The 57,180-nt window shown below is 70.0% G+C and carries 51 protein-coding genes (1 of these 51 cut by a window edge); 32 read left to right on the top strand and 19 right to left on the bottom strand.

From position 1 onward, the window contains the following. Positions 1-53 precede the first annotated feature (53 nt). From DFR69_RS22235 to DFR69_RS22250, 4 genes are all read left to right on the top strand, one after another. Positions 54-1,589, top strand: a complete 1,536-nt coding sequence (locus DFR69_RS22235; RefSeq protein WP_233001712.1) for a circularly permuted type 2 ATP-grasp protein — start codon at positions 54-56, stop codon at positions 1,587-1,589. A gap of 5 nt (positions 1,590-1,594) precedes the next feature. Beyond that, positions 1,595-2,572, top strand: a complete 978-nt coding sequence (locus DFR69_RS22240) for an alpha-E domain-containing protein (RefSeq protein WP_110039536.1) — start codon at positions 1,595-1,597, stop codon at positions 2,570-2,572. Further along, a complete protein-coding gene (locus tag DFR69_RS22245) occupies positions 2,569-3,411 on the top strand; it encodes a transglutaminase family protein (RefSeq protein ID WP_110039537.1) in 843 nt (280 codons plus the stop codon). Before DFR69_RS22240 ends, DFR69_RS22245 begins: the two co-directional genes overlap by 4 nt. A gap of 66 nt (positions 3,412-3,477) precedes the next feature. After that, positions 3,478-4,254 (top strand): aquaporin, encoded by a 777-nt coding sequence (locus DFR69_RS22250; RefSeq protein ID WP_110039538.1) that lies wholly within the window; start codon positions 3,478-3,480, stop codon positions 4,252-4,254. A 58-nt stretch (positions 4,255-4,312) separates the two neighbouring features. On the opposite strand, the gene DFR69_RS22255 is transcribed toward DFR69_RS22250, so the two are convergent. Further along, a complete protein-coding gene (locus tag DFR69_RS22255; protein ID WP_110039539.1) occupies positions 4,313-4,864 on the bottom strand; it encodes a type II toxin-antitoxin system PemK/MazF family toxin in 552 nt (183 codons plus the stop codon). 69 nt (positions 4,865-4,933) lie between these two features. Between DFR69_RS22255 and lepA the strand changes: the two genes are divergently transcribed. Beyond that, positions 4,934-6,817: a translation elongation factor 4 gene (gene lepA, locus DFR69_RS22260; protein WP_110039540.1), complete on the top strand. Its 1,884-nt coding sequence runs from the start codon at positions 4,934-4,936 to the stop codon at positions 6,815-6,817. Between the two features lies 1 nt (position 6,818). Here the strand turns inward: lepA and DFR69_RS22265 are convergent, their stop codons facing one another. Genes DFR69_RS22265 through DFR69_RS22275 form a run of 3 tightly spaced genes read right to left on the bottom strand, consistent with a single transcriptional unit; the run spans position 6,819 to position 9,190 of the window. After that, positions 6,819-8,090, bottom strand: coding sequence for a HAMP domain-containing sensor histidine kinase (locus tag DFR69_RS22265; RefSeq protein WP_110039541.1), 1,272 nt, complete (start codon positions 8,088-8,090; stop codon positions 6,819-6,821). Continuing rightward, positions 8,087-8,779 carry a response regulator transcription factor gene (locus tag DFR69_RS22270; protein ID WP_110039542.1) on the bottom strand — a complete coding sequence of 231 codons (693 nt, stop codon included), beginning with the start codon at positions 8,777-8,779 and terminating at the stop codon, positions 8,087-8,089. The genes DFR69_RS22265 and DFR69_RS22270 overlap by 4 nt, the downstream gene beginning before the upstream one ends. A 36-nt stretch (positions 8,780-8,815) precedes the next feature. Beyond that, on the bottom strand, positions 8,816-9,190 hold the full coding sequence (locus DFR69_RS22275) for a hypothetical protein (protein ID WP_110039543.1): 375 nt from the start codon (positions 9,188-9,190) through the stop codon (positions 8,816-8,818). 238 nt (positions 9,191-9,428) lie between these two features. Here DFR69_RS22275 and DFR69_RS22280 point away from each other — a divergent pair, with 238 nt between their 5' ends. After that, positions 9,429-11,516: a hypothetical protein gene (locus DFR69_RS22280; RefSeq protein ID WP_110039544.1), complete on the top strand. Its 2,088-nt coding sequence runs from the start codon at positions 9,429-9,431 to the stop codon at positions 11,514-11,516. Positions 11,517-11,564: 48 nt separating this feature from the next. Next, on the top strand, positions 11,565-13,367 hold the full coding sequence (locus DFR69_RS22285; RefSeq protein ID WP_167456369.1) for a P-loop NTPase family protein: 1,803 nt from the start codon (positions 11,565-11,567) through the stop codon (positions 13,365-13,367). Between the two features lies 1 nt (position 13,368). On the opposite strand, the gene DFR69_RS22290 is transcribed toward DFR69_RS22285, so the two are convergent. Continuing rightward, positions 13,369-15,339 (bottom strand): glycoside hydrolase family 15 protein, encoded by a 1,971-nt coding sequence (locus DFR69_RS22290; RefSeq protein ID WP_110039545.1) that lies wholly within the window; start codon positions 15,337-15,339, stop codon positions 13,369-13,371. A gap of 119 nt (positions 15,340-15,458) precedes the next feature. Here DFR69_RS22290 and DFR69_RS22295 point away from each other — a divergent pair, with 119 nt between their 5' ends. Next, positions 15,459-15,704, top strand: coding sequence for a hypothetical protein (locus tag DFR69_RS22295; RefSeq protein ID WP_110039546.1), 246 nt, complete (start codon positions 15,459-15,461; stop codon positions 15,702-15,704). Between the two features lie 109 nt (positions 15,705-15,813). Here the strand turns inward: DFR69_RS22295 and DFR69_RS22300 are convergent, their stop codons facing one another. After that, complete coding sequence (locus DFR69_RS22300; protein ID WP_110039547.1) at positions 15,814-16,863, bottom strand: M48 family metallopeptidase; 1,050 nt, start codon at positions 16,861-16,863, stop codon at positions 15,814-15,816. Positions 16,864-16,937: 74 nt separating this feature from the next. Here DFR69_RS22300 and DFR69_RS35710 point away from each other — a divergent pair, with 74 nt between their 5' ends. The 9 genes from DFR69_RS35710 to DFR69_RS22345 all read left to right on the top strand — a co-directional run bounded on the left by DFR69_RS35710 (position 16,938) and on the right by DFR69_RS22345 (position 28,498). After that, positions 16,938-17,027: an Ms4533A family Cys-rich leader peptide gene (locus DFR69_RS35710; protein ID WP_332909956.1), complete on the top strand. Its 90-nt coding sequence runs from the start codon at positions 16,938-16,940 to the stop codon at positions 17,025-17,027. A 209-nt stretch (positions 17,028-17,236) separates the two neighbouring features. After that, the gene (locus DFR69_RS22305; RefSeq protein WP_110039548.1) at positions 17,237-18,286 is read left to right on the top strand and encodes a sulfate ABC transporter substrate-binding protein; all 1,050 of its coding nucleotides are present in this window, start codon (positions 17,237-17,239) and stop codon (positions 18,284-18,286) included. A 92-nt stretch (positions 18,287-18,378) separates the two neighbouring features. Next, positions 18,379-19,224, top strand: a complete 846-nt coding sequence (gene cysT, locus DFR69_RS22310) for a sulfate ABC transporter permease subunit CysT (RefSeq protein WP_110039549.1) — start codon at positions 18,379-18,381, stop codon at positions 19,222-19,224. Beyond that, the gene (gene cysW / locus DFR69_RS22315) at positions 19,221-20,027 is read left to right on the top strand and encodes a sulfate ABC transporter permease subunit CysW (RefSeq protein WP_110039550.1); all 807 of its coding nucleotides are present in this window, start codon (positions 19,221-19,223) and stop codon (positions 20,025-20,027) included. Before cysT ends, cysW begins: the two co-directional genes overlap by 4 nt. Continuing rightward, positions 20,024-21,019 carry a sulfate/molybdate ABC transporter ATP-binding protein gene (locus DFR69_RS22320; protein WP_110039551.1) on the top strand — a complete coding sequence of 332 codons (996 nt, stop codon included), beginning with the start codon at positions 20,024-20,026 and terminating at the stop codon, positions 21,017-21,019. Before cysW ends, DFR69_RS22320 begins: the two co-directional genes overlap by 4 nt. Positions 21,020-21,343: 324 nt before the next feature. Continuing rightward, the gene (locus tag DFR69_RS22325) at positions 21,344-22,348 is read left to right on the top strand and encodes an AurF N-oxygenase family protein (RefSeq protein ID WP_110039552.1); all 1,005 of its coding nucleotides are present in this window, start codon (positions 21,344-21,346) and stop codon (positions 22,346-22,348) included. Between the two features lie 12 nt (positions 22,349-22,360). Beyond that, positions 22,361-23,950, top strand: a complete 1,590-nt coding sequence (locus DFR69_RS22330; protein ID WP_110039553.1) for an FAD-dependent oxidoreductase — start codon at positions 22,361-22,363, stop codon at positions 23,948-23,950. 519 nt (positions 23,951-24,469) lie between these two features. Then, the gene (locus tag DFR69_RS35590) at positions 24,470-26,677 is read left to right on the top strand and encodes an Hsp70 family protein (RefSeq protein ID WP_110039554.1); all 2,208 of its coding nucleotides are present in this window, start codon (positions 24,470-24,472) and stop codon (positions 26,675-26,677) included. 1,020 nt (positions 26,678-27,697) lie between these two features. After that, positions 27,698-28,498: an HAD family hydrolase gene (locus DFR69_RS22345; protein WP_110039556.1), complete on the top strand. Its 801-nt coding sequence runs from the start codon at positions 27,698-27,700 to the stop codon at positions 28,496-28,498. A gap of 4 nt (positions 28,499-28,502) precedes the next feature. Here the strand turns inward: DFR69_RS22345 and DFR69_RS22350 are convergent, their stop codons facing one another. Continuing rightward, positions 28,503-28,922, bottom strand: coding sequence for a VOC family protein (locus DFR69_RS22350; RefSeq protein WP_110039557.1), 420 nt, complete (start codon positions 28,920-28,922; stop codon positions 28,503-28,505). Between the two features lie 92 nt (positions 28,923-29,014). Here DFR69_RS22350 and DFR69_RS22355 point away from each other — a divergent pair, with 92 nt between their 5' ends. Then, entirely contained in the window at positions 29,015-29,953 is a 939-nt protein-coding gene (locus DFR69_RS22355; protein WP_110039558.1) for a helix-turn-helix transcriptional regulator, read from the top strand. A 68-nt stretch (positions 29,954-30,021) separates the two neighbouring features. On the opposite strand, the gene DFR69_RS22360 is transcribed toward DFR69_RS22355, so the two are convergent. After that, positions 30,022-30,714 (bottom strand): SGNH/GDSL hydrolase family protein, encoded by a 693-nt coding sequence (locus tag DFR69_RS22360; protein WP_110039559.1) that lies wholly within the window; start codon positions 30,712-30,714, stop codon positions 30,022-30,024. Between the two features lie 10 nt (positions 30,715-30,724). After that, positions 30,725-32,134: an MFS transporter gene (locus DFR69_RS22365; RefSeq protein WP_110039560.1), complete on the bottom strand. Its 1,410-nt coding sequence runs from the start codon at positions 32,132-32,134 to the stop codon at positions 30,725-30,727. Between the two features lie 101 nt (positions 32,135-32,235). Here DFR69_RS22365 and DFR69_RS22370 point away from each other — a divergent pair, with 101 nt between their 5' ends. Continuing rightward, a complete protein-coding gene (locus DFR69_RS22370; protein WP_110039629.1) occupies positions 32,236-32,850 on the top strand; it encodes a TetR/AcrR family transcriptional regulator in 615 nt (204 codons plus the stop codon). A gap of 84 nt (positions 32,851-32,934) precedes the next feature. Here DFR69_RS22370 and DFR69_RS22375 read toward each other — a convergent pair whose 3' ends face one another. The 7 genes from DFR69_RS22375 to DFR69_RS22405 form a co-directional block, all read right to left on the bottom strand. After that, complete coding sequence (locus DFR69_RS22375) at positions 32,935-33,855, bottom strand: hypothetical protein (RefSeq protein WP_110039561.1); 921 nt, start codon at positions 33,853-33,855, stop codon at positions 32,935-32,937. Between the two features lie 372 nt (positions 33,856-34,227). Beyond that, positions 34,228-34,458, bottom strand: a complete 231-nt coding sequence (locus DFR69_RS35360) for a VOC family protein (RefSeq protein ID WP_244198396.1) — start codon at positions 34,456-34,458, stop codon at positions 34,228-34,230. Positions 34,459-34,489: 31 nt separating this feature from the next. Continuing rightward, positions 34,490-35,401, bottom strand: coding sequence for a sirohydrochlorin chelatase (locus tag DFR69_RS22385; protein ID WP_110039562.1), 912 nt, complete (start codon positions 35,399-35,401; stop codon positions 34,490-34,492). Then, positions 35,401-36,696, bottom strand: a complete 1,296-nt coding sequence (locus DFR69_RS22390) for a sulfate adenylyltransferase subunit 1 (protein WP_110039563.1) — start codon at positions 36,694-36,696, stop codon at positions 35,401-35,403. The genes DFR69_RS22385 and DFR69_RS22390 overlap by 1 nt, the downstream gene beginning before the upstream one ends. Then, a complete protein-coding gene (gene cysD, locus DFR69_RS22395) occupies positions 36,696-37,658 on the bottom strand; it encodes a sulfate adenylyltransferase subunit CysD (protein WP_425271604.1) in 963 nt (320 codons plus the stop codon). Before cysD ends, DFR69_RS22390 begins: the two co-directional genes overlap by 1 nt. After that, positions 37,652-38,371, bottom strand: coding sequence for a phosphoadenylyl-sulfate reductase (locus tag DFR69_RS22400; protein WP_110039631.1), 720 nt, complete (start codon positions 38,369-38,371; stop codon positions 37,652-37,654). The genes cysD and DFR69_RS22400 overlap by 7 nt, the downstream gene beginning before the upstream one ends. Before the next feature lie 20 nt (positions 38,372-38,391). Continuing rightward, a complete protein-coding gene (locus DFR69_RS22405; RefSeq protein WP_244198398.1) occupies positions 38,392-40,200 on the bottom strand; it encodes a nitrite/sulfite reductase in 1,809 nt (602 codons plus the stop codon). 434 nt (positions 40,201-40,634) lie between these two features. Between DFR69_RS22405 and DFR69_RS22410 the strand changes: the two genes are divergently transcribed. The 4 genes from DFR69_RS22410 to DFR69_RS22425 all read left to right on the top strand — a co-directional run bounded on the left by DFR69_RS22410 (position 40,635) and on the right by DFR69_RS22425 (position 43,484). Then, positions 40,635-41,063 (top strand): SgcJ/EcaC family oxidoreductase, encoded by a 429-nt coding sequence (locus DFR69_RS22410; RefSeq protein WP_110039564.1) that lies wholly within the window; start codon positions 40,635-40,637, stop codon positions 41,061-41,063. 168 nt (positions 41,064-41,231) lie between these two features. Continuing rightward, a complete protein-coding gene (gene hemW, locus DFR69_RS22415) occupies positions 41,232-42,452 on the top strand; it encodes a radical SAM family heme chaperone HemW (RefSeq protein ID WP_208644032.1) in 1,221 nt (406 codons plus the stop codon). Between the two features lie 63 nt (positions 42,453-42,515). After that, a complete protein-coding gene (locus tag DFR69_RS22420; RefSeq protein WP_110039566.1) occupies positions 42,516-43,049 on the top strand; it encodes a DinB family protein in 534 nt (177 codons plus the stop codon). Positions 43,050-43,259: 210 nt separating this feature from the next. After that, entirely contained in the window at positions 43,260-43,484 is a 225-nt protein-coding gene (locus tag DFR69_RS22425) for a hypothetical protein (RefSeq protein ID WP_110039567.1), read from the top strand. 201 nt (positions 43,485-43,685) lie between these two features. On the opposite strand, the gene DFR69_RS22430 is transcribed toward DFR69_RS22425, so the two are convergent. Together DFR69_RS22430 and DFR69_RS22435 are read right to left on the bottom strand one after the other, a co-directional pair. Next, positions 43,686-45,203, bottom strand: a complete 1,518-nt coding sequence (locus DFR69_RS22430; protein WP_146229399.1) for a hypothetical protein — start codon at positions 45,201-45,203, stop codon at positions 43,686-43,688. Between the two features lie 82 nt (positions 45,204-45,285). Next, positions 45,286-45,675: a hypothetical protein gene (locus DFR69_RS22435; protein ID WP_110039569.1), complete on the bottom strand. Its 390-nt coding sequence runs from the start codon at positions 45,673-45,675 to the stop codon at positions 45,286-45,288. Positions 45,676-45,962: 287 nt separating this feature from the next. Between DFR69_RS22435 and hrcA the strand changes: the two genes are divergently transcribed. The 9 genes from hrcA (at position 45,963) to DFR69_RS22480 (ending at position 56,444) form a co-directional block, all read left to right on the top strand. Continuing rightward, positions 45,963-46,997, top strand: a complete 1,035-nt coding sequence (hrcA, locus tag DFR69_RS22440) for a heat-inducible transcriptional repressor HrcA (RefSeq protein ID WP_110039633.1) — start codon at positions 45,963-45,965, stop codon at positions 46,995-46,997. A gap of 128 nt (positions 46,998-47,125) precedes the next feature. Then, on the top strand, positions 47,126-48,280 hold the full coding sequence (gene dnaJ / locus DFR69_RS22445) for a molecular chaperone DnaJ (RefSeq protein ID WP_110039570.1): 1,155 nt from the start codon (positions 47,126-47,128) through the stop codon (positions 48,278-48,280). A 4-nt stretch (positions 48,281-48,284) separates the two neighbouring features. Then, positions 48,285-49,025: a 16S rRNA (uracil(1498)-N(3))-methyltransferase gene (locus DFR69_RS22450; RefSeq protein ID WP_110039571.1), complete on the top strand. Its 741-nt coding sequence runs from the start codon at positions 48,285-48,287 to the stop codon at positions 49,023-49,025. A 189-nt stretch (positions 49,026-49,214) separates the two neighbouring features. Beyond that, on the top strand, positions 49,215-50,276 hold the full coding sequence (locus tag DFR69_RS22455; protein WP_110039634.1) for a PhoH family protein: 1,062 nt from the start codon (positions 49,215-49,217) through the stop codon (positions 50,274-50,276). Between the two features lie 120 nt (positions 50,277-50,396). Further along, positions 50,397-50,951 (top strand): rRNA maturation RNase YbeY, encoded by a 555-nt coding sequence (gene ybeY / locus DFR69_RS22460; RefSeq protein ID WP_019045862.1) that lies wholly within the window; start codon positions 50,397-50,399, stop codon positions 50,949-50,951. Then, positions 50,948-52,294 carry a hemolysin family protein gene (locus tag DFR69_RS22465; protein WP_110039572.1) on the top strand — a complete coding sequence of 449 codons (1,347 nt, stop codon included), beginning with the start codon at positions 50,948-50,950 and terminating at the stop codon, positions 52,292-52,294. Before ybeY ends, DFR69_RS22465 begins: the two co-directional genes overlap by 4 nt. Next, the gene (locus DFR69_RS22470; RefSeq protein WP_110039573.1) at positions 52,287-52,622 is read left to right on the top strand and encodes a cytidine deaminase; all 336 of its coding nucleotides are present in this window, start codon (positions 52,287-52,289) and stop codon (positions 52,620-52,622) included. Before DFR69_RS22465 ends, DFR69_RS22470 begins: the two co-directional genes overlap by 8 nt. Continuing rightward, on the top strand, positions 52,615-53,520 hold the full coding sequence (gene era, locus DFR69_RS22475) for a GTPase Era (protein WP_110039574.1): 906 nt from the start codon (positions 52,615-52,617) through the stop codon (positions 53,518-53,520). The genes DFR69_RS22470 and era overlap by 8 nt, the downstream gene beginning before the upstream one ends. Positions 53,521-53,612: 92 nt before the next feature. After that, the gene (locus DFR69_RS22480) at positions 53,613-56,444 is read left to right on the top strand and encodes an ABC transporter substrate-binding protein (RefSeq protein ID WP_244198399.1); all 2,832 of its coding nucleotides are present in this window, start codon (positions 53,613-53,615) and stop codon (positions 56,442-56,444) included. Here DFR69_RS22480 and DFR69_RS22485 read toward each other — a convergent pair. After that, positions 56,441-57,180, bottom strand: the 3' portion of a protein-coding gene (locus tag DFR69_RS22485) for an amidase (RefSeq protein ID WP_110039636.1). It continues 691 nt past the right edge of the window; 740 of the gene's 1,431 nt are visible here — the last part of the coding sequence; its start codon lies beyond the right edge, outside the window; it ends in the stop codon at positions 56,441-56,443. The two genes, DFR69_RS22480 and DFR69_RS22485, sit on opposite strands and share 4 nt — an antisense overlap.

Consider the following 57,180-nt stretch of genomic DNA (forward strand, 5'->3'; position numbering starts at 1 on the left):
CCGGCCTGTTCGAGGGCTACGGCCCCGGCCGCTTCGCCGAGGCGTTCGACGAGATGTTCGACGCGGCGGGCCGGGTCCGCGCCCCCTACAAGGGCATTCACGCCGCGATGGCCGCCAACGACGTCGACGACCTGGCCAAACGATCCGACGCGCTGGACCGCGCCTTCATCGACCAGGGCATCACCTTCTCGTTGTCGGGCCAGGAGCGGCCGTTCCCGTTGGATCTGGTGCCACGGGTGATCGCGGCCGCGGAGTGGGCCAAGCTCGAACGCGGCATCAAGCAGCGGGTCACGGCGCTGGAGCTGTTTCTCGCCGACGTCTACGGCGAGCAGAACATCCTGCGCGATCAGGTGATCCCCAAGCGGCTGGTCACCTCGTGTGAGCACTTCCATCGCGAGGCCGCCGGGCTGGTCCCGCCCAACGGGGTGCGCATCCATGTCTCCGGCATCGATCTCGTCCGCGACGAGCGCGGTGACTTCCGGGTGCTGGAGGACAATCTGCGCTCGCCCTCCGGGGTGTCCTATGTGATGGAGAACCGGCGCACGATGGCGCGGGTCTTCCCCGACCTGTTCTCCTCGCACCGGGTGCGGGCGGTCGGCGACTATCCCGGCCATCTCCTACGCGCTTTACGCGCCTCGGCGGCGCCGAACGAGGCCGACCCGACCGTGGTCGTGCTCACTCCCGGCGTGCACAACTCCGCCTATTTCGAGCACTCGCTCCTGGCCAGGCAGATGGGGGTGGAGCTGGTCGAGGGTCGCGATCTGTTCTGCCGCGACAATGTCGTCTACATGCGCACGACGGCGGGCGAACGGCAGGTCGACGTGATCTACCGGCGCATCGACGACACCTTCCTCGATCCCATGCACTTCCGGCCCGACTCGGTGCTCGGCGTGGCCGGGGTGCTCAACGCCGCCCGCGCGGGCAATGTGGTGATCTCGAGCGCGGTGGGCAACGGGGTCGGCGACGACAAGCTCATCTACACCTATGTGCCGACGATCATCGAGTACTACCTCGGCGAGAAGCCGATCCTGCCCAATGTCGACACCTTCCGCTGCTGGCTCGACGACGAACGCGAGGAAGTGCTCGACCGCGTCGCCGAGCTGGTGGTCAAACCGGTGGAGGGCTCGGGCGGGTACGGCATCGTCATCGGGCCCGACGCGACGCCGCGCGAGCTCGAGGCGGTCCGGCGCAAGGTCAAGGCGGATCCGCGTGGCTGGATCGCGCAGCCGGTGGTGCAGTTGTCGACCGTGCCGACCAAGATCGGCAACGAGCTCGTCCCACGCCATGTCGACCTGCGGCCCTTCGCGGTCAACGACGGCGACGACATCTGGGTGCTCCCCGGCGGGCTGACGCGGGTGGCGCTCCCGGAGGGCTCGCTGGTGGTGAACTCCAGCCAGGGCGGCGGCAGCAAGGACACCTGGGTGCTGGCCGGGCGCTCAGGCCCGGTCGACCGGGAGCTGGCCGGGCCGGAGCTGGTGAGCGATCCGCCGCAGGCCGACTCGTTCGAGCTCGGTCGCGAGCTCAGCGCCCCGCAGGCGAATCAGCAACAGCAGCAACAACAACAGACGCAGCGGCTGATCGGGGACTGACACACATGCTTGCTCGCAACGCCGAATCCCTCTACTGGATCGGCCGATACGTCGAGCGCGCCGACGACACCGCGCGCATCCTCGACGTCGCCGTGCACCAGCTGCTCGAGGACGCCACCGTCGACGCCGACCGCACCTCCCGCGTGCTGCTGAAGGTGCTCGGCATCGAACCGCCCGAGGGCCTGCGCCTGGACGTGTGGTCGGTGACGGATCTGGTCGCCTTCAGCCACGATCACGGCGTCTCCATCAGCGACTCCATCGGCAAGGCCCGCGAGAACGCCCGCGGCGCCCGCGAAGTCACCTCCAGCGAGATGTGGGAGTGCCTCAACGCCACCTACAACGGGCTCGCGGCGGCGGAGAAGGCCGCGCGCGGACTCGGCCCGCACGAATTCTTCTCCTACATCAAGGACCGGGCCGCGATGTTCACCGGCCTGACCGACTCCACCCTCTCGCGCGACGACGGCTACCGGTTCCTGCTGCTCGGCCGGTCCATCGAACGCGTGGACATGATGGTGCGCCTGCTGCTCTCGCGCGCGGGCGACCGCACCTCCTCGCCGGCCTGGGTGACCGTGCTGCGCTCCGCGGGCGCCCACGACACCTACCTGCGCACGCATCGCGGCGCGCTCGACGCGGCCAGGGTCGCCGAGTTCATCCTCATCGACCGGCTCTTCCCGCGCTCGGTGTTCCACACCCTGCGCGTCGCCGAGGACTGCCTGACCGAACTCGACCAGCGGCCGGGCAGCCGGGTCGGGGCCAGGCACGAGGCGCAGCGGGTGCTCGGCCGGGCCCGCAGCGAACTCGAATTCCTGCCGCCCGGTGTGCTGTTGGAAGACCTGCAAAACCGTCTGCTCGCGCTGCAGAAGTCGTGCCGCGAGGTGAGTGAGGCCGTGTCGCGCCAGTATTTCCACGCCGCGCCGTGGGTGGCGTGGACCGATGTGCGCAGCAGTTCGGACGTGCGCGTCCAGGTGGAGGGGGAACTGTGAGCTGGCGGATCAGGGTGGTGCACACCACCGGGTATGTCTACGACGCGCCGGTGACGCGCTCGTTCAACGAGGCCAGGCTCACCCCGCGCGCGGACAGCAGGCAGAACGTGATCCTCAATCGCGTCGAAACCGTCCCCGCCACCAGGTCGTATCGCTACACCGACTACTGGGGCACCGCGGTCACCGCGTTCGACCTGCACGCCCCGCACACCGAGTTGGAGGTGACCGGGTCCTCGGTCGTGGAGACCGAGCCGTTCGCCGAACCGCCGGGCGAAGCGAACTGGGAGGACCTGCGCGGCGGACGGATCGTCGACCGGTTCGACGAAATGCTCAGTCCCACCGTGTACGTGCCGCGCGACCGCAAGCTCGCCACCATCGCCCGCCAGCTCTCCCGGAACGAGGAGCCGGCCAAGGCGGTGGTGCGCGCGGCCGAATGGGTGCACAAGGAAATGGACTACATCGCGGGCACCACCTCGGTACACACCTCGGCGCTCGAGGCGTTCGCCGAGCGGCGCGGTGTGTGCCAGGACTACGCGCATCTGACGCTGGTGTTGTTGCGCAGCATGGGGATTCCGAGTCGCTACGTCTCCGGGTACCTGCATCCGAAACCGGGCGCGGAGATCGGGGAGACGGTCGCCGGGCAGTCCCACGCCTGGATCGAGGCGTGGACGGGGCAGTGGTGGGGGTACGACCCGACCAACAATCTGGCCGTCAACGAGCAGCACGTGTCCGTCGGCGTCGGACGCGATTACGCGGATGTACCACCACTGAAGGGGGTGTTCTCCGGCGGCGGCTCGACAGACCTCGAGGTCGTTGTAGAGGTGACCCGCCTCGCGTAATGTCCATTTCGCTCGTGCGGACCCCGCTCGCCGCGGGGATGAATCCTCTCGGAGAGGTGGTAGCCGATGTCGCCCACTGCGCAGGAACTCGTCGAACCCGAAGTCGTGCCCGAGTACAAGAAATGGGCCGCGGAGGGGTTGGGCACCTTCATTCTCGTGATCGGTGGTGTCGGTACCGCCGTACTCGCCGGGGACCGGGTCGGCGCGCTCGGTGTCGCCCTCGCCTTCGGTCTGTCGCTGATGTTCCTCGTCTACGCGATCGGCCCGATCTCGGGCTGCCACGTGAACCCGGCGGTCACCCTCGGCCAGTTGCTGCTCGGGCGCCTGTCGGTGGTCTCGGCGGCGGGCTATGTGATCGCGCAGCTGGTCGGCGGTTTCCTGGCCGGTCTCGTGCTGTTCGCGCTGGCCAAGAACCTGCCCGCCTACGACCGCTCGGTGGACGGGCTCGGCGCCAACGGCTGGGGCTCGCACAGCCCGTCGGCGGTGACCGGGCCGCTCGGTGAGGTGGTCGTGCAGAACGGCTACGGGATGGCCGCGATGATCATCATCGAGGTGATGCTCACCGCGCTGCTGGTCTTCGTGGTGCTGGCCTCGACCGACCAGATCTCGGACGTCCCGCTGGCCGGCCTGTCGATCGGTGTGACCCTCGCGGTGATCCACCTGATCTCGATCCCGGTCGACAACACCTCGGTCAATCCCGCCCGCAGCCTGGGTGTGGCGCCCTATCAGGACGGCGCGATGGGGCAGGTGTGGGCGTTCGTGGTGTTCCCGCTGATCGGCGGTGTGCTCGGCGCGCTGGTCTACGGCCTGATCTTCGGCCGGTCCAGGGACGTGCTGAGCTAGCTGTCGCGCGAAGACGGAACCCCGACCCGGCCCGCGCCGGATCGGGGTTCCGTGCTGTTCAGCTCCACTGGTATTCGGCGACCAATCGGTGCGCGACCAGGTCGAAGGTCTTGCGCTCGACGATCGCGCCCTCGCGCCGGATGCCGTCCTCCGGCACGTCGAGCACCCGGTCCAGCCGCACCCAGCTGGGGCGGCCGTCGTGGTCCCACGGGCCCGAGCCGATACCGACCCAGTTGCGGTCGTGCGCGCGTTCGGCTTTGGACGACAGCATCAGCCCGAGCAGGGTCTTGCGATCGCGCCCGACGACCAGCACCGGCCGGTCCTTGCCGTTGGTGGGGTCCTCCTCGAACGGCACCCAGGTCCACACGATCTCCCCGGGATCGGCGCGTCCGTCGAGCTGCGGGCAGTAGACGATCTGCCGGGCGCGGTGGGCCGTCGGTACCGGCGTCGAGGCGGTCGGGCGGACCGCGACGGTGGGTTCGGGCTTGGTCGACAGCGCCCCCACCAGTTTCTCGAGCAGCCTCGGGCCCTGCTTGCGCACGATCTTCGGCCCCTGCTCCTTGGCGATGACGCCGAGCTGCTTGCCGAGAGTGTTCCAACTGCTGGCCATCCCTGAAATATAACGGTGCGCGGCGCTTCGGTGCACCGGTGACAGAGCCGCGCATCCGGCCATGGGACGATGGACCCAGTTCGCCGATACCCCTCGAGGAGTGGAGTGGCTTCCAGTTTTGCCGATACGACGTTCACCGATCCGTCCCGGATCCGGAACTTCTGCATCATCGCGCACATCGACCATGGCAAATCGACCCTGGCCGACCGGATGCTGCAGCTCACCGGTGTGGTCGAGGAGCGGGCGATGCGCGCCCAGTACCTGGACCGGATGGACATCGAGCGCGAGCGCGGCATCACCATCAAGGCCCAGAACGTGCGCCTGCCGTGGAGTGTCGACGGCGAGGAGTTCGTCCTGCACATGATCGACACGCCGGGCCACGTCGACTTCACCTACGAGGTGTCGCGTGCGCTCGAGGCGTGTGAGGGCGCGATTCTGCTGGTCGACGCCGCCCAGGGCATCGAGGCGCAGACGCTGGCGAACCTGTACCTGGCGATGGAGCGCGATCTCGTCATCATCCCGGTGCTGAACAAGATCGACCTGCCCGCCGCCGACCCGGACCGCTACGCCGCCGAGATCGCGCACATCGTGGGCTGCGAGCCCGACGACGTGCTGCGGGTCTCGGGCAAGACCGGTGTCGGTGTCGACGCGCTGCTCGACAAGGTGATCGCCGAGGTTCCGCCGCCGGTCGGCGACGCCGACGCACCGGCCCGCGCGCTGATCTTCGACTCGGTCTACGACACCTACCGCGGCGTGGTCACCTACGTGCGTGTGGTCGACGGCAAGCTCACCCCGCGCCAGAAGATCAAGATGATGTCCACCGGCGCGCAGCACGAGCTGCTCGAGATCGGCATCGTCTCGCCCGAACCCAAGCCCACGCAGGGCCTCGGCGTCGGCGAGGTGGGCTACCTGATCACCGGCGTGAAGGACGTGCGCCAGTCGAAGGTCGGTGACACCGTCACCTCCGCCCGCGACGGCGCGGCCTCGGCCCTGGCCGGCTATCAGGAACCGCGGCCGATGGTCTACTCGGGCCTGTACCCGGTCGACGGCTCCGACTACCCGGACCTGCGTGACGCGCTGGACAAGCTGCAGCTCAACGACGCGGCGCTGACCTACGTGCCGGAGACCTCGGTGGCGCTGGGCTTCGGTTTCCGCTGCGGCTTCCTCGGCCTGCTGCACATGGAGATCACCCGCGAGCGGCTGCAGCGCGAGTTCGGCCTCGACCTCATCTCGACCGCGCCGAACGTGATCTACCGCGTGGTCATGGAGGACGGCACCGAGCACGTCGTCACCAACCCGTCGTACTGGCCCGAGGGCAAGGTGCGCCAGACCTTCGAGCCGATCACCAAGTGCACCGTGATCGCGCCGAGCGAGTTCGTCGGCACCATCATGGAGCTGTGCCAGAGCCGCCGCGGCGAGCTGCTCGGCATGGACTACCTGTCGGAGACGCGCGTGGAGATGCGCTACACGCTGCCGATGGCCGAGATCATCTTCGACTTCTTCGACTCGCTGAAGTCGCGCACCCGCGGCTACGCCTCGCTCGACTACGAGGAGGCGGGCGAGCAGTCGTCCGCGCTGGTGAAGGTCGACATCCTGCTCCAGGGCGAGGCTGTCGACGCGTTCAGTGCCATCGTGCACAAGGACGCCGCCCAGGCCTACGGCAACAAGATGACCACCAAGCTGCGCGAGCTCATCCCGCGTCAGCAGTTCGAGGTGCCCATCCAGGCCGCGATCGGCTCGAAGATCATCGCGCGCGAGAACATCAGGGCGATCCGCAAGGACGTGCTCGCCAAGTGCTACGGCGGTGACATCAGCCGTAAGCGCAAGCTGCTCGAGAAGCAGAAGGAGGGCAAGAAGCGCATGAAGACCATCGGCCGGGTCGACGTGCCCCAGGAGGCCTTCGTGGCCGCGCTGTCCTCCGACGCCGCCTCGGACAAGCCGAAGGGCAAGTAGCTCAGTCCGGTTCGGCGGCGACGCGCACCAGCAGGCGCGTCCCGCCGAGCGGGCTCTCGGCGAGTTCGGCCGTGCCGCCGTGCAATTCGGCCTGTTGCCGCACCAGCGCCAGGCCGAGCCCGGAACCGGGCGAACCGGGGCGTTTGGCGAACCGGTCGAACGCGGTGGGGGACAGGTGCTCCGGGATGCCGGTGCCGTTGTCGTCGATGGTGATGGTGACGCCGTCGTCGCCGGTGCGCGCGGCGACCGCGATCTCGGTGGCGTGGCCGTGCAGCACCGCGTTGGCGACGGCATTGCCGACGATGAGCAGAATGCCGCCGGGCAGACCCGTCATCGGGACCGGTTCGCACGCCGTGAGACGGATGTCGACGCCGGGGCGCGCCCTGCGGGCGTTCTGGACCGCGCGATCGAGCGTCTCGCACAACTCGAACGGTTCGAACGCGCCACGATCGGTGAGCTCGCCGACGGCGAGGCGCTCCAGATCGTCGAGGGTGCGTTCGATCTGACCCTGCGCGGCCAGCACATCGGCGAGGACGGCGCCGCGCTGGTCGGCGGGCAGCTCGGCGCCGGCGAGGACCTGCAGGTCGGTGCGCATCGCGGTGAGCGGCGTGCGCAGTTCGTGCGCGCAGACCGCCGCGAAATCGCGGGCCCCGGCCAGCGCCTGACTGGTCTCGCCGTGCGCGGTCTCGAGCCGTGCCAGCATCCGGGTGATCGCGTCGGAGAGGTCCTCGGCCTCGCGCACGCCCCGCCCGGACAGCGGCGGCAGTTCGTCGAGGGTGTCGATCTCGTGAGTGGCGGTGGCCAGCCTGCGCAGCGGTCGCGCCGCGAAACCGGCCAGCACCCAACCCAATCCGGCCGCGCCGAGGACACCGGCGACGCCGATCCCGAGACCGATCAGCTGACTGCGGGTGATGGCGGCCTCGACCCGCTCTCGATCGGGATCGAGCCGGACGATCAGACCGGGCGCGCCGAGCACCGGCGCCAGCTCGGGATCGACCACGGTGGTGCCGGGCCGGAACACCCCGGGCGGACGCGGCTGGTCCGGCAGATCGGGCAGTGGTCGCGCCGGCGCGGGCAACGGCAGCGCGGGCGCGGTGTCCCCGCCCGGCACCGCGAGCACCCGCATGGTGGACACCGTCTGGTCGAGCTGACGGTCACCCGCCACTTTGAGCAGCGCCGCGTAGGTGAGGCCGAGGGTGACCGCGACCAGCGCGGCGACCGCCGCCGAGACGAGGGCCACCCGCGTGCGCAGCGACCACGAACCGCGTCTCACGGGCGGTCCCGCAGGACGAAACCGACGCCGCGCACGGTGTGCACGACCCTGGCCGCCCCGTCGGCTTCGAGTTTGCGCCGCAGATAGGAGACGAACACGTCGACCACGTTGGTGTCGGTGGCGAAGTCGTAACCCCAGACGGCGGACAGGATCTGCTCGCGGCCGAGCACGATGTCGACGTTCTCGGCGAGCAGCGCCAGCAGCTCGAACTCCCGCTTGGTGAGCTCGACCTGCCTGCCACGCGCGTGCACCCGGTGCGCGGCCGGATCGATCACCACCTCGCCCACCCGCACCGTCTTGCCCTGTGGCACAGCGGATGCGGCCCTGCGGCGCAACAGCGCGCGCAGCCGGGCCACCAGCTCGCCGAGGTCGAACGGTTTGGTGAGGTAGTCGTCGGCGCCGCGTTCGAGCGCGGCGATCCGGTCCGACACCGCGCTGCGGGCACTGAGCACGCAGATGGGGATGTCGTCGCCCATCGCGCGCAGCGCGGTGACCACGCCGACCCCGTCGAGCTCGGGCATGTTCACATCGAGCACCATGGCGTCGGGCGTGGCCGAACGCACCAGGGTGAGCGCGGCGGCGCCGTCGCTCGCGGTGAGGACGTCGAAGCCGGAGAGTTCGAGGCCGCGCCGCAGCGACGCGAGCACGCGGACCTCGTCGTCGACGACCAAGATCTGCTGTCCGGTCATGCGCCCACCCTAGTGCGATTCACCTGTCGGTCCTGGTCAGCGCGGGCGGCCGGGCGCGATGAGGACCGGGCCGTCCGGCGCGGGGAGCAGGGTCCGTTCGCCGTCGGGGTCGATCCGCACGCACTGGCCCGGCTCGACCGGTTCGGCGGGCAGGGCGAGCGCGGGCGCGCCCGGCGCGATGGGCCGGGTGCGCTCGAAGTGTCCGCCGTCACCGAGCTCGCCGCGCTCGATGTGGATGCGCGGGCCCGGTGCCGTCGGCGGGGCGGGTTCGCCGGGCGCGCCGCACAGGACCAGCGTGCGGTCGCCATCGCCGGTGGGATGGGCCGCGGCGACGCCGGCGACGGAGACGGTGAGCAGCGCCGAGCCGCCGAGCACGGCGGCGAGGCGGCGACGGGTGGACGATCGGATCATGGTGGGTCTCCTCACAAGAGTTCCGCCGATCTGCTCGATCGGCGAAACCGACGCTAAGCAGCCGATCTTCAGCCTCCGTTGAGCAATCGTTAGAGTTCTCTTGGGATCGCGGCCCCCCGATTCCACCGGGTCGCCGAAATTCGTTGTTCGCCATAAAGTGGGTGCCTACAGTGTTGGATGATCTTCACTTCGCTCGAACGTGGTGGGGGGCCGACAGTGAGCGAATGTTGGAGCATTGATGACGCGTGATCTGCCTCTCGATGACGATGCCGCGCGCGCGGAAGGGTCCGATACGGCCTACCGCGTAGCCAACGGTGTCGCCCGGGTCGCCCGTGCGGGTGCCTATGTCACCGGTGGCGCGCTGGTCGCCGCGAACGGCACCGCGCCCGAGACCACGCCCGGCACCAGCAACGCCGACAGCCGCTACGCGGGCTGGTCGACGCAGACGGTGTCCGGCGACCCGAGCCCGGACGCGCCGAGCCCGGTCATGACCTTCCCCGACCTGACCGATCTGCCCGAGCCCGCCGCCCCCGCGCCCGCCGCGCCGCACGCCCCGTTCGGCGCCAGGCCGCCCGCGGAACCCGAGGTGACGATGGTCGGGCGCTCGACCGAGGCCGAATCCGGCTGGCGCCCGGAGATTCCCGGCTCCGACGGCGACACCGAGATGCGGATTCCCGGCTCGGGGGAGACCTCCACCGGCTTCGGCATCCCGTCCTACACGCCCGCGCCGACCAAGCCGGGCCTCGGCCTCGACGACGACAACCCGTTCGCCCTGCCCGGCGGCCCCGGCCTCGGCCTGCCCGGTCCGGGGATGGGCATCCCCGGTTTCGACGGACTCCCTGGCCAGGGAATCGGTATCCCCGGCTACGACGGGCTGCCCGGCCACGCCGGTGGGCTGCCCGGCTTCGGTGGGATCGGCGGACCGAACGACTCGGTGGCCCAGCCGGGCGACGGGCCGTTCGACGGCATCGGCGACATGTTCGACGGGTTCGGCGCGATGGTGAACACCGAATGGCAGGTCGACGCGCACGTCGGCCTCGACGGTGTGTGGTTCACCTCGCAGATGAAGGTGACCGGCCAGGTGGGCCAGGTCGGCGATCAGCTCGACGACTACGGCAAGTGGCTCGGGGACGGCATCAAGGTCCCCGGCGGGGCCGACGGCGGCGGGATGACCTCGCCCACCGGGCCGAGCCTGCCGGGTTCGTCGTCCTCGGGCGTCGGCCTGCCCGGCAGCACCGGAACGTCCGCGACCGGCGCTCCGCTGCCCGGTGGTCCCGCGGCGCCGTCGACCGGCGCCACCCCGCTGCCCGGCGCAGCCGCGCCCGCCATGCCCGGCGCAGCCGCGCCCGCCATGCCCGGCGCCGCGCCCGCGGCCCCGATGTCGCATGCCCCGGCCCCCGCGCCCGCACCGGTGGCGCCCGCGCCGCCGGCCCCGGTCGCCCCGGCGCCTGCTCCGGTCGCGCCCGCCGCGCCGGCGCCGGTCGCGCTCAACCCGGTGGTCAGCACGCCCCTGCAGACCACGATCCAGCCCGACGCCGCCTCGACCCCGATCGCCAATGTCTTCGGTGGTGCGGCCGGTGCCGCCTCGCCGCTGACGGCGCCCGCCGCCACCGCGCCGGCGCTGTTCGCGCCGCTCACACCGACCACCAAACCCGTTGTGGTGCCCGATGTCTCGGGCCCGACGAGTTCTAGCCCGTCGCCCGCCACGGTGACGCCGCCCACGAAGCTGCCGACCGCCGACATCGAGACGCCGACCACGGTGAAACTGCCGGACCTGCCGAAGCCCACCGCCTCGGTGCCCGACGTCACCAAGCCGCACGTCACCACGCCGCCGACCGCGGGCACCGGCACCGGACCGGTGAAGCCGACCAGCCCCGGTGACGACGGCGTCACCACGCCGGGCGGCACCACCGGCGGCGGCACCACGCCTGGCGGCACGACGCCCGGCGGTTCCACGGGCGGCGGTACGACACCGGGCGGCACGACCGGTGGCGGCACACCGTCCACCGCGCCGACCGTCGACGTGCCGGACCCGACGGTGACCAACCCCACGGTGAGCGTGCCCACCCAGCCCGTGCCGACCAAGGTGCCCACCGTCGACATCGACCCGCCGTCGGTGGTCACACCACCGCCGGTGGTGACCGTGCAGCCCACCCAGGCCCCCATCAAACCGCCGGTCATCGACACCAAGCCGATCGCCGCCGACTTCGACCAGCACGCGGGCGGCTACCATGGCGTGTCGGCCGGGTTGTTCGACACGGGACTCGGCGGGGTCGATCAGGCCGCGGTGTTTCCCGCCGAGCCTCACGGGTATGACTTCGTCTAGTGCCCCCAGCGTCTCGGCCGGGCTCATGCAACGAGAGTGAGGAACAGGTTGTCTGCCGCTGCCGGACTGCAGGCCGCGACGGTGAAGCATCCGGATGTGATGGCTCCGGTCGTGTCTCTCGTCGACGAACTGCGGGACCTGGTCCGCACCGGCGGTCGCGACGATCTCGATGCCAGGCTCGGCATGGTCAGGGCCAGGCTCACCGACCCGCGCGTGCGCCTGGTCGTGGTCGGCGAATCGCAGGCCGGGATGAGCACACTGGTCAACAGCATGGTCGGTACGCCGGTCAGCGCGACCGACGGTAAGCCGAGCGTTCCGGTGATCGTCGAATACGGTCCCGCGCCGACCGCCACACTGGTGAAATCGGGCCAGCGCGGCCGCGTCGAGCGGGTGCCCGTCGACCCGCTCAACCCCGGCCCCGCGCTCACCGCGCTCGGGGTGCTGCGTGCCGAGTTCGCCGAGCCGAGCGCACTGCTGGCCGACGGCCTCGTGGTGATGGACGCCCCCGGCACCGCCACCCACGAGAGCGCCGCCTGGTCGATGATCGCCGCCGCCGACGTGGTGCTCTACGCCACCGACTCCGCCGCCGAACTGACCGAGGCCCAGCTCGAATACCTGCGCCGCGTCGAACAGGTGTGCCCGTCGGTGGTGTGCGTGCTCACCAAGATCGACCGCAACCCGCAGTGGTCGCTGACCCAGCGTCGCAACCGCGCCCTGCTCGACGGCGCCGGGCTGAACTTCGCGGTCGCGCCGGTCTCGGCGGTGCTGCACCGGGAGTCGCGCGAATCGGGCGACCAGCAGCGCGACATCGAATCCGGTGTGCCCCAGCTCATCGATCACCTGCGCGATTACGTGGTGGCCCAGGCGGATTCCGTCGCCGTCGCCGCCGCGGTGCGCGACATCTCCTCGGTCACCGACCAGCTCGCCTTCACCCTGCGCGCCGAGGCCGACACCCTGCGCGATCCGCGGCGCCGGGCCGAGATCACCCAGCGACTGGCCGCGGCCCGCACCGAGGCCGACCAACTGCGCCAGCGCACCGCCACCTGGCAGGTCACCCTGGTCGACGGCGGCTCCGAGCTGAGCGCCGACATCGAACACGATCTGCGGCACCGCCTGCGCACCCTCGTCCGCGAGGCCGAGGCCGAGATCTCCCGTACCGACCCGGCCCGCAAATGGTCGGAGTTCGCGACCGAACTCGACGCCAGGATCTGCGAGGCCGTCGAAGAGAACTTCGTGATGGCGCACTACCGCGCCGTCGAACTGGCCGAGCAGGTCGCCGCGAAGTTCCCGCCGGACAACCGCACCCCACCGCTGCCCGAGCTGCGCCTGACCAACCCCGGCGACGTGCTCGAACCGGTGCAATCCCTGGAAACGCTGGAGAGCGCGAAATCCAGTGTGGGACAACAGGCTCTCTCGGCGCTGCGTGGTTCCTACGGCGGCATCCTGATGGTCGGTCTCGCCACCAGTCTGCTCGGGATGTCGCTGGTCAACTGGTACTCCGCGGGCGCCGGCGTGCTGCTGGGTGTGAACGCCCTGTGGGACGACCGCCGCAGCCGCAAACAGCGGAGGCAGGCCGAGGCCAAGGTGGCCGTCGCCCGGCTGGCCGACGACGTGATCTTCCAGGTGGGCAAGGAATCCCGCAACCGGCTGCGCACGCTGCAGCGGGTCCTGCGCGACCACTACACCGAGATCGCGGCCGAGGTCGGCCGCACCGCCGAGGAGGCGCTGCGCGCGGCCGAGGAAACCGGCCTGCGCTACGGCGACCAGCGCGAGCTGCGCCTCACCGAGATCGACGCCGGGCTGCGCACGCTCGCCGGGCTGCGCGAACGCGCCGAGCGGCTCGCCTACTGACTCAGGTCGGCCGGTTCGACGGCGTGTGGGCCGGCTGGAACTGGCCCGCCTGCCGGGAGTCCTCGGCCCTGATCACGTGGGTCACCGCGTTGATCAGCGCCAGATGGGTGAACGCCTGCGGGAAGTTGCCCAGGTGCCTGCCGGTGTGCGGGTCGATCTCCTCGGCGTAGAGCCGCAGCGGGCTGGCCAGCCCGAGCAGCCGCTCACACAGCTGGGTGGCGCGCTCGAGCTCGCCGATCTCCACCAGCGCCGAGACCAGCCAGAACGAGCAGATGGTGAAGGTGCCCTCCTCGCCGCTGAGCCCGTCGTCGGTGGTCTCGGTGTCGTAGCGCAACACCAGCCCGTGCACGGTGAGCCGATCGGCGATGGCCAGCACCGTGGCCTTGACCCGGTCGTCCTCCGGCGGCAGGAACCGGGTCAGCACGATCATCAGCAGGGACGCGTCGAGGGTGTGCCCGCCGTAGGTCTGGGTGAACACGCCGTTCTCGTCGACGCCCTTGGCGAGCACGTCGTCGCGGATCTCCTCGGCGATGTCGAACCACTCGATGGCCCGCTCGAACTGGCCGTGCAGCTGGGCCAGCCGCGCGCCGCGGTCGAGCGCGACCCAGCACATCACCTTCGACGAGGTGAAATGCTGTGGCTCCCCGCGCACCTCCCAGATGCCGCGATCGGGTTCGCGCCACCGCGAGATCGCGGCGTTCACGGTGCGTTCGAGCATGGGCCACAACGATTCCGGGACCTGCTGGCGTGACTTCACGTGCAGGTACACGGCATCGAGCATGGTGCCCCAGATGTCGTGCTGGTCCTGGTTGTAGGCGGCGTTGCCGATGCGCACCGGCCGCGAGTTGTCGTAGCCGGACAGCTCCGGCAGCACCTCCTCGGTGATCCGGCGTTCACCGCCGATGCCGTAGAGCACCTGCAGCGGCAGCGCGTCACCGTTCTCGCCGGTGGTGGCGTCGTTGAGGAAGTTGAAGAAGTCGTCGGCCTCGCGGTCGAGCCCGAGGGTGTACAGGCCCCACAGCGCGAAGCTGGCGTCGCGCACCCAGGTGTAGCGATAGTCCCAGTTGCGTTCCCCGCCGGGGGTTTCCGGCAGCGAGGTGGTGGCGGCGGCGATCAGCGCGCCGGTGGGCGCGTAGGTGAGGCCCTTGAGCGTCAGCGCGCTGCGCTGTAGATAGCTGCGCCACGGATGATCGGGGAAGTCGCCCAGGGTGATCCACTGGCGCCAGCACTCGGCGGTCGTCCACATCTTCGACGCCGCCTCGTCGAAGGTGGCAGGGGCGGGCAGGTCCGACCAGGACAGGGCCACGAACACCGAATCGCCGTCGCGCATCCGGGTGCGGGCCCGCGCCTCGCGACCCTCCAGGCCGAGTCGCAGGTCGGTGTTGAGGATCAGCGACGGCCCGTTGTCGGGATGGACGGCCGCGACCGCGGTGGCCTGCTCGTAGACCTTGCCGGTGTACTCCCAGCGCGCGCCGCCGCGGTGGTAGTCCAGCGACGGCTGGCAGCTCATCTCCAATTCGACTGTGCCGCTGACACATTTCACCGTGCGCAGCAGCATGTGCTCGGCGTCCCAGTCCATCGGGGTGCGGCGATGGGTCTTGGACCTGGCCATGTTGTTGTGCCAGGGTCCGAGCACCAGCGCGTCGCGCACGATCAGCCAGCCGGTCTCGGTCTGCCAGGTCGTCTCGAGGATCATGCCGCCGGGCAGATACCGGCGCGCCGCGGGCACGTGTTTGCCGTACGGCCCGAGCCGGAAGTGTCCGGCGCTGCGGTCCAGGATGGCGCCGAACACACTGGGGGAGTCGGGGCGCGGGACACACATCCACTCGACTGAACCGCTGCTCGCGATCAGGCAGCTCGTCTCGCAGTCGGACAGGAAGGCGTAGTCGTCGATCGGCGGGAAGGCGCCGCGACGACCACTGGAGGAGACCGGACTCAGAATCGGCAGTTTGTCGGCACTGGAAGACTCCATACCCCATCATCACGGCGAGGCCCGCCGCTCGTCCACCGCGCGCGGGTGTCGGTTTCGCGACGCGGCAGGTCACGACCACGGAATTCGCCCGTTCACGGCGACCGTCTAGTCTGGGACGCGTGCAACGCATCGCAGGTTGGTGGGACGGCTTCGAACTCTGGGTAGCCGGGCTGCCCTTCATCCCCCAGTTCCTCGTCGTGCTGGTCGGCATGGTCCCGATCAGCTTCGCCATCGCCTACCTGCTCGACCGCACGCTGCGCGCGATCTTCCGCGTCCTGCGCCGCGACGAGCCCACCGACGGCGCCCCGATCCCCGCGACCGTGGCGGCGCCGGCGCGCCCGACCGTCGGCAGTGGTGCCCGCTGATGCCACGGTCTCGCGTTCAGCTCGCCCTCGTCGCCCTCCTCGTCCTCGTCGTCATCGCCTGGTTCTTCACCAGATAGTTGGAGCGCTGGCGCGCTCGGGTCGTACGGGGCTAGTTCCGGCGCCAGTCGCTGAGGCGTTTGCCCAGGTCGGCGACGGTTTGGCCGACTTCCTGGCCGACGGTGCTCACCGCGGCGCCCACGTCCTTGCCGAGGTCGCGGACGGTGCGGATCAGCAGGTCGTCGGACTGGTCGAAGGACTCGCGGTAGCTGCGGGCCGCGTGCTTGACCTCCTCGCTGATGCGCGCGTCACGATCCTGCTCACGGCGCGGGTAGCTGCCGCCGAGCACCCGGTCGTACTCGCCGGACTGGATCCAGCGGCGCAGTTCCGCCGCGCGCAGCACCGAGAACGGATGCGACTGCAGTTCCAGGTTCAGCAGCTTGAGCACGCCGTCGCGCAGGTCGCCCGAGCGCAGGTAGTCGTCGGCCTGGTCGAGGAACGCGCCGTGGTTCATCTCCTTCAGCCAGGTGCCGCCCGCGGTCTTCATGTGCACGCGCACCGAGGCCTCGACGTCCTGGCTGCACAGCAGGCCTGCCCGGTCGCCGGACAGCTCCGACTTGCGGCTCCACTCCATCAGCGCCGCCACGATCGCGCGCAGCGCCCAGCCGCCGCCGGGCATCCAGCCGATCGAGGCCGACAGGCGCAGCAGGTGCATGAGCATCGTGCGGTACACCGCGTGCCCGGACAGGGCGTGGCCGAGCTCGTGACCGATGACGAAGCGCAGTTCCTCGGTGTCCATCAGGTCGAGCAGGCCGGTGGTGAGGACGATGAACGGCTTGTCCATCCCGATGGTGAAGGCGTTCACCGTCGGGTCCTGCAGGACGAACATCTCCGGCGTGGTTCGCGCGTCGAGCACGCCGACGCAGTCCGCGCGCAGCTCGTGCAGGGTGCGGAACTGGCGGTCGTCGACCCGGACGGCCGTCGCCAGGTAGAGCAGCCGGTGCTGGCGCTCGCGCAGCAGGCCGGACAGGGCTTTGAGCACGGTGTCGAACCCGGTCAGCGCCCGGAGCGCGACCAGCGCGGTGCGGTCGGCCGGATGCTCCCACGCACGGGTGCTGATCTCCGGAAAACGCACGCGGACACGGTCTGGAGCCATGGTCATAGGATGAAATCCCCCCTCGAAGTACAACTCTCGTCGATTCGAATCATCATGTCGCAATCTGCTACAGTCTGCCTGTGTCCCCGAGTGTCGCCCCGCAGATCCGCCATGAGCTGGCGTTGATCGCTGTCGGCAACCTCGCGGTCGCGGACATCCTCTGTCGATGATCGGCCACCGGACGCTTCTGCGCGTATCTGCCCAGTAGACTGGCGCGCGCTTTCCTTTCGCAGTCGTAGTCCGTCACTCCGGGGGCCACCGGCCCGAGTCGCGCCAACTGCCGTCCGTCCGTCGCACGGCAGGTCTACCGATCGACGAGCATGATCCCGCCGCAACGAGAAATGTTGCCCGGCAGGTCCTTCCGAAAGGTTCAACCCCGATGTCACGCACCACTTGGATCGGCTCGCGCCGCCGCGCCGCCGCCATCGCCGTCACCGCCGTCGCCGCGCTCGCGCTGACCGCGTGCGGCGGTGGCGCCAGCGATTCGACCGACGGCGGCACCGGAGCCGACGGCAGCGGGGGCAGCCTCAACCTCTACGCCTACGCCGTCCCCAAGCCCGGCTTCGACAAGGTCGTGCCCGAGTTCAACAAGACCGACGCGGGCAAGGGCGTCCAGGTCCAGGCCTCCTACGGCGCCTCGGGCGACCAGTCGCGCAAGGTCAAGGACGGCGCCGAGGCCGATGTCGTGAACTTCTCCGTCGAGCCCGACATCACCCGCCTCGTCGACGCCGGCCTGGTCGAGTCGAACTGGAACGCCGACGCCACCAAGGGCATCCCGTTCGGCTCGGTCGTCACCCTGGTCGTGCGCAAGGGCAACCCCAAGGGCATCAAGGACTGGGACGATCTGATCAAGCCGGGTGTCGAGGTCGTCACGCCGAACCCGTTCAGCTCCGGATCGGCCAAGTGGAACCTGCTCGCGCCGTACGCCGCCAAGAGCGACGGCGGCAAGAACCCGCAGGCCGGCCTGGACTACCTGAGCCAGCTGATCTCGCCCGAGCACGTCAAGGTGCAGCCGAAGTCGGGCCGCGAAGCCACCGAGACCTTCCTGCAGGGCACCGGTGATGTGCTGCTGAGCTACGAGAACGAGGCCATCTTCTCCGAGCGCAACGGCGACCCGATCGAGCACATCAACCCGCCGACCACCTTCAAGATCGAGAACCCGGTTGCGGTGCTGAAGAACTCCAAGAACCTGGCCAAGGCCACGGCGTTCCGTGACTTCCTGTTCACCCCCGAGGGCCAGAAGGCGTGGGCGCAGGCCGGTTTCCGTCCGGTCGACCCGAAGGTCGCGGCCGAGTTCAGCGCCGACTTCCCGACCCCGGCCAAGCTGTGGACCATCGATGACCTCGGTGGCTGGAAGGCCGTGGACAAGGATCTGTTCACGCAGGGCACCGGCAAGATCGCGGTCATCTACGACCAGGCCACCAAGTAGGACGTGACCGAGCGCACACGCGATACTGGACAACTGTGACTGACAGCAGTGGGCCCGCCGGGACCGGGGAAACCCCCGATCCCGGCGTCGCCGTGAAACTGGACAAAACGCCGCGGGCGTCGCGCGGGCGCTCGTGGTTGAAGGTGACCGGCTCGGTGGGTCCCTTCGGCATCGGTGTCGCCGTGCTGTGGCTCAGCGTCATCGTGCTGCTGCCGCTGGCGGCGCTGACCGTCAGCTCGTTCGAAGACGGCTGGTCCGGCTTCTGGGACGCGGTCACCGCGCCCGCCGCCGTGGACTCGCTGAAGGTGACCATCGGCGTCTCGGTGATCGTCGCCGTGCTCAACGTGGTGATGGGCACGCTCATCGCCTGGGTGCTGGTGCGCGACGAATTTCCCGGCAAGGGGATCGTCAACGCGCTGATCGACCTGCCGTTCGCGCTGCCGACGATCGTCGCCTCGATCGTGCTGCTCTCGCTCTACGGCCCGAACAGCCCGGTCGACATCCACCTCAACGCCACCCAGCCCGGTCTGGTGGTGGCGCTGGCCTTCGTGACGCTGCCGTTCGTGGTGCGCTCGGTGCAGCCGGTGCTGATCGAGGTCGACAAGGAAGTGGAACAGGCCGCGCTCTCCCTGGGCGCGAGCAACTGGATCACCTTCCGCCGGATCGTGCTGCCGACGCTGACCCCCGCGATCATCTCCGGCGGCGGCCTCGCCTTCGCCAGGGCGATCGGCGAATACGGCTCGGTCGTGCTGATCGGCGGCAACATCCCGCGTGAGACCCAGATGACCTCGCAGTACATCCAGCAGCAGATCGAGGTCGACCGGCCGATCAACGCGGCCGCGGTGTCGGTGGCGCTGCTGGTGATCTCCTTCGCCAGCCTGCTCGTACTGCGCCTGCTGGCCGAGCGCACCGCTCGTAAGGAAGAGGCGGCCCGATGAAGCTGTCGCTGTTCACCCGGCTCTCGCTGCGCACGGTCGCCCTGGGGTACCTGTTCATCCTGCTCGTGCTGCCGCTGGTGATCATCCTGTGGCGCACGTTCGAGCGCGGGATCGGCGCGTTCCTCGACTCGATCACCACGCCCGCGGCGATCTCGGCGTTCCAGCTGTCGATGATCATCGTGGCCATCGTGGTGCCGCTGAACGTGGTGTTCGGCGTCATCACGGCGCTGGCGCTGGTGCGCAGCAAGTTCCCCGGGCGCAATCTGGTGCAGGGCATCGTGGACCTGCCGTTCGCCGTCTCGCCGGTGGTCGTCGGTGTGTCGCTGATCCTGCTGTGGGGCGCGGGCGGCTGGTTCGGCGGCCTCGAGTCGCTCGGCTTCAAGGTGATCTTCAGCCTGCCCGGCATGGTCATCGCCACCATCTTCGTGACGCTGCCGTTCGTGGTCCGCGAGGTCGAGCCGGTGCTGCACGAGATCGGCGACGACCAGGAACAGGCCGCGGCCACCCTCGGCGCCTCGCGCTGGCAGACCTTCTGGCGGATCACCCTGCCCGCCATCCGCTGGGGCCTGACCTACGGCGTCGTCCTCACCGTGGCCCGCGCGCTCGGCGAGTTCGGCGCGGTGATCATGGTCTCCACCGCGCTGCCCGGCCGGTCGCAGACGCTGACGCTGCTGGTGCACGGCCGCTACATCAACGACCACAACACCTTCGGTGCCTACAGCGCGGCGACGCTGCTGATGGGCATGGCGCTGGTCGTCCTCCTCCTGATGACTCTCCTCGAACGCAAGCGGGGCACCGAATGATCACCGTGACCAACGCGCGCAAGAACTACGGTTCCTTCGCCGCTCTCGACGATGTCAGCATCGACATCCCCTCCGGCGAGCTGACCGCGCTGCTCGGCCCCTCGGGTTCCGGCAAGTCGACGCTGCTGCGCTCGATCGCCGGTCTGGAGTCGCTCGACGGCGGCATCGTCACGATCGCGGGCAACGACGTGACCCACGTGGCGCCGCAGAAGCGCGACATCGGCTTCGTGTTCCAGCACTACGCCGCGTTCAAGCACATGACCGTGCGCGACAACGTGGCCTTCGGCCTGACCATCCGCAAGCGGCCGAAGAAGGAGATCGACAAGCGCGTCGACGAGCTACTCGGCATCGTCGGCCTCGACGGTTTCCAGCACCGGTACCCGGCGCAGCTGTCCGGCGGACAGCGTCAGCGCATGGCGCTGGCGCGCGCCCTCGCCGTCGACCCGCAGGTGCTGCTGCTCGACGAGCCGTTCGGCGCGCTGGACGCCAAGGTCCGCACCGATCTGCGGCAGTGGCTGCGCCGGCTGCACGAGGAAGTCCACGTGACGACCGTGCTGGTGACCCACGATCAGGAGGAGGCGCTCGACGTCGCCGACCGGATCGCGGTGATGAACAAGGGCCGCATCGAACAGGTCGGCTCGCCGGAGGACGTCTACGACCGCCCGGCCAACGAGTTCGTCATGTCCTTCCTCGGCGCGGTGGCCCGCCTCAACGGCCATCTGGTGCGTCCGCACGACATCCGGATCGGCCGCGATCCGTCCATGGCGCTGGCCGAGCACGAGGGCACCGCGGAATCCGCCGGTGTCACCAGGGCCACCGTCGAGCGCATCGTGCGGCTCGGTTTCGAGGTGCGGCTGGAACTGCGCAACGCCGCGACCGGCGACCAGTTCGCCGCCCAGGTGACCCGCGGTGACGCCGCCGCGCTGCGCCTGAGCGAGGGGGAGACGGTCTACGCCCGTGCCACCCGCATCCCGGACCTGCCGACGAGCTGATCGGTAGTTTTCGACCCGGCCGGGCGGTGTTGCTGAACAGCCACCGCCCGGCCGTCGCGTTCGGTGCCGCGGGAGGATAGCCGGTACCGGCGGTTCGCACGGCGAAACGCCGGAGTCGAGCGGGAACTATTTTTCCCGGCCCCGAACCGATGTGCATGACGCAGTGTCACAGGTAGAGCCGTTTTTACTGGTGAGTAGCTTTTTCTCCCTGGATTTCGGCACGCCGAACACGCGAAATCCGGCCGGTGCCGGAGTTGACGTGACTCCTCGTAGGTGTAACTATTGGAAACAGTAAACGTCCCTTGAGGAGAGGCAGTGACGACGATGTCTGCGCCCACCACCCCTGACGTCGATCCTGTAGTCGCCGAGGCTCAGGCGTACGCCGAGAAGTTGCTGATGCTGTCCGAGGCGTCGGTCAACCGTCACTTCGACCCGTTCGAGGACATCGACTGGGACAACCCGGACTTCGACCCGAACCACAAGCCGGAGCGCTGGGTCCTGGTCACCTCGGCGGACCCCATCGGTCGCCACCCCTGGTACCAGGCGCTGCCGCTCGACAAGAAGATCGAGATCGGCAAGGTCCGCCAGGCCAATGTCGCCAAGGTCGGCCTGCAGTTCGAGGCCATCCTGATCATCGGCATGATGCAGCACATCTTCAACCTGAAGAACAACGACCCGGAGTTCCGGTACTGCTCGCACGAGATGATCGAAGAGCACAACCACACTCTGATGTTCCAGGAGATGGTGAACCGCGTCGCCGACGTGCCGGGCATGAACCCGCTCGTGCGTCAGCTGCGCCACCTGGCCGCCCCGGCGGGCGCGCTGTTCCCCAACTTCTTCTTCATGGCCGTGCTCGCCGGCGAGGAGCCGATCGACCACATCCAGAAGGACATCCTGCGCTCGGGCGATGACATCCACCCGATCATGCGCGGTGTGATGGCGATCCACGTGGCCGAGGAAGCTCGCCACATCTCCTTCGCCCACGAGTTCCTGAAGAAGAACGTGCCCGCGCAGCCGGCGGCCAACAAGTTCGTGCTCTCGATCGCGATGCCGATCGTCATGTTCGTGCTCGGCCGTGCCATCGCGACCCCGCCGAAGACCTTCTTCAAGCAGTTCGACATGCCGAAGGAAGTCAAGAAGGAACTGTTCTACGGCTCCAAGGAGTCCAAGCAGGTCTTCGCCGACTACTTCATCGACGTGCGCGCCCTCGCCGAGGAGATCGGGCTGATGAACCCGATCGCCAAGAAGGTGTGGAAGCTGCTCGGGATCGACGGCCCGTCCAGCCGGTACCGTTCGGAGCCCAAGCGCTCCGCCAAGCACGCCGCCTGAGACGATAGCCATATGCCATATGTCGTGACCCAGTCATGCTGTAGCGACGCCTCGTGCGTCTACGCATGCCCGGTGAATTGCATTCATCCGACCCCGGATGAGCCGGACTTCCTCAGCGCGGAGATGCTCTACGTCGATCCGGCGGCCTGCGTGGACTGTGGCGCCTGCGCCACCGCGTGCCCCGTCGACGCGATCACCTCGTCGAAGAAGCTGACCGAAGAGCAGAAGCCGTTCATCGAGATCAACGCCGACTTCTACCGCGTCCAGCGGGACCGGCCGACGTTGGCTCGCCCGGTGATGCCGCCCACGATCGACACCCAGCGTTCGCCGCTGCGGGTGGCGATCGTGGGGTCGGGACCGTCGGCGATGTACGCCGCCGACGAACTGCTCACCCAGCCCGGCGTCGCGGTGACCATGTTCGACCGGTTGCCGCAGGCCTACGGCCTGGCCCGGCTCGGCGTCGCGCCCGACCACAAGCGCACCCGTCAGGTCGCCGATCTGTTCGACGTGATGTCGAAGCAGGAGGACTTCGGGACCTACCTGGACGTGGAGATCGGCAAGCACATCAGCCACGCCGAGCTGCTCGAGCACTTCCACGGCGTGATCTACGCCGTGGGCGCGTCCTCGGATCGCAAGCTCGGCATCCCCGGTGAGGGGCTGGCGGGCAATGTGTCGGCCACCGACTTCGTCGCCTGGTACAACGGTCATCCCGAGCACGTCGACGACGAGTTCGATCTGGACCAGAAGCGCGTCGTCATCGTCGGCAACGGCAACGTGGCCCTCGACGTGGCGCGGATCCTGACCGTCGACCCGGCCACCCTGGCCGGCACCGACATCGCTCCGCACGCGCTGAAGGCGTTGCGCGAGAGCAAGGTCGAAGAGGTCGTGATCCTGGGTCGTCGCGGCCCGGCCGAATCGGCGTTCACGGTGCCCGAGTTCGTCGGCCTGCTGGCCGCCGACATCGACATCGCGATCGAGGGCGAGCTGCCCGAGGTCACCGCGGATCTGCCGTTCAAGGTCGAGCAGAAGCTGCGGCTGCTGCACAGCGTCGCGAACCGTCCCTTCGGCGCGCGTCGCCGGATCGTGTTCCGCTATCTGTCTTCTCCGGTGGAGATCGTCGGCACCGACTCGGTGACCGGCGTGCGGGTCGAGCGCAACGAGCTCGTCACCGACGCCGACGGGCGGACCAGCGCGGTGCCGACCGGGGATGTCGAGCTGCTCGAAGCCGGTGTGGTGCTCACCTCGGTGGGCTACCGCGGTGTGCCGACCAAGGACCTGCCGTTCGACGAGGCGCGCGGCGTGATCCCGAACGAACGCGGCCGGGTGCTGACCGCGCCCGCGGGCGATGTCGTCACCGGCACGTACGTGACCGGCTGGATCAAGCGCGGACCGACGGGCTTCATCGGCACCAACAAGTCCTGTGCGCAGGAGACGGTGGAGCAGCTGGCCGCCGACTTCAACAGTGGCGCACTGCGGGAGCCCACCCGCGACACGCAGGAGTTCGACCGGCTGGTGCGCGCGCGGCGACCGCAGGCCGTGGCCGGTGGCGCGGCGCTGCCGCCGCGGCAGGGTTCGCTCAAGCGGCTGCTCGCACGCGGCTGATTCCACGAGAACCGAAGGCCCGTCCCGGGAATCCCGGGACGGGCCTTCGGCGTTCGCGCACCCCTCGGTCGACACGGCACGGACGAGTTCGCCCTCCGCTATTGACGTGTCATTGGGTTTGGCGTCTACTTCATTATGCGGTGTATTGAAATGTCGATTTTCGAATTCATCCGAGTAGTAATTGAATCAGTTACCAGTCGGTAAGTGCGCCAAAAGCGGGCGATAACAAACCGTAGGAATGTAATCGTTGGGGGCTTATTGCGATTACTCCCGGGTAGCTGCTTCTCGGAGTCTGCAGGTCACCGACATGCCGTTCAGGGGACTGGACGCATGACCGCAAGTGCATCTACCTGCGAAGATCCTCTCGCAAGGGCCAAAGGTCCTGTGTCTCGTATCAATCAGGCAGCAATTCGGCTTTGTGCCGGTTAATCTATGCGGGCTGTTTGGAAGACGACCGCGGCCACATGGTGCGCTCGCGTGCTGGACGTGGTCACGGTGCGTTGACGGGATAGCAATTACATGACCAGAGGTCTGGGCTTAAGCATCGGTACGGTCAATGCGATCACGGCGGTCGCCGCCGAAGATCCGGCCAAGCCGACGGTGCGCACACGGCGTACCGCACTCACCTTCGACGACGCGGGCCGCCCCCGCATCGGAGCGATCAACGAATTCGCTTCGGCCGTCACCGATTTCGCGGATCTGAGCCGCGAGCCGGAGCCGATGGTGATCGGCGGCCGGTTCTACTCGGCGACCAATCTGATCGCCGCCGTCGCCACCGGGCTCATCGAGCTGGCCGAGCCGGCGCCCGGTGTCGTATTGACTTATCCGGCAGTGTATTCCGACAAGCAGGTCGCGCTCCTCGGGCAGGCGCTGCATCTGGCGGGCGCCGGACAGGTGCTGCTCGCGCCGGAGCCGGTCGCCGCCGCCGAGTGGCTCGACGCCGACCAGGGCCCGCTCGCGCCGGGCTTCGTGCTCGTCTACGACCTGGGCGCGAACAGTCTCGATCTCACCGTGCTGCGGGTCGGCCCGGACTGGCCGCACCATCCGATGATCGGAACTCCCGTGCGCTGCACCGACTTCGGTGGCAAGCCGCTCGGCGAGATGGTCGCCCGCTACGCCGGGTCCCCGCGCTCCGGCCGCGCGACGCAGACGCTCACCTCGATGGTGAACATCGACGCGCTGCGCGCCGAACACATCCGCGACACCTTCCCGCTGGTCAGCAAGACCGTGGCGGCGGCGGGGCTGCGGCTGGCCGATCTGTCGCGAATCCTGGTCGTCGGCGGGGCTTCTCGCCCGCCGGAGGTGGCGCAGACTCTCGCCGAACTCGGCGTTCCGCTCGTCACCGTCGCCGATCCCGGTCAGGTGGTCGCCGCGGGCGCCGCGGCGCTGGCGGCCCGCACCTTCGCCCCCGTGCAGCAGCACGGCCCGTCCGCGCCGCACGTGGCCGTGTTCTCCAGCGCCGCAGTCGTTTCCGCGCTGGCCATGTCGGCGATGACGGTGTTCGGCAGTCCCTTCGATCCGGGCCTGACCCCCGCGCTCGAACGCTTCCCCGTGCTCGGCGCGCCCGCCGACGCGCTGCTCTACGACATGAGCGCCGACTTCGTCGCGGCCCAGACCTCGGGGCTGGTCGGCGATGTCGACCCGCACACCGCGCGCGTGCGCGTCGCGAGCGCGGCCGCCGCGGCGCAGACGGCGTACGAGATGATCGTGGCGCCGAACAAGCCTGCGGGCAAGAAGTTCGGCAACGGTGAACGCGGCGGCGGTGGACACCAGGACGTCCGCAACGATTGCAAGTCGCCCGTCCTCGCCCGCACCACCTACGGCGACCCGGCCAGCTTCATCAACCCGCTGCCCTTCGCCAAGTCGACGCAGCCCCAGAACGTTCCGACCAACCCGGGTTCGCCCGATCTGCCCGACCTCGACCCCATCACCGGCCCCGGTCCCACAGACCCCTCGGTGCCAGGAACTTCGCCCGGGACCTCGATTCCGGGAACGACACCGGGTTCCTCGCTGCCCGGAACCTCGACATCGCCGGGAACCTCACTTCCCGGCGTCGACACGTCGCCGAGCAGTGGCAGCACGACGGGCGGAACCAACACGGGCACAACCACTCCCGGCACATCCACCGGCGGCACCGGGGCAACGGACGGCGGGTGGGGTGGCGCGACCGGCGGTACCGGTACCGCCCCCGGCGGTACCACCGGCGGCACGACCTCGCCCGGCGGCACCACAGGTGGCACGACCTCGCCCGGCGGGACCGGTGACAGCGGCGCATCGGCCGGCGGTACCGACGGCGGCTCATCCTCGGGCGGGACATCGGGCGGCGGGACCTCCAGCGGCGGAACGTCCGGCGGCGGAACCGGCGGGGGCGGCGCGTCCGGCGGTGGCGGGACCGGCGGGAGCGGTGCGTCCGGCGGGGGCGACTCCGGCGGCGCGTCCGGCGGTACCTCGGGTGGCGGCGCGTCCGGCGGCGGAACCGGCGCGTCCGGCGGTGGCGACTCGGGTGGCGCGTCGAGTGGCGGTGCGTCGAGCGGCGGTGCGTCCGGCGGCACTTCGAGCGGAGGCGCTTCGTCCGGCGGGACATCGAGCGGCGGAACGTCCGGCGGTGGCACCTCGAGCGGCGGCACCTCCGGTGGTGCGTCCGGTGGCGGCGACTCCGGCGGTTCCTCGGGCGGCGCGTCCGGCGGTGGCGGTGGTGGCGGTGGCGGTGGCGGCTCGCGCCGCTGACCGGGGTCGCCAGGCATTCGGGTGACGCGGTCCTCGGTGCTGCGGCTTCCGGTCGCGGCGTGTCCGGCGGCTCCTCGGGGGCGGTGGCAGTGGCGGTTCTCGTCGCTGATCAGGCCGCCTGGCATCAGGGTGACGCGCTCCTCAGTGGTGCAGCTTCCGGTGGAGGCGTGTCCGGCGGCTCCTCGGTGGCGCGTCCGGCGGGGTGGTGGCGGTGTGGTTCTCGTCGCTGTTCAGGGCCGCTAGGCATCGGGCCGGCATGCTGCCAGGCGGTGTGGCTTCCATTCACGGCGACTCCGGCGACTCCGGCGGCTCTCCCGGTTCCCCGGAGGCGCGTCAGTCGGGGTGCGGTGGTGGCGGTCCTTGACGCTGACCGGGGCCTGCCGAGCCTCGGGGTGACGTGCCCTGCGTTGGTGTGGCTTCCGGTGGCGGCGCCTCCGGCAGGTCCTGGTGGCGCGTTCGGCAGGGTGGCGGTGGTGGGTTCTCGTCGCTGATCAGCGCCGCTAGGCATCGGGGTGGCATGCTGCCAGGCGGTGTGGCTTCCCTTCGCGGTGACTCCGGCGGCTTTCCGGGCGGCGCGTCAGGCGGGGTGGCGGTGCCGGTTCTCGTTGCTGATCGGGGCGGTCAGGTCTCGGGTGGCGTGCTTTGCGGTGGTGTGGCTTCCGGTGGTTGTGACTCCGACGGTTCTTGGGGTGGCGCGTCCGGCTGGGGTGGTGGTGGTTCTTGCCGCTGATCCGGACCGCGAGGTGTTGGGGTGACGTGTTCCTGGTGTGTGGCCTTGTGACGACGCCGGATGATCGGGTGTGGGCGCGTCCGTGGTCGGCGGCCCGGCGGCGAGTGCTGAGCGTGCGTCGACTCCGTGTCCGTTGAGCTCGGCGTCGCGGTGAGGCGCGGCGCAGTGACGTGCCTCCGGCGAAACGTCTTTGGTCACCCCGCTTTTCGGGACGCCGGGGTGAGGTAGCCGCGCTGTTCTCGGTCGCGAAATCGCGGGTGGGTGTCGGTGGGGCCGGGCACAATGGGGTGATGGGTGTACGTGGGGGAGCGCCGGAACTCATCGCGCTCGATGTCGATGGGACGCTGCTCGTCGACGGGTTCGAGGTGAGCGCACGGGTTTCGGCGGCGGTCGCGGCCGCGGTGTCGGCGGGGGCGCACGTGGTGGTCACCACCGGGCGCACCGTGGTGACGACGCGACCGGTGCTGAAGGGCCTGGGGCTCACCGAGGGGCACGCGCTGTGTTCCAACGGCGCCGTGCACGTCGACGTGGCGCGCGGCGAGCCGATCGCCGTGCAGTCGTTCGATCCGGCGCCCGCCGTCCTGGCGCTGCGGACGTTGTTCCCCGACATGGTCTTCGCGGCCGAACGGGTCGGGGAGGGCACCTGGGCGACGGGGCACGGGCCGGGTGAGTTCCCGATCGGCGACTTCCGCCTCGTCGATCATCACTTGCTGAGCAGCGCGCCGACGCCGAGGCTCAACGGATGGTGGCCCAGCGGCACGGCCGAGGAGATGGTGCGCCTGCTCGGTGCGCTCGAGGTCCCCGACGCGTCCTGGGTGCACGGCGAATTCGGGCCGTGGGTCACTGTGTCGCGGCGTGGTGTGTCGAAAGGCTGGGCCCTCGAACGACTCCGGCAGTCCCTGGACGTGGATCCGGCGGCGACTCTCGCGATCGGTGACGGCTTCAACGATCGCGAGATGTTCAGCTGGGCCGCGCATTCGGTCGCCATGGCCAACGCGCCCGAGCCGGTGCGAATCCTGGCCGACGAGGTCACCGGCGACGTGCTCGAGGACGGCGTCGCCACCGTCCTCGAGCGCTGGTTCCCCGCCTGATCCGCTAGGCCGAGGCCAGGCCGGCCGCCTCGGTCACGGCGACGAAGTGCGGATTGGCCATGATCCCGAGGACATTGCCGAACGGATCGAGCACCGCGGCGGTCGCGAAGCCCGCGCCGTCGCCCCGCTCGGTGATCGGCTCGTATTCGGTGGCGCCGAGTTCCAGCAGCCGGGCGTAGGTGGCGGCGAGGTCGTCGACCTGCCAGAACACCACTCCGCCGCCGCCCGGCGCGTTGCGCGCGCCCGCCGGGGCGTAGGCGCGGTTGATGATGCCCAGTTCGGCCTGCAGCGGACCGACCCGGAACTCGTAGTAGCCGCCCGGCACCTCGTAATACGGGGCGAGGCCCAGGAATTCGGTGTACCAGTCCTTGGCGGCGGTGAGGTCGTCGGCGTAGTAGGTGGTGGTGGCCATTCCGCGCAGCATGTCGGCTCCTTTGGTCGTCGTCGGTGTCGAGAACGACTCTGCCAGGCAAAGTGCTCACCGAATGAGCACTTTGTTCGGCAGAATCATCGAGTATGCGAGCGGACAGATTGGTGGCCACCCTGCTGTTGATGCAGGCGCGCGGCCGGGTGACGGCCGCGGAGGTCGCCGCCGAACTGGAGGTGTCGGTGGCGACGGCCCGGCGCGACCTCGAGGCCTTGTCGGCGGCGGGCATCCCCGTCTATCCGCAGGCAGGGCGCGGCGGCGGGTGGTCACTGATCGGCGGTGCCCGCACCGATCTGTCCGGACTGACGGCGGGGGAGACCCGCGCGCTGTTCCTGCTGGCGGGCCCGGCCGCGCAGGCCGCGCCCGAACTGAAGTCCGCGCTGCGCAAACTGGTGCGGGCGCTGCCGCAGACCTTCCGGGAGGACGCCGCCGCCGCGGCCGACGCGATCGTCGTCGACCCCGCCCGCTGGGGTCGCCCGGATCCGCGGCCTCCCTCGGCGCTGCCCCTGTTGCAGCAGGCGGTGGTGGATCGCCGCCGGGTGCGCGTCGAGTACCTGCGGGCGGGCGAGCGCACCGTGCGTGAACTGAGCCCGTGGGGCCTGGTGGAGAAGGAGACGGTCTGGTATCTGATCGCGGGCACCGACCGTGGCCGCCGGACCTTTCGCCTCGACCGGATCGGCGAGGTCGCCGTGCTCGACGAAACATTCGACCGGCCCGCCGATTTCGATCTGCAGGCCGAGTGGGCGCGGATCGTGTCCAGGATGGAGGAGCGCCGCGCCGCCGTCGCCGCGACGGTGCTCGTCTCGGCGTCGCTGGCCCCGATCCTGGCCGATCAGCAGGGCCGCAACTGCACCCTGCTCGGCCCCGCGGACGACGGACGGGTCCGTGCTGAGATCACGGCGGACACCGCCAAGATGGTCGCCAGGCAACTCGCGGGCTGGGGTGCCGACGTGGAGGTCGTCGGCCCTGCGGAGGTTCGGGCGGAACTCGCCACTCTCGGCGCCGAACTGATTCGCGGGAACAGCTGATCCGATCCCTGGCTCCGGCCGCGCGAGGCAGCCGGAGCCAGGCACTCGGCGGTCTGAGGGCGGACTCGTCAGGCGCGGTGGAGCCGTCCCGCGAGTGCCCGGACGACCTCGGTCGCCACGACGGCGTGGCCACTGGTCGTGAAATGGATGAGATCCGCACTCATCAGGCTCGCTCGCGTGCGCACCGGATGCTCCCAGAATTCCGTCAGGACGGCGTCGTATTCGTCGGCGACCGAGCGGATCAGCTCGTTCATCGTGGCCATGCGCGATCGCATCGCGCGCATCGGCGCCATCCGGTCGACGGCCCAGACATCGGCCACCGTGAACGTCGACACCGTGGCGCCCGCCTCGGTCAGCGCGGCGAAGATCGCGGACAGGTTCTCCCGCAGGGCACCGGGATCACCGCCCGCCTCGAACAGATCGTTGCCGCCGCAGCTGACATGCACGAGATCCGGGGCGAATTCCAGGATCTGGGGCAACTGCCGCTCACGCACCTGGCCGCTGGTCGCGCCGACGCGCCCGGTGTTGAGATAGGCCAGTGCGGGATTCACGGCCGACAGGGTCGCCGCGACGCGGTCGGCCCAGCCCGTGGCGGCGTAGCCCGGGCTCGGGTCGCCCGTGCCCGCGGCGATCGAATCGCCGAGCACCGCGAAGCGCCGCCACGGTGCCTCGCGCAGCAGGGCGGCCGCCGCGTCCGGCGCGAGCAGCAGCGGATCGTCGGCCTCGGTGAACCGGTCGGGCAGCGAAGTGGTGGAAGACATCTCGAAACTCCTAGTCGTCGAGGGAGACGGGGGTGCGGGCCGGGACGGCGAGCAGCACGGCGACAACGACGCCGAGTGCGGCGCAGACGGCGAACAGCGTGTGGAAGGCGCGCACGGTCTCGGGAATCGCGGTGAACACGGCGGCCAGCACAGCGACGCCGAGCGCGCCACCCACCTGCCGGGCGGTCAGGTTCATCCCGATGCCCGCCGCGAACTGCTGTGGCGGAACAGCACTCGCGGCCGCCGTGCCCAGCACGGTGACGACCACGCCGATGCCGCCGCCACCGAGCAGTCCGGCCGGTACCCACGCCGACCACAGCGCCGGATCGGGGCCGAACGCGTCGGTGCTCATCCAGGCCAGCGCGACGGTGTACATCATTGCGCCGACAACGCCGGCCGCGCGCTGTCCGCCCGGGGTGGTGATCCGGCCGGTGAGCACGGCGGTGATCATCGAGGCCACCGCGCCGACGGTCAGCGCTGCGGCCGATGCGAGGACCGAGTAGCCCCAGAGCGCGTCCAGGAACATCGGCCCGGCGAGCAGCCAGGCGAACATCGTGGCGCCGAACAGGAACGAGCCCGCGTTGGCGAGTGCGAATCGCCGGTCCCGCCACAGGGATACGGCCACGGCAGGGTCCGGATGCCGTCGGGAGCGAACCAGCGCGAACACCACCAGCGCGGTGCCGCCGAGCAGCGCCACGAGGGTGCCGGGGGCGGTCCAGCCCCAGCTCTGTCCCTCGGTGACCGCGGCGACCACGGCGCCGAGACCGAGCGCGACAGCGAGGATGCCCACCGGATCGGGCAGCGCGGAGTCCCGGTCGGGGTGCTGGGCCGGCAGCCGCAGCCCCGGCACGATCAGGATCAGCGCGATCGGCACGTTGACGAGAAAGACCGACCGCCAGCCGAGACTCTCGACGAGCGCGCCGCCGATCGCGGGCCCGACCACCGCGGCGAACCCACCCGCGGCCGACCACGCGCCGATCGCCGCGCCGATCTTCGCCCGCGGCGTGACGGCCAGGACCAGGCCGAGCGCGGCGGGCACCATGAACGCGGCGGTCGCGCCCTGGAGGACGCGCCCGGCGATGAGCCAGTCCGCGCCGGGCGCGAGTCCGCACAGCAGGGAGGTGATGGCGAAGCCGGCCAGCGCGAGGACGAACAGCCTGCGCCGCCCGAGCACGTCGGCGAGCCTGCCCGCCGGGGTGAGCAGCGCCGCGAAGGCGATGGCGTAGCCGCTGACGATCCAGGTCAAAGTGCTGGTCGCGGTGCCGGGGTAGGTCTCGGCGATGGTGGGGAAGGCGATGTTGACCACCGAGAGATCGAGGAAGGCGATGAACGCGGCACCGACCGCCACGGCCAGGGTGCGGCCCGCGACGCCGGGCGAGGTGATCGCCGGATCGTCGGGCCGCGCGGAAACGTCGGTCATGGGAGTTCCTTCACGGGGAGAAATAAGAACGTACGATCGTTCGTGAATTAAAGTACGACCGATCGTTCACCTAGGCAAGAGGGAGTGGAAGAATGACCTCCATGACCCGGACCGAGCCCGTTGATCAACGACTCGCCAAAGGGGCGAGGGCCAGGGCGACCATCGCCCGCCGCGCCGCCGAGCTGGCCTCCGTCGAAGGGCTCGACGGACTCAGCATCGGCATGCTCGCCACCGACCTCGGCCTCAGCAAGAGCGGTATCGCCACACTCTTCGGCACCAAGGAGGCGCTCCAGCTCGCCGCCGTGCACAACGCCCGCGAGGTCTTCATCGAGCGGGTGATCGCGCCCAGTCTGCGCGAACCGCGCGGCATCGGCCGGGTGCGGACCCTGCTCGACCGCTGGTTCGCGCACATCGAGGACCCGCCGTTCCCCGGCGGCTGTTTCCGCGTCGCCACGCTCACCGAGTTCAGCAGCAAGCAAGGGCCGGTGCGCGACGCCGTGGTCGCCGATCACGACGAGTGGCTCGCGTTGCTGACCCGGGAGATCGGCAAGGCGCAGGAACTCGGTGAGCTCCCCGGTGTCGACGCCGACGTGCTGGTCTTCGAGCTCGACGCGATCGTCAGCGCCGCCAATATCGCTCAGCAGATCGGTGATACGGCGCGCGTCGAGGCGGCGCGGAAGATCGCCGCCCGCCTGCTCTCGGGGAGCGACGTCTGAATCTTCCCGTGTGAGGAGTGGATCGTTGCGGAAAACGGCGCCGCCACCCTGTGTGGGTGGCGGCGCCGTGGTGGGGGATCGGGTTCAGTGGTGGTGCGTGTTCTCCGGTGCGGTGGTGACGCCTGCCGTCACAGTGAAGGCGGCGGTGCGGACCACGTCACCGTGCTTGAAGTCCAGGAACAGGCGGTAGGTGCCGGGGCCGGGAACCGCTGTGTGGAAGGTGATCTCGGGTCCGGCCGGGGTGATGCCGTCGCCCGGTTCGCCGTTGGGGTGGACGTGCACGTAGGCGAGGTCGCCCGCCCGCAGGATCACCAGGTGGCCGAAGGCGGCCAGGTACGGCTGCAGATCCGTCACCGGCGCACCGTCTTTGCGCACCGTCAGCGTGAGCAGATCGCCCTCGGCGCGCAGTTCGCCGCCGACGGTCACCTCGTAGTCGTCGACCTCCACGAGCCGCCCGACCGCCGGAACGGGCCGCGGTGCGTACTGACCCGCGATCGCGAGATCGGCGCCGAGGGTGATCGTCCGGCCGAGCGCGCGCGGCGCGATGTCGGTGAACACCCGGTAGGCGCCTGCCTCGGGCAGGTCGAGCCGGATCACCCAGGTGCCGTCGGCCTCGCGCACGGGATGGACATGCCAGAACCCGGTCAGCTCCCGCCGCGCGACGATCAGATGTAGCTCGCGATCGTGGATCGGATCGAACTCGGTGACCGGCTTGCCGTCGGGCCCGAGAATCCGGAACCGGAAGTCGATCCCGCCCGGCTCGGCGATCGTGGTGTCGAGGTCGAGGGTGTAGCCGTCCTGCGTGATCAGCAGCCCGCCCGGTGCGCCGGCGCCGTGTCCGGCGTGGGCATCACCGTGTGCGCCGTGTCCGGCGTGGGCGTTGCCGTGATCGGTGGCGACCGCGGTGTGACCGGCGTGGTGCTGGTGGGCCGCGTGGTCGCCGTGGTGGGCGGCGTGCGCGGGCTCGGCGGTGGTGTGGTGGCCGGCGTGGGCGTTGGTGGTCATCGGTTCGCCTCTCGATTCGCTGTGCTTCTGACACGAAGATATACCCCTAGGGGGTATGCCGTAAAGGTAAGTTCCTGTGAACCGAGTCACTGGCGACTCCGCGCGCGAAGCCGCGACAGTCGGGTCGAGCGGTTTCGGGAGAGTGAATCGATCGCGAGGGCGAGATCGCCCGGGGTCGCTAGGCCCCGCTGGGCTGCAGCGGTCCCGGGCGGGGGCGATGGGCTCGGATGTCCGCCAGGCGCGTCCGTCGGGATCGCGGGCGGCCATAGTCCATTGCGCGGGCAGGGTTTCGATCTCGTTCACCGGCCACTCCGCGCGCAGGATGCGATCGCGCAATGCCGACAGCTCTGCGTGCGTGCGCACCCGCAGGCCTCAGCCGGCCGGGCCCAGCGGGTCGGGCTCGAGCGACGGTGTGGTCGCGGTCTCGACGAACATCAGGTGGTCGTCGCCGCCGACATCGATGACCGCTATCCGGGGCTCGGTGGGCGTGGCGGCGCGGTGAAAGGAAAGGCTCCCGCCGAGCAGGTCCGTGTAGAACGCGACCAGGCGGTCGAGGTCTGGCGTACCCAGCGTCAGGTGATTGATTCCGAGGAGTTCGGGCATGGTCGACCCACAGTAGTGCGGCCGCCGGAACTCAGGCGGAGAGTTCGAGTTCGGCCGCGAACGCGCTGTCGTAGCGGGCCCAGACGACCTCGGTCAGCGCGGAGTGCGCTCCGATGACGTCGGCGTGGCGGAGATCCGGGGCCGCGGCGTGCAGCCGGTCGGTGAGCAAGCCGGGTGCGAGGAACCACGGGGCCACCACGATGCGGCGCGCGCCCCGCGCCCGCAGGCGCTCCACCGCGAGGGGGATGCCGGGTTCCACTGTGGCGTAACAGATCTCGGTCCGCACGCCGGTCGCCTCCGCCAAGCGGCCCGCCACCGCGGCAGTCCGCAGATTGGCGGCGGCGCTGCGAGAGCCCACCGCGGCCACCGCGATCCCCAGTGCGCCGGTGTCCCGCACGGGCGCACCGACCATGGAGACAGGCGATATGGTGCCCGGCACCGCTGCACCTGATGAAGCAGGCGCTGAGCTGCCCCCGCTTGCTGAAGTGGTTGCGTCCGTTGCGCTGCCGACTTCTGCCTGGCCTGCGACGGCCTCGACGACCCGGTCGTGGAGTGCCGCGATCAGACGTGGGTCGGCGCCGAGCACGTCGGCTTGGGTCAGCCGCAGCCGCGGATGCCGTTGCCGCGCCTGAGCCAGCAGGGCGGGCAGGTCCACGCGGGCGTGAAAGGCGCTGCCGAGCAGGAGCGGAACAACGATGGCGTCGGTGTGTCCCCGAGCGACCAGGTCGTCGACGACCTGATCGACCGACGGTGCGCTCAGGTCGAGAAAGGCCAGGCGGGCGGTGAGATCAGGCCGGGCGGCGGCGATCTCGGCGACGGCGGCCGCCATGGTGGCCGCCGATCGCGGGTCACGGCTGCCGTGGGCGACCGCGATCAGCGCGGGCCCGCCACCGCCGCGCGGCACCGGGGCGGCGCCGCGCGACGGGGCGAGCGTGCGCGACATCAGACCGCGCTACCGACCTCGACCGAGGTCAGCACGTCGCCCACCAGGCCGGCCGCCAGCGTGTTGCCGCCGGCGGGGTCGATCAGCAGGAACGAGCCGGTGTGCCGGTTCGTGCGGTAGTCGTCGGCCGGGATCGGCTCGGCCAGGCGCAGCGAGACGCGGCCGATGTCGTTGAGCTCCAGGGTTTCCGGGCTCGGCTCGGCCGTCAGGGTCTGCTCGTCGAACCGCTCCACGAGCGCGCCGACGATCGCCTGCGTGGTCTTGGCGCCGTGCTTGAGCAGCAGCCGCGCGCCGGGACGCAGCGACTTGTCGCCGAGCCAGCACACGGTCGCGTCGAAGGTGTCGATCGGCTCCGGGGCGTCGGCGACCGAGGCGATGATGTCACCGCGCGAGATGTCGACCTCGTCGGCCAGGATCAGCGTCACGCTGCGGCCCACCTGCGCGACGGCGAGTTCGCCGTCGGGGGTGTCGATGCGCTCGACGGTGGTGCGCTTGCCCGAGGGCAGCACCACGATCTCGTCACCGGGGGAGACCGAACCGGCCGCGATCTGACCCGCGTAGCCGCGGTAGTCGGGGTACTCGGTGGTGCGCGGACGGATCACGTACTGCACCGGGAAGCGCAGGCCGAGGGCATGCGTGCCGGTCGAATCCGCGTCCACCGGCACCGATTCCAGGTGCTCGATCAGCGAGGGGCCGTCGTAGTACGGGGTGTTCTCCGAGCGGCTGGCGATGTTGTCACCGTGCAGCGCCGAGACCGGGATCTCGAGAACGTCGTCGTCGGACCAGCCCAGCTTGGCGGTGAGCGCGTTGAACTCCGCGGAGATCGCGGCGAACACCTCGGCCGGGTTGTCCACCAGGTCGATCTTGTTCACGGCCAGCACCAGCTTCGGCACGCCGAGCAGCGCCAGCACCGCGGCATGACGACGGGTCTGCTCGATGACGCCCTTGCGCGCGTCGACCAGCAGGATCACCAGCTGCGCGGTGGACGCGCCGGACACCGTGTTGCGGGTGTACTGCACGTGCCCCGGGGTGTCGGCCAGCACGAACGAGCGCTTCGGCGTGGCGAAGTAGCGGTAGGCCACATCGATGGTGATGCCCTGCTCCCGCTCGGCGCGCAGGCCGTCGACCAGCAGCGACAGGTCGGGAGTCGACAGACCCTTGTCCACCGAGGCGCGGGTGACGGCGTCGATCTGATCGGCCAGCACGGACTTCGTGTCGTAGAGCAGCCGTCCGACCAGTGTGGACTTGCCGTCGTCGACAGAACCGGCGGTGGCCAGCCTCAGGAGGTCGGACATCAGAAATAACCCTCTCGCTTGCGGTCCTCCATGGCGGCTTCCGAAACACGGTCGTCGCCGCGGGTGGCACCGCGTTCGGTCAGTCGGGACGCGGCGACCTCGGCCAGGATGGCCTCGTTGTCGGCGGCGTCGGAGATGATGGCGCCGGTGGTGGAACCGTCGCCGACGGTGCGGTAGCGCACCGACCGGGTCTCGAGCACTTCGTTCTCGTTCGGGCCGCCCCACACGCCGGGGGTCATCCACATGCCGTCGCGCTGGTACACCGGTCGCTCGTGCGCGTAGTAGATCGAAGCCAGATCGATGTCCTCGCGGGCGATGTAGCGCCAGATGTCGAGTTCGGTCCAGTTGCTCAGCGGGAACACGCGCACGTGTTCACCCGGCGCGTGCTTGCCGTTGTAGAGGTTCCACAGTTCGGGCCGCTGGCGCTTCGGGTCCCACTGACCGAAGGCGTTGCGCAGCGAGAAGATCCGCTCCTTGGCGCGCGAACGCTCCTCGTCGCGGCGGCCGCCGCCGAAGACCGCGTCGAAGCGGTGCTCGGTGATGGCGTCGAGCAGCGGGACGGTCTGCAACGGGTTGCGGATGCCGTCGGGGCGCTCGGTGAGGCGGCCGTCGGCCAGGTACTCCTCGACCGAGGCCACGTGCAGGCGCAGCCCGTACTTCTCCACCACCTTGTCCCGGAACTCGAGCACCTCGTCGAGGTTGTGCCCGGTGTCGACGTGCAGCAGCGAGAACGGCAGCGGCGCGGGCCAGAAGGCCTTGAGTGCCAGGTGCAGCAGCACGGTGGAGTCCTTGCCGCCGGAGAACAGGATCACCGGCCGCTCGAACTCGCCGGCGACCTCACGGAAGATGTGGATCGCCTCGGACTCCAGCGCCGCGAGGGTGTCGAACTCGGTCAGGCCGAGATCGCGTTCGGTGGTGTCGGTATTCACAGGCTCACTCCCGGTGGTGGTGATGGTCATGATTGGTGCAATCCGCACTCGGTCTTGGCGAGGCCGGCCCAGCGGCCACTGCGCGGATCGGACCCCGGTTCGGGCTTGCGCGTGCAGGGTGCGCAGCCGATGGACGGGTAGCCCTCTTCCACCAGGGGATTGACGAGGATGCCGTTGGCCTCGATGTAGGCCTGCATCTCGTCGTCGGACCACGGTGCGATCGGATTGATCTTCACCAGGCCGAACGCTTCGTCGAAGGAGATCAGTGGGGCGTTGGCGCGCGTGGGCGCCTCCACCCGGCGGATGCCGGTGATCCAGGCGTTGTAGCCCGACAGCGACTTCTTCAGCGGGACCACCTTCCGCAGCCGGCAGCACTCGCCCGCGTCGCGCGCGAACAGGTCCTTGCCCAGCAGTTCGTCCTGCTCGGCGACGCTGTGCTCGGGGCGCACGTTCACCACGTTCACCCCGTACACGGCCTCGACCGCGTCGCGGGTGCCGATGGTCTCGGCGAAGTGGTAGCCGGTGTCGAGGAACAACACGTCGACGCCGGGGCGGGCCTGCGCGGCCAGGTGCACCAGCACGCCGTCCTGCATGTTCGAGGCGACGATGTAGTTGTTGCCGAAAGTCCGGTCGGTCCAGGCGATCAGATCAACGGCCGAGGCGTCGGGGCCCAGTTCGGCCGCGCCCTGCTCGGCGATGGCGCGCAGTTCGTCCTCGGACAGCTTGGCGGCGAGATTCGTTGTCACAGTTGAGATCTCCTCATCCACTAGCGGAGGTCGGCCTCGTCGGCGCGAACCGCCCACACCGCGAAACGTTCACCGTCTTCGCGGTTCTTGACGAAGTTGCGCACGACACGCTCGATGTAGTCGCCGAGCTCGACGCTGGTCACCTTGTGCTGACGCAGCTTGCGGCCGAACCCGCTGTCCAGGCCGAGGCTGCCACCCAGGTGAACCTGGAAACCCTCGACCTGATTCCCGTTGCCGTCGTCGACGAGCTGGCCCTTGAAGCCGATGTCGGCGATCTGGGACCGGCCGCACGAGTTCGGGCAGCCGTTGATGTTGATCGTGATCGGCACGTCGAGCTGCGCGTTGATGTCGGCCAGGCGCTGCTCGAGTTCGGGGGCGAGCACCTGCGAGCGCTTGCGGGTCTCGACGAACGACAGCTTGCAGAACTCGATACCGCTGCAGGCGAGCAGGTTTCGCCGCCAGATCGACGGACGCGCCTGCAGGCCGAGCGGTTCCAGCTCGTCGATCAGCGCGTCGACCTGGTCGTCGGCGATGTCGAGGACGATCAGCTTCTGGTACGGGGTGAACCGGATGCGGTCCGAGCCGTACTTCTCGGCGGCGTCGGCGACCTTGCTCAGGATCGTGCCCGACACGCGACCGGCGATGGGGGAGAAGCCGACGGCGTTGAGGCCGTTGCGCAGCTTCTGCACGCCCACGTGGTCGATCGGCTTGGCCGGCTGCTCGGGAGCAGGGCCGTCGATGAGCTTGCGCTTCAGGTACTCGTCCTCGAGCACCTGACGGAACTTCTCGATGCCCCAGTCCTTGACGAGGAACTTCAGGCGGGCCTTGGTGCGCAGGCGGCGATAGCCGTAATCGCGGAACAGCGATACGACGGCTTCCCACACATCCGGCACCTCGTCGAGCGGCACCCACGCGCCCACGCGCTTGGCCAGCATCGGGTTGGTCGACAGACCGCCACCGACCCAGAGGTCCAGGCCGGGACCGTGCTCGGGGTGGTTCACGCCGACGAAGGCGACGTCGTTGATCTCGTGCACCACGTCCTGCTGGCCCGAGATCGCGGTCTTGAACTTGCGGGGAAGGTTGGAGTACTCCTTCTTCCCGATGTAGCGCTTGACGATCTCGTCGATCGCGGGCGTGGGGTCGATGATCTCGTCGAGCGACTCACCGGCCAGCGGGGAACCGAGGATCACGCGCGGGCAGTCGCCGCACGCCTCGGTGGTGTGCAGACCGACCGACTCCAGCCTGCGCCAGATCTCGGGGACGTTCTCGACCTCGATCCAGTGGTACTGGACGTTCTCGCGGTCGGACAGGTCGGCGGTGTCGCGGCCGAACTCGGTGGAGATCTGGCCGATGGTGCGCAGTTGGGCAGCGTTGAGCGCGCCCGCGTCGCAGCGCACCCGCATCATGAAGTACTTGGCCTCGAGGAGGTCGATGTTGTCGTCGTCGGTCCAGGTGCCGTCGTAGCCCTCTTCGCGCTGGGTGTAGAGACCCCACCAGCGGAAGCGGCCGCGCAGATCGGCCTTGTCGATCGAGTCGAAGCCGCCCTTGGCGTAGATGTTCTCGATCCGCGCGCGCACGTTGAGCGGATTGTCGTCCTTCTTGGACTGCTCGTTCGGGTTCAGCGGCTCGCGGTAGCCGAGGGCCCACTGGCCCTCGGAACGCCGGCGGACCGGCTTGCCGGTGCGCTCGCGCGGCGCGACGGGCGCCTCGCTGCGCGGCCGGTCGGGCCGCACGCGGCGTTCGGCTGCCGGGCGCTTGGCTGCTGCGCGCTCGGGGCTGGCCTGCGGCGTCGACTGGTCGGTCGAAGCGGCGTCGGTGCTCGACGTCATGTGGGGTCGCTCCTGCGGGGTGGGTGGTACATCCGTGCTGAAGGCGCGAGGGGCTGGCTCGCGTCAGGTGGTCAGCGGGCCGATGAGAGTCGAAGGCACCGGGAGATACCCGGGCGGGGACGCCGCTGCGCTACCGGTGGAAACCGGGCCGACAACAGGCGCTGCAGACACGCTGGAAGTCGACGTGGCGGCGGGCCACGAGTCGTACTCCGGTTGCGTGCATGCGCCTATTGTGCCATGTCAGCCGGGTCGTTCCGACCCCAAGGAGATATTTCCCGCAGTTTTGAGGGAAATTCCCTGGACGGTTGTCCCGTTCTGTGACGGGGGTCATACCCGGCTGCGTGGAAGCGACCGGTGATACGTCTTCGGATCGCCGTGTGCGGTACGGCACAGCACGTTGACCTGGAGCGTCGTTGAGGTTGCACAGTGGGCGCATGAGCAACGACGTCACCGTGGCCGGCCGGACTCCCGCCGACCTCGACACCGAACTGGCGGCCCTTCGCGCCGTCGTCGACACCATCGCGCACGCGCAGGACAACGAACTGATCGACGCGTTCACCGGTGTCTTCCGGGAGGACGCGATCTGGACCACGGGCCACGGCAAGCGCCTGTTCGGCCGGGCCGCGATCGCCGAGTTCACCGCGCAGGTCCTGCCCGGCGCCACCACGCACGGCAAGGCGACCTACGAGATCGAGCACGTGCTGTTCCTGCGCCCCGATGTCGCCGCCGTCAAGATCCGTCAGCGCTACTTCACCCTCGACGGCGAACTCTCGGGTCAGGGCACGCCGATGTACGTGATGACCAAGGAGGACGGCGCCTGGGTGCTGACGGCCAATCAGAACACCCCGGTGGTCGCGGACTGATCCGTCCGGGCCGGTCGCCGGGTCACCGGCTCGACCCGGCGTCTGCGCGAGAGGTGGGGCGATGTCGCTGCGCGACGCCTGGACGCTGCGCCGACGCGGCCGTGACCGCGATCGCGTCGGGCCAGGGGCCGTGCGGGACGCGCCGTCGGGGCCGGGCAGACTGGGGAGGTGACTTCCAGCGCTGCCACCGGGGCTCCCGGCGTGATTCCCGCCGAGGCCGAGCGGCCGGTGCTGCGCGATTTCGGCGGCGGCGCGTTCGGGGTGTACGTGCACGTGCCGTTCTGCGCGACGCGGTGCGGGTACTGCGACTTCAACACCTACACGGCGGGGGAGCTGGGGACCTCGGCGTCGCCGCAGTCGTGGCTCGAGGCACTGCGCGGTGAGCTCGCGACGGCCGCGGCCGAGTTCGGCGCGCTGCCGAGCGCGACGCCCGAAGTGTCGACGATCTTCGTCGGCGGCGGGACGCCGTCGCTGCTCGGCGGGGACGGGCTGGCCGCGGTCCTCGACGCCGTGCGCGCGAACTTCACCCTCGCCGCGGGCGCCGAGGTGACCACCGAGTCGAATCCGGAGTCCACCTCTCCGGAGTTCTTCGCGCGCATCAGGGCCGCCGGATACACGCGGGTGTCGCTGGGCATGCAGTCCGCGGCGCAGCACGTGCTGAAGGTGCTCGATCGCACGCACACGCCGGGTCGCGCGGTGGCGGCGGCGAAGGAGGCCAGGGCGGCCGGGTTCGATCACGTCAACCTGGACCTGATCTACGGCACGCCGGGCGAGACCGACGCTGACCTCGACGCGAGCCTGGACGCGGTGCTGGCCGCGGGCGTCGATCACGTCTCCGCCTATTCGCTGATCGTCGAGGACGGAACGGCACTGGCGCGCAAGGTCCGTCGCGGTGAGCTGCCCGCGCCGGACGACGACGTGCTCGCCGCCCGCTACGAGCGTATCGACTCCCGCCTCGCCGAGGCGGGGCTGTCCTGGTACGAGGTCTCGAACTGGGCCGCGAACGACGCGGCGCGCTGCCGGCACAACCTCGGCTACTGGGACGGTGGCGACTGGCTCGGCGCCGGACCCGGCGCGCACAGTCACGTCGGCGGCGTCCGCTGGTGGAACGTCAAACATCCGGCCCGCTACGCCGACCGCGTCGCGCTGGGCGGCCTGCCCGCCGCGGGCTGGGAGGCTCTCACCGACGACGAGCGCTACACCGAGCACCTCATGCTCACCGTCCGCCTCCGCACCGGTCTGCCGATCGACACCCTCGCGCCGTCCGCGCGACCAGCCCTCGACCGCGTCGTCGCCGAGGGCCTCGCGGTGATCGCCGACGACCACCTGGTGCTCACCGATCGCGGCCGCCTGCTCGCCGACGGGATCGTCCGCGATCTGCTGACCTGAGCGCCGGTGCCGGAGCGCCGCGACCGGAAAATCGATTCCCCGACGAGGGGGCGGCGTGGCACGATGCGCGGCGTGCCGTCCTCCCGAACCGACCTGCTGCGTTGGCAATTCGACCTCGTCTGGTCGCTTTTCGAGTTCCATCTCGAGCGGCTCGAACCCGCCGACTTCCTGTGGGAGCCGGGCGAGCTGTGCTGGACGATGCGCCAGCACGGCGAGCAGGTCTGGGTCGCGGACTGGGCGGACACCGAACCCGATCCGATCCCGGTGCCGACGATCGGCTGGCTCACCTGGCACATCGGCTGGTGGTGGAGCGTGGCGATCGACCACGCGCGGCACCGGCCGCCCCGGGAACGGACCGAGATCGCCTGGCCCGGACCCGGCGCCCCCACCGTCGAGTGGTTGCGCGGGTTGCGCGCGGACTGGCTCGGTGTCCTCGACGGACTCGACGATGCCGCGCTCGACGCGGACTCGGCCTATCCATGGCCGGCCGATGCCGGGTTGACGGTCGCGCATCAGGTCTCCTGGGTCGATGCCGAACTGATGAAGAACGTGGCCGAGATCGGGCAACTGCGGATGCTGCGGGCCGCGCGCGGGTAGCCCGCGCGATATTGATTCGTGACCCGAATTTCCGGGCCGCCCTGCCGTTCGGGCGACCAGGAAGATCGCCCGGTCAGTGGAGTGATCCGGCGTGATGCACACCTCACCGCAGGCCGGTGACACCGGGGTGTCGAAGCGGGGCTTTCGCTGGGTTCGCGGCCGAAGATAACGATTGGGGGCGTAGGCTTCGGCTCGATCCTAGGGAGCTATATGTCCACCGAACGGCACATCACCCTCGTCCACGAGCAGAGCGAATTCGCGGAAGCGCGCTCTGCGGAGAAGGCGGAGAACGCGCGGCAGTGCGCGGTCGCCGCCCGCACGGTCGCGTCGCATTCCAACGACGCCGAAGACTGTGTATCGCTGCTGGCGATGCTCGGCCTGGATGCCCTCGCGGGCAAGCAGGTGGGCGCCGCGCAGTCGGCAGCTCGCGGCTAGCTCGGTTTCGGCCGCCCACCCTGGGCGGCCGACACCGCCGCCGCATCCCGCGGCCCGGCCCTCTCGGCTCGATGCCATGTCAGACCCGAGCCGACGCTGATCGCTGCTCGCCGTCTGGCGTGGGCAACTCACCGCCGATCACTCCGCCGGTGACCGTCGGACACCGATCACCCAGCAGCGCCTCGGTATTCGCCGCCGTGATCAAGAGTAGTCCGGCAGTGCCCGCTCGTGCTGCGGGTCCGGCACCTGTCCGGCAGTGGGTGCGGCGTAGTGGAACAGGCGATCAAGGATGCGCGGCGCGGACACCGCCGTGGAGGGGTTCGCCCCGATGACCGGCCCGGCCGCGCCGGGGACACTGCGACCGATCCCAGGTTCCAGCGGATCGGAGAGTGGCGAAGGCTGATAGCGCGGGCCACCTGCCCATGCGCGCTCTCCCGATCCCGTCGCAGATGTGCCGCCAGCCGCCAGGTCCTGACGCACATCGCGCGAGAGGTCCTGCCGGCCCGGCCGTTCCCCGACCCACCCCGAGTCCGGCTCCACGTCCGGCGCGGGCAGGGGAGTTGTTCCTCCTCCCGTGCCGAAGCCGCTGACGGGCGGCGACAGCGGAGCGACGCCCGCATTGCCCGAAGCCGTCCGGACGACCGACTCGCCCACGCCCTGCCCCGCTGACTCGCCCCCGCGTGCGCCCGTGACATCCGGCCCGCCCCCCACCGGACCACCGCCCTCAGACGTCGCCGCCGTACCGCTGCCCTCGATCTCGCTGGGTCCGGTGCCGTTGGACGCTATGGCGGTGGCGCCGGTGCCGTTGTCCGCCATGGTGGTGGGGTCGGCGTCGTTGTCTTCCATGGTGGTTGGGCCGGAGCTGTTTTCCGCCATGGTGGTGGGGCCGGTGCCGTTGTCTGCCATGGTGGTGGCCCCGGAGCTGTTGTCCGCTACGGTACTGGCGCCGGTGCCGGTGGCCGCCAGGTCGGTGCTGTCTGAGTCCTCGTGCGATTCCTGCCCTGTGGACAGGCCCTGGGAATCCGCATCGGCGGACGCCCGTTCCTCGCCCGCCCGGTCGTCCCTCGGACCGCTGCCCGCAGGCTGTGGTCGGTCGTCGTCGCTGCTGTCACCCGGGCGATCGTCGTCGCCGCTGTCACCCGGTCGATCGAGGCCGCCGCGGCCGCCACCCCGTCGATCGTCACCGCCGTCGCGATCATCCGGCCGATCCTCGGCCCTCGGCCTGTCCTTCGGCGATCCGTCGAGTGACGCACTCGACCTTCCTTCCTCCGGCTCCGAAGCCCACCGCGCCTCGGGAAAAGCCGTGACTCGCCGAGTCGGCCTGGGCAGCACCGGAATCCGGCGGTCCACCGTGCCGAACGGCAGCACGTATCGCTCGTGCATCGCCGTGCGCGCGGTCTCGACCGCCCACTCCTGCGCGCCGTATTTCGCCGCGGCGTCGGCGACCTCGGTGCCGACCGGCTCGGGTATCGCGGATCTGGTGGTCACGATCGCTTCGGCGGCCGCCCGCACCACCTCCGACAGCTCGACGAAGGCGGCGGTCAATTCCCTCGCCTCCGCCAGATACGCGGTGACGGCCGCGCGGGCCGTGTCCGCCGCGGTACCGGACCACGTCACCACCTGTGCCTCGCGCAGGGAATGGGCGAAGGCGGATACCCCTTCCTCCCACCAGCGCGCGATCTGCTCGAACGAGTCCGCTTGCGCGAACGCCGCCGTCACGTCGAGCGGGGCGAACGCCGCGACGATCTCCCGGTGCCGCCAATTCCGGACGTTCTCACCCCGGCCCGGAATCCCGGGTGGCTCATACCCGAACATCGCGGGCCTCCGTCGAAACCCGCTGCGTCACAGCGCCGTCCACCGACCTCTGTCGATCAGCCCATTCCTCGTCGACGAGTGCGAATTCCTCGAACGCCCGCCGAAGAGCCAGCCGCAGCTCCGCCACCACGCGAGCGTGCGCCGCCAGCACCGCGTCGACGCTGTTCCCGCCGTGACGCGCCTTCGCGCGCAACCTGGCCACCACCGCCGCGGCGGAGATCAGCCGAGGGTCGTCCTCGCCCAGCCCCCAGTACTCCTGCTCGGCGATCCGGCCGGCCAGCGCCCGGATGGTCTCGATCACCCGGAGGAACTCCGCACACCCCCGATCGAATCCGGCGAACTCCGCCGGATCCACCGCCACCACGTCCCGCTGCATCGCGCATCCCTCCCCGTCGGTCCGAAAACCACTGGTGAACAGCTGAATCAGTGCCGAACGTACGCCGAGCCCCCCGCCCCGGCCAGCCCCGATCGGCGATCTGTGGACAACTCGCGCCCTGTGGACAACCCCGGGCGCGGGACGACGAGGTGCGCGGGCGATTCCGGACCGGACAATTAGACTGGAGAACGAGACGCTGCGAGCGTCCGCGTGCGAGTCTGTGCGACGAACACAGCAACACACGCGGGCCGATGAGGAAACCCGGCACGAGCGAGGAGGTGGGGTCGATGGCGTCGAGCACCGAGGATCGGCGTTTCGAGGTCCTGCGAGCGATCGTCGCGGACTACGTCGCCACCAAGGAACCGATCGGCTCGAAGTCGCTCGTGGAGCGGCACAACCTGGGTGTCTCCAGCGCGACCATCCGCAACGACATGGCGGTCCTCGAGGCCGAGGGGTACATCACCCAGCCGCACACCAGTTCCGGGCGCATTCCCACCGACAAGGGCTACCGCGAGTTCGTCGACCGCATCGCCGAGGTGAAGCCGCTCTCCGGCGCCGAGCGCCGCGCGATCATGGAGTTCCTCGAATCCGGCGTCGACCTCGACGACGTCCTGCGCCGCGGGGTCCGCCTGCTGGCTCAGCTCACCCGCCAGGTCGCCGTCGTGCAGTACCCCACGGTCTCGGCGTCGATCGTGCGCCACATCGAGGTCGTCGCGCTCAACCCGGCCCGGCTGCTGCTGGTGGTGATCACCGACACCGGCCGGGTCGACCAGCGCATCGTCGACCTGGGCGCGGTGATCTCCGACGACGATCTCGCCGCCCTGCGCGGCCTGCTCGGCGGCGCCATGGACGGCAAGCTGCTCTCGGTGGCCAGCGCGTCGGTGGCCGGGCTGCCCGAACGGGCGCCGGACAAGATCAAGGACGTGCTGGTCCGCGTCTCGACCGTGCTGGTGGAGACCCTGGTCGAGCACCCCGAGGAGCGGCTCGTCCTCGGCGGCACCGCCAACCTCACCCGCAATGTCGCCGACTTCGGCTTCCCCGGCTCCCTGCGCACCGTGCTCGAGGCGCTCGAAGAGCAGGTCATCGTGCTCAAACTGCTCGCCGCGGCGCAGCAGCCCGGCCAGGTGATGGTGCAGATCGGCGAGGAGACCCAGGTCGAGCAGATGCGTGGCACCTCGGTGGTGTCCACCGGTTACGGAGCGGCGGGCGCGGTCCTGGGCGGCATGGGTGTGCTCGGGCCCACCCGGATGGACTATCCCGGGACGATGGCGTCGGTGGCGACCGTCGCCAGGTACATCGGCGAGGTGCTCGCCGAAAGGTGACGGCGAGCCGGGGACGGTCGACCCGCACTGTAAAGTCGGAACTTCGGCCGGTAAAGTTGAGTCGATTCGACTAAAGGATGCGCCCGGCGCTCGGCTGGACCACAGCGACCAAGGACTAGAGAACTCAAGTGGCACGGGATTACTACGGACTGCTCGGCGTCGGCAAGAACGCCACCGACCAGGAGCTCAAGCGCGCCTACCGCAAGCTGGCCCGCGAACTGCACCCCGACGTGAACCCGGACGAGGCCGCCCAGGCCAAGTTCAAGGAAGTCTCCACCGCCTACGAGGTGCTGACCGACCCGGAGAAGCGCCGGATCGTCGACCTCGGCGGTGACCCGCTCGAAAACGGCGGCGGCGGAGCCGGATTCAGCGGCGCGGGCTTCGGCGGCCTCGGCGATGTCTTCGAGGCGTTCTTCGGTGGGATGAGCGGCCAGGGCGGCGGCGCGCGCAAGCCGCGCGGCCGCGTGCAGCCCGGCGCCGACTCGCTCATCCGCACCCGGCTGAGCCTGGCCGAATGCGCTGTCGGCGTCACCAAGCACCTCACCGTCGACACCGCCATCCTCTGCGACATCTGCCAGGGCGCGGGCACCAACGGCAACTCCAAGCCGGTGCGCTGCGAGACCTGTGACGGCGCGGGCGAGGTGCAGTCGGTGCAGCGCTCGTTCCTCGGCCAGGTGCTCACCTCGCGACAGTGCCCCACCTGCCGCGGCGCCGGCGAGACCATCCCGGATCCCTGCCACAAGTGCGGCGGTGACGGCCGCGTGCGCGCCCGCCGCGAGATCGCCGCGCCGATCCCGGCCGGGGTGGCCAACGGCATGCGCGTGCGCCTGGCCGCGCAGGGCGAGGTCGGCCCCGGCGGCGGTCACGCCGGTGACCTCTACGTCGAGGTCGTCGAGCAGCCGCACGACACCTTCGTCCGCGACGGCGACGACCTGCACTGCACCGTGCGGGTGCCGATGGTCGACGCCATCCTCGGCACCACCGTCGTGGTCGACACGATCCTCGACGGGCCCACCGAGCTCAGCATCGCGCCGGGCACCCAGCCCGGTGAGGTCATCCAGCTGCGCGCCCACGGCATGCCCCGGCTGCGTTCCGGCGCGCGCGGCGACCTGCTGGCGCACCTCGACATCGTGGTGCCGACCAAGCTGGACGGCAAGCAGACCGACCTGCTGCGCAAGTTCAAGGGCATGCGCGACAAGGACCGCGCCGAGGTGATGTCGGCCCAGTCCGAGCACAACAGCGGCCTGTTCGCCCGCCTGCGCGCCTCCTTCAGCGGACGCTGACCCGGTGGCCGCGACGGTCTTCTACCTCGACGAGGTCCCCGAGCCCGGTGCCGTCGCGGTCCTGGACGGGCCGGAGGGCCGGCACGCCGCGACCGTGCGCCGGATCCGGGTGGGCGAGCCGATCACCCTGTCCGACGGACGCGGCGTGCTCGCCGAATCCGAGGTCGTCGCGGCCGAGAAGAACCGGCTCGACCTCGCCGTGCGCACCCGCCGGGTGGCCACCCCCGCGACGCCGCGGGTGCGGGTCGTGCAGGCGTTGCCGAAATCGGATCGGTCCGAACTCGCCGTCGAGCTGATGACCGAGGCGGGCGCCGACGTCATCGTGCCGTGGCAGGCCGCGCGCTGTGTCGCGAACTGGGAGGCCAAGGCCGCCAAGGGGATCGAGAAGTGGCGCGCCGCGACCAAGTCCGCCGCCCGGCAGTCCCGGCGCGCGTACATCCCCGAGGTCACCGAGCTGCACCGCACCCGCGACCTGCTCGAGCTGGTGCGCGCCGCGAAGGCCGACGGCGCGATCGTCGCCGCACTGCACGAGTCCGGCGCCCACAAATTCACCGAGCTCGCCCTGGCCGAGGCGCCCGAGGTGGTGCTGATCGTCGGGCCGGAAGGCGGCCTCGACGACACCGAGCTGGCCGCGCTGGCCGAGGCGGGCGCCGACGTGGTGCTGCTCGGTCCGACCGTGCTGCGCACCTCCACGGCCGCCGCGGTGGCACTCGGCGCCGTCGGCGCCCTCACCCCGCGGTGGTAGCGCGGCCGCTGTGACCTGCGATCACTCGTCGATCGCGATTCGGCCGAACCGGTCGTTATATCGCTGGGCGGTGTCGGTGCCGCGCGTTAAACTGAGCTCATCGAACACACAGTCGAGACCGGAAGCAGGCTATAGCCACTTTTGAAGAACTCAGGCGAGATCGGCGACCCCACCAACCCCGTATCAGGCATCGGCGCAGGCGGAAACAACGCGGGTCCCGCGGCGCGAACAGTGCGTTCCAGCATCGAACTCGCCCCGGAGTCTGTTTTCCCCTTCCTCGGCTCGGCCGACCAGAATCTCCGTCAGCTGGAGAAGCTGCTCCCGGCCGACATCCACGTCCGCGGCAACACCGTCACCATCACCGGCAAGGCCGGTGACGTCGCGCTGGCCGAGCGCGTCATCGAGCAGCTCGTGGCGCTGACCGGCCGCAATCGCGTGATCACCCCCGAAGCGGTCCGGCACACCGTCTCCATGCTCACCGAGGGCGTGTCGGAATCGCCGGCCGAGGTGCTGAGCCTGGACATCCTGTCGCGCCGCGGCAAGACCATCCGGCCCAAGACGCTGAACCAGAAGCGCTACGTCGACGCGATCGACGCCAACACCATCGTGTTCGGCATCGGTCCCGCCGGTACCGGCAAGACCTATCTGGCGATGGCCAAGGCGGTGCAGGCCCTGCAGTCCAAGCAGGTCACCCGCATCATCCTGACCAGGCCCGCGGTCGAGGCCGGTGAGCGGCTCGGCTTCCTGCCCGGCACGCTCAACGACAAGATCGACCCGTACCTGCGGCCGCTCTACGACGCGCTGCACGACATGATGGATCCCGAGGCGATCCCGAAGCTGCTTGCCTCGGGCGTCATCGAGGTCGCGCCGCTGGCGTACATGCGTGGCCGCAGCCTCAACGACTCGTTCATCATTCTCGACGAGGCGCAGAACACCACGGCCGAGCAGATGAAGATGTTCCTCACCCGCCTCGGCTTCGGGTCGAAGATGGTGGTCACCGGTGACATCTCGCAGGTCGACCTGCCCAACGGGCAGCGCTCGGGTCTGCGGGCGGCCTCGGAGATCCTCACCGACATCGACGACATCCACTTCTCGGAGCTCACCAGCGCCGACGTGGTGCGTCACCGGCTGGTCTCCGACATCGTCGACGCCTACGACCGGTACGAATCCGACACCCGCGCGGTGCCGGGCCCGCACTACCCCGGCAACCGCGCGCAGCGCCGCGCGGCGGGCCGGGCGAACCGCGGATAGCGGCGCGCGGCGGATGCGGGTTCCCAGCGCGGAACCCGCATCGCGCTGTGCCGCGGTTACCCGCGCCACGCTGGACCGATGCGGTTTCATGGATCAAACGGCGGCCCGTACCCTGAACAGGTGAGCATCGAGATCGCCAACGAATCGGGCATGGACGTCCCCGAAGAAGACCTGGTCAGCGTGGCACGTTTCGTGATCGGCCGGATGGACGTGCATCCGGCCGCCGAACTGTCGATGGTGCTCGTCGATCTCGACACCATGGCCGACCTGCACGTGCGCTGGATGGACCTGCCCGGCCCCACCGACGTGATGTCGTTCCCGATGGACGAGCTCGAGCCGGGCGGTCGCCCCGACAGCCCGGAGCCCGGGCCCTCGATGCTCGGCGACATCGTGTTGTGCCCGGAGTTCGCGATGGGGCAGGCGCAGAAGGCCGGGCATTCGCTCGACCACGAGCTGGCGCTGCTCACCGTGCACGGCGTCCTGCACCTGCTCGGCTACGACCACGCCGAGCCGGAGGAGGAGAAGGAGATGTTCGCGCTGCAGGGCCAGCTGCTCGAAGAGTGGTACGTGAGCCTGCGCGAGGAACAGCGGCGCGCCGAACTGGCCGAGCGCGACGCCCGGCTGCTCGGCAAGGCGGGCTTCACCGCGCCGGGTGACGCGCTGGGCCCCGCGTGACGGCATTCACCCAGATCCTGCTGACGATCGTGCTGATCGGCCTCGGCGGGATCTTCGCCGGCGTCGACTCGGCACTGAACACGGTGTCGCGGGCCCGGCTCGACGACATGGTCCGCGAGGAACGCCCCGGCGCGGCGCGGCTGCGCAAGATCGTCGACGACCGGCCGCGATACGTGAATCTGACGGTGCTGCTGCGCATCCTGTGCGAGATCACCGCCACCGTCCTGCTCGCCGCCGCGGCACTGCAACTGTGGAGCCCGGCGACGGCGCTGCTGGTCACCGCCGCGGTGATGGTGGTCGTGTCCTATGTCGTGATCGGTGTCGGGCCCCGCACCCTCGGCCGCCAGCACGCCTATTCGATCGCGCTGGGCGCCGCGGTGCCCCTGCAGGTCATCGGCGCGGTGCTGAGCCCGGTGAGCAGGCTGCTGATCCTGCTCGGCAACGCGATCACGCCCGGTAAGGGATTCCGCAACGGCCCCTTCGCCTCCGAGATCGAGTTGCGCGAGGTGGTCGACATGGCCAGGGAGCGCGGCGTCGTCGCCGACGACGAACGACGGATGATCCAGTCGGTCTTCGAACTCGGCGACACCCTGGCCCGCGCGGTGATGGTGCCACGCACCGAGATGGTCTGGATCGAGCACGACAAGACCGCGTCGCAGGCGATGTCGCTGGCGGTCAGGTCCGGGCATTCGCGGATCCCGGTGATCGGTGAGAACGTCGACGACGTGCTCGGCGTGGTGTACCTGAAAGACCTTGTGCCCTATGCCGATCGCAGCCGCAAGGTGACGGTGCGCGAGGTGATGCGGCCCGCGGTGTTCATCCCCGACTCCAAACCGCTCGACGATCTGCTCGACGAGATGCAGCGTCGTCGCAACCACATGGCGCTGCTGGTCGACGAGTACGGCGGCATCGCCGGGCTGGTGACCATCGAGGACGTGCTCGAGGAGATCGTCGGTGAGATCGCCGACGAGTACGACACGGACGAGACCCCGCCGGTGGAGGACCTCGGCGACGGCCGTTACCGGGTGTCGGCGCGGCTGTCGGTGGAGGACCTCGGCGAGCTGTACGGGCTCGACATCGAGGACGAGGACGTCGACACCGTGGGCGGCCTGCTCGCCCACGAGCTGGGGCGCGTGCCGCTGCCCGGGTCGAAGGTGACCGTGTACGGGTTGGTGCTGCGCGGCGAGGGCGGCGCGGACGCGCGCGGCCGCATGCGGGTCAACACCGTGCTGGTGCGCCGCGCGCCCGACAAGGAGAAGAAGAACAACACCGCGCGGACCGGCGAGGGCGCCGAGCCCGCGCAGGTCAACGTGCCCGACGACAACGGAGAAGCCGATGAGTGAACTGGATGCCGAGGACAACAAGCTGCTGGTGCTGGCGCGTGGCGCGCTGGGCCGCACCGGCGGTGCGAGCGGCGCCGCGGTGCGCGACACCGACGGCCGCACCTACGCCGCGGGCGAGGTCGCGCTGTCGAGCCTGCGGCTGACCGCGCTGCAGGCCGCCGTGGCCGCCGCGATCTCCAGCGGCGCCGAGGGTTTCGAGGCGGCGGTCGTGGTCGCCGGCGACCCCGAGGACGCCGGAATCGCCGCGCTGCACGAGGTCTCGCCGTCGGCCACGGTGATCAGCACCGATCGCGGCGGCGCCGTCCTGAGCGAGGTGCGCGGTGGCTGAGTCCGAGTTCCGTTCCGGCTTCGTCTGTTTCGTCGGCCGTCCGAACACCGGCAAGTCGACGCTGACCAACGCATTGGTCGGCACCAAGATCGCGATCACCTCCTCGCGTCCGCAGACCACCCGCCACACCATCCGCGGCATCGTGCACCGTGAGCACGCCCAGCTCATCCTGGTCGACACCCCCGGTCTGCACCGCCCGCGCACCCTGCTCGGCCAGCGCCTCAACGATCTGGTGCGCGATACCTATTCCGAGGTCGACGTGATCGCCGTGTGCATCCCGGCCGACGAGAAGATCGGGCCCGGCGACCGCTGGATCGTCGAGCAGATCAAGATGATGGCGCCCAAGACCACCGTGCTCGGCGTGGTCACCAAGATCGACAAGGTGAGTCGCGACCAGGTCGCCCACCAGTTGATGGCGGTCTCCCAGCTGCTCGGGCCGGAGGCCGAGGTGGTACCGGTATCGGCGGTGAAGGGGGAGCAGGTCGAGGTGCTCGTCGACGTGATCGCCTCGAAGATGCCCGAGGGCCCGGCGTTCTACCCCGACGGCGAGATCACCGACGAGCCCGAGGAAACCCTCATGGCCGAGCTGATCCGCGAGGCCGCGCTCGAAGGCGTGCGCGACGAGCTGCCGCATTCGCTGGCCGTGGTGATCGAGGAGATCCAGCCGTACGAGGCCAACGAGGACATGCTCGAGGTGCATGCCCTGCTGTATGTCGAGCGGCCGAGCCAGAAGGCGATCATCATCGGCAAGAACGGTTCCCGGCTCAAGGAGGTCGGCACCAACGCGCGCAAGCAGATCGAGCACATCCTCGGCACCCGCATCTACCTGAACCTGCACGTGAAGGTGGCCAAGGACTGGCAGCGTGATCCGAAACAGCTGGGGAAGCTGGGCTTTTGACCGTTTGAGTGTCGGCCGGACGGGGTATCGTTCGGCGAATACGCCGGGTGCGATCCGGTGTGCTCGCTGTTCGCCCCGGGGAGGCCGTCGAAGTGCCCGATGCCAATGATGTCGGCAAGCTGCTGGAGTTGCTGCGGGTACTCGAGATTCCCGACGCCAAGCCGCGAGTGCTGCGCGCGCTGTGGCGCGGACGGCGCACACTGCCGCGGCCGATCGTCGAGGTGGTCGGGGTGCAGGGGCACACGGCGCTGGTCGGCGAGTTGTACAGCTGGCTGGGCGAATCCGGCGGCAGGCGCGCGACACCGCGCGCCAAGATCGATCTGCACGCCCCGGATCTGCCGCGCACCGCGCTCACTCCCGACCTCAACGCGGTCAGCTCGGTCGACGATCAGGAACTCGCCGGGCACTGTCTGCCGATCATTCAGCAGCTGGTCGCCGGGTTCGCCGCCGACGACACCGCCATGGGCGCGATCAAGTTCCCGCGCTACCGCACCGCCGACTGGCTGACCCGGCAGCGCGTCACCAGCGACGAATCCGAGACGCCTGACGAGTTGCGCCGCCGGTTGCCCAAGCTGCTGCGCAGCGGTTCGCCGACGAGTCGCTCCGACACCGCCGAGGGGGTGGCGGGCGACACGATCTCGCGGGTGGTCTTCGGTGTGCTGGCGTTGTGGCCGGTGCTGCGGTTGTGGCTGTGGGTGTCCGGGCGCATCCCCGGCATGTCGAAGGTGACGCGGTGGTTCCTGCACCAGCGCTACCTCGCGCCCGAATTGTCCGGCAGTTTCCTGGGTTTCGCCTCGCGACTCACGGCCTCGCACCGGGTCGACGAGAACGAGGAGCAGGTCGCCAAGCTGCTCATCCACGCCTTCCTCGAGGACCTGCGCGATGCCTACCGGCGCCGGATCTGGCGGCCGTCGAGCTGGCGGCGCACCGCCTATCCGGTGGCCCTGCTCGGCGGGCTGGCCGAGGACGGCGACGGCGCGCGGATCCTCACCTGGATCAACGAGATCCGCAACGAGACAGGACATTTCGATCCGCTGGTGGTGGTCGCCTTCCGCGACGAGGGCCCGCGCCGCGAGGTCGGCGAGCTGGGCCACATCGGGGACCTGCGTCAGCTGCGCACGCTGGAGAGCATCGCCGAGCGGCCGACCGCGCAGCCGCCGGACCCGCTGCAGAGCTGGGTTCGCGAGATCGAGAACCGGCGCACCCACCGGCAGGCCGACGCGTGGTTCCTGCCGTTGCGCGCGCTGCTGCCCGCCGACGTTCCGCCACGGGTCAGCGATCCGCGCTTCCGTGGGATGGCACTGCCGCCCGCGCCGCCGATGGCCGCGCGCAGCTGGTTCGTCGGGTTGTGCGTGCTGATCCCGATCGCCCTCGCGATCGGCGCGGCGCTCGTCTACTTCCCGCCGCTGCGCGGGGCGCCGTGTTCGCAGTGGCCGTGGACCGACGGTGTGTCGGTGAGTCTGCGGGACGGTGAGTGCGTCGGCTACAGCGACAACCCGCGCCAGATCTTCGCCGACGATCCCGAGCTCACCGCCATGCAGCGCGAGGTGTTCCGGCTCAACACGGCGGCGGCCGAGGCCCGCGAGAGCAACCCGAACCGGCCCCTGGTCTCGCTGGTGTACTTCGCCGGGCTCAGCTACGCCGACACGAACGTGCGCTATCCGCACGCCCAGGTCGAGGAACTGGCCGGGCTGGCGGTGCAGCAGCGCCGCGCGCTGCTGGCCTCCGACGAGTCCGAGCCGCTGTTGCGGATCGTCATCGCCAACGGCGGCACCGACATGCGGCAGGCGCAGTGGGTGGTCGAGCATCAGCTGCGCGGGCTGGCGGCCGCGGACGCCAGTGTGCTCGGCGTGGTCGGCATCGACCGCAGCACCGACGAGACCCGCAAGGCGATCACCCGGCTCGGTGAACTCGGCGTGCCCGCGGTGGCGACGACGCTGTCGGCCGACGGCCTCGATCAGGCCTCGCCGCTGTATTTCCAGGCGGCGCCGAGCAACAAGGTGCAGGCGCGGCTGATCGCCGACTACGCGCAGGGCGCCCGTGAGAACACCGGCGGCCGCCGCTACGACAAGGTGGTGATCTACCACCCGGAGGCGGCCGACGACCTCTACGTGACGAGCCTGGTCGCGGACCTGAAAGACGAACTCGCCGAACGCGGTGTGGCCCAGGAGAGCCTGAGCTGGCGCGAACAGCAACAGCTGTACCGGTTCCCGGCGCCGTGTGAGACCGAAGGCTTCGACCGGAACACCCTGCTGTTCTTCGCCGGCCGCAACGACGACTTCCCCACCTTCGCCAAGGCGGTGAGCCGGGGCTGTCTCAGCGGGGACGGCCCGGCGATCCTGGGCAACGACGCGGTGACCCGCCTGATCACCGACCCCAAGGCGACCGCGGCCCTGCCTGCCAACCTCACAGTGCGCTATGTGTCCAAGGCGGCGCCGGTGATGCTCGGCGGCGCCGACTGCGTCCGCGGCGTCGGCAAGGTCGGCGATCAGCCGGTGCCGTTCGAACACGAGCAGCTGTGCGTCGAGCTGGCCGGCCTGATCGAGGAACTGCGCGGCTATCCCGAACTCGGCGACTACCGGCCCACCTGGGCAGGCGATCGCACCGGGCTGGCCTTCGACGTGAGCGGGTTGTTCCTGCAGGCGGTGCGCAGCAGTCGCGGCGTGCTGGCCGACCTGCCGCCGAACCGCACCGCCATCGCGGTGCAGATGCGCGAGAGCGACTATCGCGGCGTCACCGGCACACTCGGCTTCTCGACCCGGCGCGTGGCCGACGGGTCATCCATCGCGGTGCTGGTCACCACGGCCGTCGGCGGGCAGGGCCCGCAGCGCTGCCTGATGATGTTCCCGCGCCAACCCGGTCAGGACGGCTGCCCGGCGGGCACCAAGAGCGATATCGAGGGCTGGGCCGAACCGGGTCGCTAGGTCCACCACGGTGTCGGCCGGTCGCGCTCCCAGTGCCGCTCCGCCTCGAGCTGCGCGGCCAGGGCGATCAGTGTCGGCTCAGCGTTCGCGGTGCCCATCAGCTGCGCGCCGATCGGCAGACCGGTGTCGGTGAACCCGGCGGGGACGTTCACGCTCGGCCAGCCGAGGACGTTCCACGGCCAGGTGAACGGGCACGCGCCGGTGATCAGGCCGTTGGTCGCGCCGACGCCGATGCCGTCGATCTCCTCGGCGCGCGGGGCCGGGGTGGCCGTGGTCGGTGCCAGCACCACGTCGTAGTCGTCGAAGAACGCGCCGATCCGCCGGTGCAGCAGTGGCTCCAGCATCCGGGCCGCGGTGAGCGCGGGACCGCTGAGCACTCGGCCGATGCGGGCGTTCGCCGTGGTCCGCGGGTCGACGACCGCCGCGGGCATGGACCGGTGCACCTTGCTGATCCCGCCGAGTGAGCGCGGCAGGAAGGAGGCGCCGATCAGCACGCCGTAGTGCAGATCGGCGATCGTCACCGTGTGGCCGAGGGCGCGCAGGGTGGTCGCCAGGTCGTGTACGGCCGCCGCGATCTGCGGGTCGAGGGCGGTGCGGGTCGCGGTGAACGGGATGCGCAGGGAGAGCGCGATTCTGAGTTTGCCCGGGTCGCGGCCCACCGCCGCAGTCGCGTCGATCGGCGCAGGCGTGTGCAGGTCGCCGGGATGCGGCCCGGCGGCGAGGTCGAGCAGGAGCG

It is taken from the genome of Nocardia neocaledoniensis (assembly GCF_003182135.1).
In the GTDB taxonomy this organism is placed as follows: Bacteria; Actinomycetota; Actinomycetes; order Mycobacteriales; family Mycobacteriaceae; genus Nocardia; species Nocardia neocaledoniensis.

What these genes read in the sequence shown, in the direction of transcription:
- DFR69_RS22235 (WP_233001712.1), top strand. Translation starts at nt 54, where the DNA reads ATGTTCGACGCGGCGGGCCGGGTCCGCGCCCCCTACAAGGGCATTCAC.
- DFR69_RS22240 (WP_110039536.1), top strand. Translation starts at nt 1,595, where the DNA reads ATGCTTGCTCGCAACGCCGAATCCCTCTACTGGATCGGCCGATACGTC.
- DFR69_RS22250 (WP_110039538.1), top strand. Translation starts at nt 3,478, where the DNA reads ATGTCGCCCACTGCGCAGGAACTCGTCGAACCCGAAGTCGTGCCCGAG.
- DFR69_RS22255 (WP_110039539.1), bottom strand. Translation starts at nt 4,864, where the DNA reads ATGGCCAGCAGTTGGAACACTCTCGGCAAGCAGCTCGGCGTCATCGCC.
- lepA (WP_110039540.1), top strand. Translation starts at nt 4,934, where the DNA reads ATGGACCCAGTTCGCCGATACCCCTCGAGGAGTGGAGTGGCTTCCAGT.
- DFR69_RS22270 (WP_110039542.1), bottom strand. Translation starts at nt 8,779, where the DNA reads ATGACCGGACAGCAGATCTTGGTCGTCGACGACGAGGTCCGCGTGCTC.
- DFR69_RS22275 (WP_110039543.1), bottom strand. Translation starts at nt 9,190, where the DNA reads ATGATCCGATCGTCCACCCGTCGCCGCCTCGCCGCCGTGCTCGGCGGC.
- DFR69_RS22280 (WP_110039544.1), top strand. Translation starts at nt 9,429, where the DNA reads ATGACGCGTGATCTGCCTCTCGATGACGATGCCGCGCGCGCGGAAGGG.
- DFR69_RS22290 (WP_110039545.1), bottom strand. Translation starts at nt 15,339, where the DNA reads ATGGAGTCTTCCAGTGCCGACAAACTGCCGATTCTGAGTCCGGTCTCC.
- DFR69_RS22300 (WP_110039547.1), bottom strand. Translation starts at nt 16,863, where the DNA reads ATGACCATGGCTCCAGACCGTGTCCGCGTGCGTTTTCCGGAGATCAGC.
- DFR69_RS22305 (WP_110039548.1), top strand. Translation starts at nt 17,237, where the DNA reads ATGTCACGCACCACTTGGATCGGCTCGCGCCGCCGCGCCGCCGCCATC.
- cysW (WP_110039550.1), top strand. Translation starts at nt 19,221, where the DNA reads ATGAAGCTGTCGCTGTTCACCCGGCTCTCGCTGCGCACGGTCGCCCTG.
- DFR69_RS22320 (WP_110039551.1), top strand. Translation starts at nt 20,024, where the DNA reads ATGATCACCGTGACCAACGCGCGCAAGAACTACGGTTCCTTCGCCGCT.
- DFR69_RS22325 (WP_110039552.1), top strand. Translation starts at nt 21,344, where the DNA reads ATGTCTGCGCCCACCACCCCTGACGTCGATCCTGTAGTCGCCGAGGCT.
- DFR69_RS22330 (WP_110039553.1), top strand. Translation starts at nt 22,361, where the DNA reads ATGCCATATGTCGTGACCCAGTCATGCTGTAGCGACGCCTCGTGCGTC.
- DFR69_RS35590 (WP_110039554.1), top strand. Translation starts at nt 24,470, where the DNA reads ATGACCAGAGGTCTGGGCTTAAGCATCGGTACGGTCAATGCGATCACG.
- DFR69_RS22345 (WP_110039556.1), top strand. Translation starts at nt 27,698, where the DNA reads ATGGGTGTACGTGGGGGAGCGCCGGAACTCATCGCGCTCGATGTCGAT.
- DFR69_RS22350 (WP_110039557.1), bottom strand. Translation starts at nt 28,922, where the DNA reads ATGCTGCGCGGAATGGCCACCACCACCTACTACGCCGACGACCTCACC.
- DFR69_RS22355 (WP_110039558.1), top strand. Translation starts at nt 29,015, where the DNA reads ATGCGAGCGGACAGATTGGTGGCCACCCTGCTGTTGATGCAGGCGCGC.
- DFR69_RS22360 (WP_110039559.1), bottom strand. Translation starts at nt 30,714, where the DNA reads ATGTCTTCCACCACTTCGCTGCCCGACCGGTTCACCGAGGCCGACGAT.
- DFR69_RS22365 (WP_110039560.1), bottom strand. Translation starts at nt 32,134, where the DNA reads ATGACCGACGTTTCCGCGCGGCCCGACGATCCGGCGATCACCTCGCCC.
- DFR69_RS22370 (WP_110039629.1), top strand. Translation starts at nt 32,236, where the DNA reads ATGACCCGGACCGAGCCCGTTGATCAACGACTCGCCAAAGGGGCGAGG.
- DFR69_RS22375 (WP_110039561.1), bottom strand. Translation starts at nt 33,855, where the DNA reads ATGACCACCAACGCCCACGCCGGCCACCACACCACCGCCGAGCCCGCG.
- DFR69_RS35360 (WP_244198396.1), bottom strand. Translation starts at nt 34,458, where the DNA reads ATGCCCGAACTCCTCGGAATCAATCACCTGACGCTGGGTACGCCAGAC.
- DFR69_RS22385 (WP_110039562.1), bottom strand. Translation starts at nt 35,401, where the DNA reads ATGTCGCGCACGCTCGCCCCGTCGCGCGGCGCCGCCCCGGTGCCGCGC.
- DFR69_RS22390 (WP_110039563.1), bottom strand. Translation starts at nt 36,696, where the DNA reads ATGTCCGACCTCCTGAGGCTGGCCACCGCCGGTTCTGTCGACGACGGC.
- DFR69_RS22405 (WP_244198398.1), bottom strand. Translation starts at nt 40,200, where the DNA reads ATGACGTCGAGCACCGACGCCGCTTCGACCGACCAGTCGACGCCGCAG.
- DFR69_RS22410 (WP_110039564.1), top strand. Translation starts at nt 40,635, where the DNA reads ATGAGCAACGACGTCACCGTGGCCGGCCGGACTCCCGCCGACCTCGAC.
- DFR69_RS22420 (WP_110039566.1), top strand. Translation starts at nt 42,516, where the DNA reads ATGCGCGGCGTGCCGTCCTCCCGAACCGACCTGCTGCGTTGGCAATTC.
- DFR69_RS22425 (WP_110039567.1), top strand. Translation starts at nt 43,260, where the DNA reads ATGTCCACCGAACGGCACATCACCCTCGTCCACGAGCAGAGCGAATTC.
- DFR69_RS22435 (WP_110039569.1), bottom strand. Translation starts at nt 45,675, where the DNA reads ATGCAGCGGGACGTGGTGGCGGTGGATCCGGCGGAGTTCGCCGGATTC.
- hrcA (WP_110039633.1), top strand. Translation starts at nt 45,963, where the DNA reads ATGGCGTCGAGCACCGAGGATCGGCGTTTCGAGGTCCTGCGAGCGATC.
- DFR69_RS22470 (WP_110039573.1), top strand. Translation starts at nt 52,287, where the DNA reads ATGAGTGAACTGGATGCCGAGGACAACAAGCTGCTGGTGCTGGCGCGT.